This window comes from Clostridiales bacterium (genome assembly GCA_015243575.1).
Lineage (GTDB): Bacteria > Bacillota > Clostridia > Peptostreptococcales > Anaerovoracaceae > Anoxybacterium > Anoxybacterium hadale.
Window position 1 is genome coordinate 4,670,972 of record CP042469.1, and the last position, 57,671, is coordinate 4,728,642.

The 57,671-nt window shown below is 43.2% G+C and carries 48 protein-coding genes and 2 rRNA genes (1 of these 50 cut by a window edge); 37 read left to right on the top strand and 13 right to left on the bottom strand.

What is annotated here, in order from left to right; genetic code table 11:
- The 5 genes from FRZ06_20470 to FRZ06_20490 all read left to right on the top strand — a co-directional run.
- A 23S ribosomal RNA gene (locus tag FRZ06_20470) occupies window positions 1-2,777 on the top strand; it begins 111 nt to the left of the window's first position.
- Between the two features lie 60 nt (window positions 2,778-2,837).
- Window positions 2,838-2,954 (top strand): 5S ribosomal RNA (gene rrf / locus FRZ06_20475).
- A 950-nt stretch (window positions 2,955-3,904) separates the two neighbouring features.
- On the top strand, window positions 3,905-4,879 hold the full coding sequence (locus FRZ06_20480) for a hypothetical protein (GenBank protein ID QOX65560.1): 975 nt from the start codon (window positions 3,905-3,907) through the stop codon (window positions 4,877-4,879).
- Window positions 4,880-5,012: 133 nt separating this feature from the next.
- Complete coding sequence (locus FRZ06_20485; GenBank protein QOX65561.1) at window positions 5,013-5,195, top strand: hypothetical protein; 183 nt, start codon at window positions 5,013-5,015, stop codon at window positions 5,193-5,195.
- A 10-nt stretch (window positions 5,196-5,205) separates the two neighbouring features.
- On the top strand, window positions 5,206-5,754 hold the full coding sequence (locus FRZ06_20490) for an NUDIX domain-containing protein (GenBank protein QOX65562.1): 549 nt from the start codon (window positions 5,206-5,208) through the stop codon (window positions 5,752-5,754).
- A 65-nt stretch (window positions 5,755-5,819) separates the two neighbouring features.
- Here FRZ06_20490 and FRZ06_20495 read toward each other — a convergent pair whose 3' ends face one another.
- Window positions 5,820-7,964, bottom strand: a complete 2,145-nt coding sequence (locus tag FRZ06_20495; GenBank protein QOX65563.1) for a DNA topoisomerase III — start codon at window positions 7,962-7,964, stop codon at window positions 5,820-5,822.
- A gap of 296 nt (window positions 7,965-8,260) precedes the next feature.
- On the opposite strand from FRZ06_20495, the gene FRZ06_20500 reads away from it, so the two are divergent.
- Together FRZ06_20500 and FRZ06_20505 are read left to right on the top strand one after the other, a co-directional pair.
- The gene (locus FRZ06_20500) at window positions 8,261-8,746 is read left to right on the top strand and encodes a metallophosphoesterase family protein (GenBank protein QOX65564.1); all 486 of its coding nucleotides are present in this window, start codon (window positions 8,261-8,263) and stop codon (window positions 8,744-8,746) included.
- A 238-nt stretch (window positions 8,747-8,984) separates the two neighbouring features.
- Complete coding sequence (locus tag FRZ06_20505; protein ID QOX65565.1) at window positions 8,985-9,743, top strand: DeoR/GlpR transcriptional regulator; 759 nt, start codon at window positions 8,985-8,987, stop codon at window positions 9,741-9,743.
- Window positions 9,744-9,816: 73 nt separating this feature from the next.
- Here FRZ06_20505 and FRZ06_20510 read toward each other — a convergent pair whose 3' ends face one another.
- The 4 genes from FRZ06_20510 to FRZ06_20525 all read right to left on the bottom strand — a co-directional run bounded on the left by FRZ06_20510 (window position 9,817) and on the right by FRZ06_20525 (window position 15,343).
- A complete protein-coding gene (locus FRZ06_20510) occupies window positions 9,817-11,052 on the bottom strand; it encodes a multidrug effflux MFS transporter (protein QOX65566.1) in 1,236 nt (411 codons plus the stop codon).
- Window positions 11,053-11,313: 261 nt separating this feature from the next.
- Window positions 11,314-13,242, bottom strand: coding sequence for a 3D-(3,5/4)-trihydroxycyclohexane-1,2-dione acylhydrolase (decyclizing) (gene iolD, locus FRZ06_20515; protein QOX65567.1), 1,929 nt, complete (start codon window positions 13,240-13,242; stop codon window positions 11,314-11,316).
- A gap of 138 nt (window positions 13,243-13,380) precedes the next feature.
- A complete protein-coding gene (gene iolC / locus FRZ06_20520; protein QOX65568.1) occupies window positions 13,381-14,400 on the bottom strand; it encodes a 5-dehydro-2-deoxygluconokinase in 1,020 nt (339 codons plus the stop codon).
- A gap of 109 nt (window positions 14,401-14,509) precedes the next feature.
- Window positions 14,510-15,343 carry a ketose-bisphosphate aldolase gene (locus FRZ06_20525; GenBank protein ID QOX65569.1) on the bottom strand — a complete coding sequence of 278 codons (834 nt, stop codon included), beginning with the start codon at window positions 15,341-15,343 and terminating at the stop codon, window positions 14,510-14,512.
- Window positions 15,344-15,832: 489 nt separating this feature from the next.
- Here FRZ06_20525 and FRZ06_20530 point away from each other — a divergent pair, with 489 nt between their 5' ends.
- From FRZ06_20530 to FRZ06_20560, 7 genes are all read left to right on the top strand, one after another.
- Window positions 15,833-17,338, top strand: a complete 1,506-nt coding sequence (locus tag FRZ06_20530) for a sugar ABC transporter ATP-binding protein (GenBank protein ID QOX65570.1) — start codon at window positions 15,833-15,835, stop codon at window positions 17,336-17,338.
- Window positions 17,335-18,309: an ABC transporter permease gene (locus FRZ06_20535; protein QOX65571.1), complete on the top strand. Its 975-nt coding sequence runs from the start codon at window positions 17,335-17,337 to the stop codon at window positions 18,307-18,309. Before FRZ06_20530 ends, FRZ06_20535 begins: the two co-directional genes overlap by 4 nt.
- Before the next feature lie 135 nt (window positions 18,310-18,444).
- Window positions 18,445-19,365, top strand: coding sequence for a sugar ABC transporter substrate-binding protein (locus FRZ06_20540; protein ID QOX66027.1), 921 nt, complete (start codon window positions 18,445-18,447; stop codon window positions 19,363-19,365).
- 329 nt (window positions 19,366-19,694) lie between these two features.
- On the top strand, window positions 19,695-20,312 hold the full coding sequence (locus tag FRZ06_20545) for a dTMP kinase (protein ID QOX65572.1): 618 nt from the start codon (window positions 19,695-19,697) through the stop codon (window positions 20,310-20,312).
- 4 nt (window positions 20,313-20,316) lie between these two features.
- Window positions 20,317-21,183: a hypothetical protein gene (locus tag FRZ06_20550; protein ID QOX65573.1), complete on the top strand. Its 867-nt coding sequence runs from the start codon at window positions 20,317-20,319 to the stop codon at window positions 21,181-21,183.
- Between the two features lie 78 nt (window positions 21,184-21,261).
- Window positions 21,262-22,173 (top strand): stage 0 sporulation family protein, encoded by a 912-nt coding sequence (locus FRZ06_20555; GenBank protein QOX65574.1) that lies wholly within the window; start codon window positions 21,262-21,264, stop codon window positions 22,171-22,173.
- Window positions 22,170-22,916 (top strand): tRNA1(Val) (adenine(37)-N6)-methyltransferase, encoded by a 747-nt coding sequence (locus FRZ06_20560; protein ID QOX65575.1) that lies wholly within the window; start codon window positions 22,170-22,172, stop codon window positions 22,914-22,916. Before FRZ06_20555 ends, FRZ06_20560 begins: the two co-directional genes overlap by 4 nt.
- Before the next feature lie 146 nt (window positions 22,917-23,062).
- On the opposite strand, the gene FRZ06_20565 is transcribed toward FRZ06_20560, so the two are convergent.
- On the bottom strand, window positions 23,063-23,305 hold the full coding sequence (locus FRZ06_20565; protein QOX65576.1) for an AbrB/MazE/SpoVT family DNA-binding domain-containing protein: 243 nt from the start codon (window positions 23,303-23,305) through the stop codon (window positions 23,063-23,065).
- A 100-nt stretch (window positions 23,306-23,405) separates the two neighbouring features.
- Entirely contained in the window at window positions 23,406-23,732 is a 327-nt protein-coding gene (locus tag FRZ06_20570; GenBank protein ID QOX65577.1) for a hypothetical protein, read from the bottom strand.
- A 110-nt stretch (window positions 23,733-23,842) separates the two neighbouring features.
- On the opposite strand from FRZ06_20570, the gene FRZ06_20575 reads away from it, so the two are divergent.
- The 3 genes from FRZ06_20575 to murA all read left to right on the top strand — a co-directional run bounded on the left by FRZ06_20575 (window position 23,843) and on the right by murA (window position 26,661).
- A complete protein-coding gene (locus FRZ06_20575; GenBank protein QOX65578.1) occupies window positions 23,843-24,418 on the top strand; it encodes a spore maturation protein in 576 nt (191 codons plus the stop codon).
- On the top strand, window positions 24,415-24,945 hold the full coding sequence (locus FRZ06_20580; protein ID QOX65579.1) for a spore maturation protein: 531 nt from the start codon (window positions 24,415-24,417) through the stop codon (window positions 24,943-24,945). Before FRZ06_20575 ends, FRZ06_20580 begins: the two co-directional genes overlap by 4 nt.
- 453 nt (window positions 24,946-25,398) lie before the next feature.
- Entirely contained in the window at window positions 25,399-26,661 is a 1,263-nt protein-coding gene (gene murA / locus FRZ06_20585) for a UDP-N-acetylglucosamine 1-carboxyvinyltransferase (GenBank protein ID QOX65580.1), read from the top strand.
- Between the two features lie 190 nt (window positions 26,662-26,851).
- Here murA and spoIID read toward each other — a convergent pair whose 3' ends face one another.
- The 3 genes from spoIID to purR form a co-directional block, all read right to left on the bottom strand.
- Window positions 26,852-27,856, bottom strand: a complete 1,005-nt coding sequence (gene spoIID / locus FRZ06_20590; protein QOX65581.1) for a stage II sporulation protein D — start codon at window positions 27,854-27,856, stop codon at window positions 26,852-26,854.
- A gap of 178 nt (window positions 27,857-28,034) precedes the next feature.
- Window positions 28,035-28,328: a septation protein SpoVG gene (locus FRZ06_20595; GenBank protein ID QOX65582.1), complete on the bottom strand. Its 294-nt coding sequence runs from the start codon at window positions 28,326-28,328 to the stop codon at window positions 28,035-28,037.
- Window positions 28,329-28,417: 89 nt separating this feature from the next.
- Entirely contained in the window at window positions 28,418-29,251 is an 834-nt protein-coding gene (gene purR / locus FRZ06_20600) for a pur operon repressor (protein ID QOX65583.1), read from the bottom strand.
- Window positions 29,252-29,503: 252 nt separating this feature from the next.
- Between purR and FRZ06_20605 the strand changes: the two genes are divergently transcribed.
- From FRZ06_20605 to FRZ06_20635, 7 genes are all read left to right on the top strand, one after another.
- Entirely contained in the window at window positions 29,504-30,895 is a 1,392-nt protein-coding gene (locus FRZ06_20605; protein ID QOX65584.1) for a UDP-N-acetylmuramate--L-alanine ligase, read from the top strand.
- Between the two features lie 208 nt (window positions 30,896-31,103).
- The gene (locus tag FRZ06_20610; protein ID QOX65585.1) at window positions 31,104-31,805 is read left to right on the top strand and encodes a UDP-N-acetylglucosamine diphosphorylase; all 702 of its coding nucleotides are present in this window, start codon (window positions 31,104-31,106) and stop codon (window positions 31,803-31,805) included.
- A 111-nt stretch (window positions 31,806-31,916) separates the two neighbouring features.
- Window positions 31,917-32,867, top strand: a complete 951-nt coding sequence (locus tag FRZ06_20615) for a ribose-phosphate diphosphokinase (GenBank protein QOX65586.1) — start codon at window positions 31,917-31,919, stop codon at window positions 32,865-32,867.
- An 18-nt stretch (window positions 32,868-32,885) separates the two neighbouring features.
- On the top strand, window positions 32,886-33,470 hold the full coding sequence (locus FRZ06_20620) for an aminoacyl-tRNA hydrolase (protein ID QOX65587.1): 585 nt from the start codon (window positions 32,886-32,888) through the stop codon (window positions 33,468-33,470).
- 88 nt (window positions 33,471-33,558) lie between these two features.
- Complete coding sequence (gene mfd / locus FRZ06_20625) at window positions 33,559-37,002, top strand: transcription-repair coupling factor (GenBank protein ID QOX65588.1); 3,444 nt, start codon at window positions 33,559-33,561, stop codon at window positions 37,000-37,002.
- Window positions 37,003-37,122: 120 nt separating this feature from the next.
- Complete coding sequence (locus tag FRZ06_20630; GenBank protein ID QOX65589.1) at window positions 37,123-38,112, top strand: hypothetical protein; 990 nt, start codon at window positions 37,123-37,125, stop codon at window positions 38,110-38,112.
- A gap of 213 nt (window positions 38,113-38,325) precedes the next feature.
- Window positions 38,326-39,516 carry a M28 family peptidase gene (locus FRZ06_20635; GenBank protein ID QOX65590.1) on the top strand — a complete coding sequence of 397 codons (1,191 nt, stop codon included), beginning with the start codon at window positions 38,326-38,328 and terminating at the stop codon, window positions 39,514-39,516.
- Window positions 39,517-39,572: 56 nt separating this feature from the next.
- On the opposite strand, the gene spoVT is transcribed toward FRZ06_20635, so the two are convergent.
- Entirely contained in the window at window positions 39,573-40,118 is a 546-nt protein-coding gene (gene spoVT / locus FRZ06_20640) for a stage V sporulation protein T (protein ID QOX65591.1), read from the bottom strand.
- 553 nt (window positions 40,119-40,671) lie between these two features.
- On the opposite strand from spoVT, the gene FRZ06_20645 reads away from it, so the two are divergent.
- The 7 genes from FRZ06_20645 (at window position 40,672) to FRZ06_20675 (ending at window position 45,970) form a co-directional block, all read left to right on the top strand.
- Window positions 40,672-41,964, top strand: coding sequence for an amidohydrolase (locus tag FRZ06_20645; GenBank protein ID QOX65592.1), 1,293 nt, complete (start codon window positions 40,672-40,674; stop codon window positions 41,962-41,964).
- A 1-nt stretch (window position 41,965) separates the two neighbouring features.
- A complete protein-coding gene (locus FRZ06_20650; GenBank protein QOX65593.1) occupies window positions 41,966-43,564 on the top strand; it encodes a polysaccharide biosynthesis protein in 1,599 nt (532 codons plus the stop codon).
- 84 nt (window positions 43,565-43,648) lie between these two features.
- Entirely contained in the window at window positions 43,649-44,476 is an 828-nt protein-coding gene (gene mazG, locus FRZ06_20655; protein ID QOX66028.1) for a nucleoside triphosphate pyrophosphohydrolase, read from the top strand.
- Between the two features lie 80 nt (window positions 44,477-44,556).
- Window positions 44,557-44,835 (top strand): HU family DNA-binding protein, encoded by a 279-nt coding sequence (locus FRZ06_20660; GenBank protein ID QOX65594.1) that lies wholly within the window; start codon window positions 44,557-44,559, stop codon window positions 44,833-44,835.
- A gap of 256 nt (window positions 44,836-45,091) precedes the next feature.
- Entirely contained in the window at window positions 45,092-45,394 is a 303-nt protein-coding gene (locus FRZ06_20665) for a hypothetical protein (protein ID QOX65595.1), read from the top strand.
- Between the two features lie 96 nt (window positions 45,395-45,490).
- On the top strand, window positions 45,491-45,694 hold the full coding sequence (locus FRZ06_20670; protein ID QOX65596.1) for a hypothetical protein: 204 nt from the start codon (window positions 45,491-45,493) through the stop codon (window positions 45,692-45,694).
- 33 nt (window positions 45,695-45,727) lie between these two features.
- Complete coding sequence (locus FRZ06_20675; protein ID QOX65597.1) at window positions 45,728-45,970, top strand: RNA-binding S4 domain-containing protein; 243 nt, start codon at window positions 45,728-45,730, stop codon at window positions 45,968-45,970.
- Window positions 45,971-46,148: 178 nt separating this feature from the next.
- On the opposite strand, the gene FRZ06_20680 is transcribed toward FRZ06_20675, so the two are convergent.
- The gene (locus FRZ06_20680; protein ID QOX65598.1) at window positions 46,149-49,511 is read right to left on the bottom strand and encodes a hypothetical protein; all 3,363 of its coding nucleotides are present in this window, start codon (window positions 49,509-49,511) and stop codon (window positions 46,149-46,151) included.
- A gap of 411 nt (window positions 49,512-49,922) precedes the next feature.
- Between FRZ06_20680 and FRZ06_20685 the strand changes: the two genes are divergently transcribed.
- From FRZ06_20685 to FRZ06_20710, 6 genes are all read left to right on the top strand, one after another.
- A complete protein-coding gene (locus FRZ06_20685) occupies window positions 49,923-50,765 on the top strand; it encodes a PRD domain-containing protein (GenBank protein QOX65599.1) in 843 nt (280 codons plus the stop codon).
- A gap of 44 nt (window positions 50,766-50,809) precedes the next feature.
- The gene (locus tag FRZ06_20690; protein QOX65600.1) at window positions 50,810-52,768 is read left to right on the top strand and encodes a PTS beta-glucoside transporter subunit IIBCA; all 1,959 of its coding nucleotides are present in this window, start codon (window positions 50,810-50,812) and stop codon (window positions 52,766-52,768) included.
- A gap of 82 nt (window positions 52,769-52,850) precedes the next feature.
- Window positions 52,851-53,855, top strand: a complete 1,005-nt coding sequence (locus FRZ06_20695; GenBank protein ID QOX65601.1) for an ADP-ribosylglycohydrolase — start codon at window positions 52,851-52,853, stop codon at window positions 53,853-53,855.
- Between the two features lie 298 nt (window positions 53,856-54,153).
- On the top strand, window positions 54,154-55,059 hold the full coding sequence (locus FRZ06_20700) for a 2-hydroxyglutaryl-CoA dehydratase (GenBank protein ID QOX65602.1): 906 nt from the start codon (window positions 54,154-54,156) through the stop codon (window positions 55,057-55,059).
- Window positions 55,041-56,198 carry a 2-hydroxyglutaryl-CoA dehydratase gene (locus tag FRZ06_20705; GenBank protein QOX65603.1) on the top strand — a complete coding sequence of 386 codons (1,158 nt, stop codon included), beginning with the start codon at window positions 55,041-55,043 and terminating at the stop codon, window positions 56,196-56,198. The genes FRZ06_20700 and FRZ06_20705 overlap by 19 nt, the downstream gene beginning before the upstream one ends.
- A complete protein-coding gene (locus tag FRZ06_20710) occupies window positions 56,179-57,153 on the top strand; it encodes a 2-hydroxyglutaryl-CoA dehydratase (GenBank protein ID QOX65604.1) in 975 nt (324 codons plus the stop codon). The genes FRZ06_20705 and FRZ06_20710 overlap by 20 nt, the downstream gene beginning before the upstream one ends.
- On the opposite strand, the gene FRZ06_20715 is transcribed toward FRZ06_20710, so the two are convergent.
- A complete protein-coding gene (locus FRZ06_20715; GenBank protein ID QOX65605.1) occupies window positions 57,131-57,646 on the bottom strand; it encodes a folate family ECF transporter S component in 516 nt (171 codons plus the stop codon). The two genes, FRZ06_20710 and FRZ06_20715, sit on opposite strands and share 23 nt — an antisense overlap.
- Window positions 57,647-57,671: the final 25 nt, after the last annotated feature.

The following is a 57,671-nucleotide window of genomic DNA, read 5'->3' on the forward strand; positions in this document are numbered from 1 at the left end:
GATTTCCGAATGAGGAAACTCACTTGTGGTAATGCGCAAGTACCCTGTACTGAATTCATAGGTACAGAGGAGGTAACCCGGGGAACTGAAACATCTAAGTACCCGGAGGAAGAGAAAGAAACATCGATTCCCTAAGTAGCGGCGAGCGAACGGGGAAGAGCCCAAACCGGATTTATCCGGGGTTGTGGACCACTCATAACGTGAAGCGTTCATAGTCGAAGCGAACTGGAAAGTTCGGCCGTAGAGGGTAAAAGCCCCGTAGGCGAAATGGACTAATCATAGAGTGGCACCAGAGTACCACCAGGCACGTGAAACCTGGTGGGAAGCAGGGGGGCCCACCCCCCAAGGCTAAATACTACCTAGTGACCGATAGAGAATAGTACCGTGAGGGAAAGGTGAAAAGAACCCCGGGAGGGGAGTGAAATAGAACCTGAAACCTTATGCTTACAAGCAAAGGGAGCGCAAGTGACCTTGTACTTTTTGTAGAACGGGCCAACGAGTTATGGTATGTAGCAAGGTTAAGGTGCTGGAGCACCGGAGCCGAAGCGAAAGCGAGTCTGAATAGGGCGTCAAGTTGCATGCTGTAGACCCGAAACCGGGTGACCTATCCATGTGCAGGTTGAAGTATCCGTAAAAGGATATGGAGGACCGAACTCATGTCTGTTGAAAAAGGCTGGGATGACGTGTGGATAGCGGTGAAATTCCAATCGAACCCGGATATAGCTGGTTCTCCTCGAAATAGCTTTAGGGCTAGCCTCAGTCAAAGATACTCGGAGGTAGAGCACTGAATGTTCTAGGGGCCTTCACCGGTTACCGAAAACTATCAAACTCCGAATGCCGAGATATTGTTTACTGGGAGTCAGACTGTGTGAGATAAGTTTCATAGTCGAAAGGGAAACAGCCCAGACCAACAGCTAAGGTCCCAAAATGTAAGTTAAGTGGAAAAGGATGTGGAGCTGCATAGACAACTAGGATGTTGGCTTAGAAGCAGCCACTCATTTAAAGAGTGCGTAATAGCTCACTAGTCGAGTGGCTCTGCGCCGAAGATAAACGGGGCTAAAACTTACTACCGAAGCTTTGGAATGATTCTAACGAATCATTGGTAGAGGAGCATCGTATGCGGGTAGAAGCTGTATCGTAAGGTATGGTGGACTGCATACGAGAGAGAATGTTGGCATGAGTAGCGTAAGGCAGGTGAGAATCCTGCCCACCGAAAATCTAAGGTTTCCTGAGGAAGGTTCGTCCACTCAGGGTAAGTCGGGACCTAAGCCGAGGACGAAGGTCGTAGGCGATGGACAACTGGTTGAGATTCCAGTACCACCGAAAATCGTTTGAGCGATGTGGGGACACAGAAGGATAAGCTGAGCGCGCCGTTGGTTGAGCGCGTCTAAGCGTCAAGGGAGATCTGGTAGGCAAATCCGCCGGATCAATTCTGAGGCGTTATGGGAGGAAATTAAAGTACCGAAGCAGCTGATTTCACACTGTCGAGAAAAGCCGCTAGCGAGATCGTAGGTGCCCGTACCGCAAACCGACACAGGTAGATGAGGAGAGAATCCTAAGGTGAGCGAGAGAACTATTGTTAAGGAACTCGGCAAAATAACCCCGTAACTTCGGAGAAGGGTGCCAGCGCAAGCTGGCCGCAGTGAAAAGGCCCAGGCGACTGTTTACCAAAACACAGGTCTCTGCTAAAGCGAAAGCTGATGTATAGGGGCTGACGCCTGCCCGGTGCTGGAAGGTTAAGGGACTGCTTAGAGCAATCGAAGGCATGAACTTAAGCCCCAGTAAACGGCGGCCGTAACTATAACGGTCCTAAGGTAGCGAAATTCCTTGTCGGGTAAGTTCCGACCCGCACGAAAGGCGTAACGATCTGGGCACTGTCTCAACAATAGACTCGGTGAAATTGTAGTACCGGTAAAGATGCCGGTTACCCGCAGAGGACGGAAAGACCCCGTGGAGCTTTACTGTAGCTTGATATTGGATTTCGGCGTTGCATGTACAGGATAGGTGGGAGACTATGAAACCAGGACGCCAGTTTTGGTGGAGTCACCGTTGGGATACCACTCTTGTAACGTTGAAATTCTAACTGTGCGCTGTTATCCAGCGTCAGGACAGTGTCAGGTGGGCAGTTTGACTGGGGCGGTCGCCTCCTAAAGAGTAACGGAGGCGCCCAAAGGTTCCCTCAGCGCGGTCGGAAATCGCGCGAAGAGTGTAAAGGCAGAAGGGAGCTTGACTGCGAGACATACAGGTCGAGCAGGGACGAAAGTCGGGCTTAGTGATCCGGTGGTTCCGAGTGGAAGGGCCATCGCTCAACGGATAAAAGCTACCCGGGGATAACAGGCTTATACCCCCAAGAGTCCACATCGACGGGGTGTTTGGCACCTCGATGTCGGCTCGTCTCATCCTGGGGCTGAAGTAGGTCCCAAGGGTTGGGCTGTTCGCCCATTAAAGAGGTACGCGAGCTGGGTTCAGAACGTCGTGAGACAGTTCGGTCCCTATCCGCTGTGGGCGTTGGAAATTTGAGTGGAGCTGTCCTTAGTACGAGAGGACCGGGATGGACATACCTCTGGTGCACCAGTTGTTCTGCCAAGAGCACGGCTGGGTAGCTATGTATGGACGGGATAAGCGCTGAAAGCATCTAAGTGCGAAGCCCCCCACAAGAATAGATTTCCTCCAGAAATGGTAAGACCCGTGAGAGACTATCACGTTGATAGGTCGGAGGTGTAAGTGCAGCAATGCATTCAGCTGACCGATACTAATAGGTCGAACGCTTGACCATTGATTTCAAGGTAAAATATTTTGACATTGTTCGGTTTTGAGGGTACATGATACCTTCAATATCCGGTGACTATAGCGAAGAGGTCACACCTGTTCCCATCTCGAACACAGTAGTTAAGCTCTTCAGCGCTGATGATACTTGGCGGGCAGCTGCCTGGGAAAGTAGGACGTCGCCGGTTGTATTAAAAAATACACTCCGATTTGGGGTGTATTTTTTAATTTATTCAGAGACATTTTATTATTTCAGTCGAAGCTGCCCGCCAATGGGCGGAGCAGGTGCCTGTTTTACGTGGCTTTAGCCGCAGTGTAAAACAGGACAGCGAACGAAAGAACGGAAAAAACGACGTGGGAGTTTCCGTTCATGAGTCGGAGTGGAGAACGGAGTTCGACACGTTGCCTGGGAAAGTAGGACGTCGCCGGTTTTTAGAAAAAAGACATTCCATTCGGAGTGTCTTTTTTCTATGTCTTGAGATTCAACATACTACTTTCCTAAGTAACTTGCTGACCGCCAAGTGGCGGGGCAGGTGCGTATTTTACGCAGCTTTAGCTGCAGTGTAAAACAGGACAGCGAACGAAAGAACGGAAAAAACGACGTGGGAGTTTCCGTTCATGAGTCGGAGTGGAGAACGGAGTTCGACACGTTGCCTGGGAAAGTAGGACGTTGCCGGTTTTGCAAAAAAAGAAGTTACTTAGGTAGCTTCTTTTTTTAATGCAAAACGGGACAGCATGCGAGCGAAGCGAGTCGGAGAGAGGCACGTAGTGCTGAACGTTGCCGGTTTTGCAAAAAAAGAAGTTACTTAGGTAGCTTCTTTTTTTAATGTAAAACGGGACAGCAGGGAGGGAACGGATCAAATGGATAAAAGGTAGATCCGTTCTCGAGTTGGAGTGGGGAACGAAGTTCGAAACGTTGTCGGTTTTACGTGGCTTTAGCCACATTGCAAATTCAGTATTCCAAGTAAAACATTCGCCTTTGGATTACATAATTCGCTTTTGTGTCAATACTAATAAATGATAGATGACGTCAGGAAATAATAAACTCGATAATAAAGTATATAATTAACATTAAGGCTATCACCTATCAGAATTACAATAAAAAATTTAACACGCGAAAGAGGGCTCGGATTTTAAGATGGCATTGCATCATATTAAAAAACCCATATTGTTTCAGGGTAAAGGCAGGAAGCGAGAATATTTCGAAGGTTGGTATTATAAGCAAGGCTCAAAAGACGGGAAATCGGTTGTGGCATTAATTCCTGGGATTAGTATTGCTGGGCGCGATGACCATTGTTTTGTTCAATCAATATATATGAGCACTGATAAAGGTGGTAATCAAATTGTGAATACATCATACTTCAATTATCCTTTATGTGAATTCTCATACAAAGATGACCCTTTTATCGTTAAAATTGCCGACAATTATTTTACCGAGTCTGTTGTTTCTGTTCGGCTGAATGGTGAAAATTCAAGCATTGAAGGAACATTGATATTAGACGATTTAACTACGATTCGAACCTCATTATTAATGCCTAATATTATGGGTTATTTCGCGTATTTTCCTAAGATGGAGTGCTATCATGGTGTCATGAGTATGAACCATAAGGTATATGGAACTTTGAAGGTCGACGGGCGAGAAATCAACTTTGATGGAGGGAGTGGGTATCTTGAAAAAGACTGGGGAACCTCATTCCCTAAAAAATATATCTGGATTCAGTGTAATCAATTTAAAAGCAAGGGGGTTAGCTTATTTTGTTCCATTGCGAATATACCTTTTATGGGATCCAGTTTCTTAGGCTTCATATGTAATATTGTGATCGGAACTGATGAATATCGATTTGCAACCTATAATAAGAGCAAGCTTCTAATAAAAAATGTAGACAATAGAGGCGTTGCACTTTTATTAACGAACAAGAAAGCTGAATTAAAGGTTGAAGCTAGCATAAATCGGGGAGGGAAGCTTATTTCTCCTCGGAATGGTATGATGCAAGACGCGATAAAGGAAGGGCTTACAGGTACCGTTCAGATAACGCTCCAAAGCAGAGACCGTAGACTGATCTATGAGGGATGGAGTCAGCTGGCAGGAATTGAAATCGTCGGCTTCGCATAAGTACATTTTCTTCTAACATATTTTCCTTAATTGTGATAAAATGAAATATACCGTCAATCTTAGAGAAACTAAGAAAGAGAAATCCATCGACAGGTAAAAGCATCCTTAGTCGATAAGGATGGAGGGATACAATTTGAAGAAAAAAACTCGGTACTATATAAAAAACATAGCAGCAGTCATCATTATAGTGCTTGGAATTTTAGCTTATCAAGGAGTAATCAGCCGATCTGCTTTCTCAAATTTGATGATTGCTATTCTGGTTATAGCCATTGCCCTTGAGCTTGTGATTAAGCATGTTCTCAAAAACAAGGAGTAAGATTTACAACATGGAGTTGCTTGATATTGTAGACGAAAAAGGAAACCCAACAGGGAAGACCGTAGAAAGAGAGATTGCTCATAGACAAGGAATCCTTCACAGAACATCTCATGTATGGGTTATGCGAAAAATAAAGGGGAAGACTCAGGTACTGCTTCAGAGAAGGAGCGTAAATAAAGATTCCTTTCCCGGTTGTTATGATATCTCTAGTGCAGGCCATATCCCTGCAGGAGATGAATTTCTTGAATCTGCACTGCGGGAATTAGAAGAAGAGCTTGGAATCATAGCAAAACCGAAAGAACTGATTTACTGCGGACAACGCCGGTTTGAATTCAGACAATGGTTTCATGGACATGAATTTTGGGACAACCAGGTAAGCAATATATATGCATTACGGAGAAACATAAAAGCATCAGCATTGATTATACAAGAAGCAGAAATTGAAGCAGTACAGTGGATGGATCTGGACCAGTGCATTAATATGGTGAAAAGCGGGACTGTACCACACTGCATCTGGATTGAGGAATTAGAGATGATCTCATCAATACATAGCAAATAGACGATAAGCGTAGAAAACCCCTTCTTACTTTGTCATAAGAAGGGGTTTTTTTATATCGAATTCGATCAGTGTTTCTTTTCTTCCTGAAGTTTCGCCCAGGCGAGGGCAAATGCAGATTCTTGCGGTTGACTTTTTTCTTGTTTTTTCATGTATTCCTGCAGCTCTCGTTTGCCCATTTTATTTCTGTTTTCTGCAAGCTGCTGATTGAAGCGATCAAACTTTTCTCTAAATCCGCAGGGGCAGGAGTAAATTCTCTTATCTCCCTCGCCGATTACATTGAGTTTTTTATGGCATTGAGGGCAGCGAGCATTACTTACGTAAGACAGGCTTTGTTTGTAGCCGCATTCCCGATCCTGACATACCAGCATTTTTCCTTTCTTGCCATTTACCTCTAGGAGAAATTTGTCGCACAGGGGGCAACGGGTTCTCGTCATGTTGTCATGGCGATAATTACCTTCGCTGGCGATGACTCTGCTGACAATGAGAGATGCAAATTCTTTCATTTCGGAGATGAAGGGAGCACTTTTTTCCTGGCCTTTGCTGATGGAAGTTAAGCGCTTTTCCCACTTTTCTGTCAGTTCAGGAGATTTCAATTCTTCCGGTACCAAATTGATAAGTTGAACGCCCTTGCTCATTGGGAAAATATCTTTCCCTCTGCGCTCACAGGAGTTTGCAGTAAACATTTTTTCGATAATATCTGCTCTTGTGGCGGGAGTTCCCAAATTATGATGCTCCATTGCAGAGAGGAGCGTTGCTTCTGTATATCTCGCCGGTGGCTTGGTCTTTCCGGTCGTCAGCTTGATGGCCAGTACGCGAAGCTTTTGGCCCTGCTTTAATTCAGGCAAGCTCTGGCTCTTTACCTCCAGATCATCGGAAGACTCATCCAAATCACCATGGCTGGCACCGTAGATACTTTTCCAACCAATCTGCTGAATGATTTTTCCCTTCGCGGTGAATATCTCATTTTCTATCTCAATCTTCACAGTTGTTTGCATATATTCAGAATCAGGACTAAATACTGCAAGAAAACGCTTCACCACAAGGTCATAGATTTTACGCTCATCTGAAGACAAATCCATGAATCTCACGTATTCTTCTGTCGGAATAATGGCATGATGGTCAGTTACTTTTGTATCATCCACAATTCTCTTTGATGTTTTGATGCCAGACTTGATAATGGCAGAAGCTGCTGCATTGAATTCGCCAGAAGAGACCGCGCGCAGACGGTCCTTGAGTGTAGGGACGATGTCACTGGTGATATAACGAGAGTCTGTTCTGGGGTAGGTAAGAACCTTATGCTCCTCATAAAGCCGCTGCATCAGATTTAGGGTTTGTTTGGCGGAGAAACCGAAGCTTATATTAGCATCACGCTGCAATTCGGTTAAATCATATAATAAGGGCGGTGCTTCCCGTTTGGCATCCTTTTTTATATCCGTGATGATGCCATCCTTGCCGCTCAGCTTGCCAACCAAAGACTTTGCCTTATCTTCTTCTGAAATCCGAGTCTGACCACTTTTTTTATCACTCCACTGGGCCTTGAATCCATTGAGATCTGAATGGATACAGAAATAGTCCTTTGGGATAAATCGCTTGATTTCTTCCTCTCTTTTCACGATCATAGCTAAAGTTGGTGTCTGAACCCGTCCGGCAGATAATTGTGCATTGTATTTACAGGTAAGAGCTCTTGTTACATTTAATCCTACAAGCCAGTCAGCCTCTGCTCTGCTCTGAGCGGAATGATAAAGATTATCATACTCCGCAGCTGGCTTTAAATGATCAAAACCATCTCTGATGCTTTTATCCGTCTGTGACGAAATCCAGAGTCTCTTGATGGGCTTGTGAAAGCCAGCCTTTTGAATAATCCAGCGCGCAACAAGTTCTCCTTCTCGTCCAGCATCGGTTGCGATAATCAACTCTGTAATTTCGGGATTTTTCATTAAATTTCGGACAACATTGAATTGCTTTCCAGTCTCCTTGATGACTACCAGATCCATCTTCTTTGGCATCATCGGAAGCGTATCAAGCGACCATTTTTTGTATTGATCGCCATAGTACTCCGGATCTGCTAACGTAACCAGATGTCCAAGCGACCAGGTTACAATATATTTTGGGCCGACGATGTGGCCTTCTTTTGCGTTGGAGCAGCCTAAAACCCGAGCCAGCTCACGACCAACTGATGGTTTTTCTGCTAATACTAGTACCTTTCCCATTTTTTCTCCCTTCTTGGATCCAATCCCCCCCGTTAACAGGCAAAACACTTTCATAATTGTTGGATTTCTGTAATTATTATACCATATTAATTGCGAGAGCCACTCAATATTAAGTTTTAATATCATATTGAATCAAGTTTCTTTTCAGATGCTCAGCAATCCAGAAAATATGGTATATTAAGGTATAGAGTTCGAATAATAGGATTCCATGCGAAGCCAGAATTAAGAGGCTGGCAGCGAAATGATTTAGTGATGCTGCGTAATTGGTTGATACTAGAAAAAAAGGGGATGAAAGTATGAGAGTGGGAGTTTTGTCAGATACTCATATACCAAGCAAGTCTAAGAGACTACCGGAGGAGCTAATAACAGCATTTGGGCAGGTGGACCATATTATCCATTTAGGAGATATCATAAGTCAATCTGTGCTGGACGAGCTTGGGACGCTGGCCCCTGTTACAGCTGTTTCGGGTAATGCAGACCCAGAGCAGCTAAAGCAAGAGCTAGGAACGAAGAAGTTGATCAATCTGGGAGGATTTCTCATCGGAATTGTTCATGGGCACGGAACGTCAGGCAAAACAGCAGACCGTGCATTCCGAGCATTTGCCGGAGATGATGTGGATTGCATTCTATTTGGACACAGTCACATTCCATTGTGCGAATTCAGAGAAAGAATCCTAATGTTTAATCCGGGCTCCCCAACGGATAAAAGGCGCAATAGATTCTATTCCTTCGGAATATTGGAACTTGATACAGAGATTAAGGCAAGGCATTACTTTTTTTGATTGTAGCCCCAAGGGCCTTTCGATCGTCAAGCTTGCTTGGCGGTCTCTTATTATGGGTCCTGCTTAAAATCTGTTTTTTCTTATGGATAATTCCTTGTAAAGTGATGGTTAAATTTATTTGATTTATGTGGATAAGTTGTATATAATATAACGTATAAATAAGAATACGTTTCGACGAGTTCATTTGATAAAAAAATAAATATGTTTACGAAACATGAATGTTTCAAAGGAGTTGTTTATGAGATCTAAAAGAATCAGTGATATTGAAGATTATATTTATGAGAATAAAACGGTCACACTGGACCAGCTTTGCAGAGTCTTCGATGTCTCTAAGAACACGATTCGTCGGGATTTAAAGGAAATTATCTCAGGCGGAAATTTTAAGAAGATTTATGGTGGCATTACGGTAAAGGATAATAAGGATTTGTTGCCCTTTAGCGAAAGAAACATCAGTAACCTTGATGCTAAGAAAAAAATTGCGGCTAAGGCAGCAGAGCTGGTTGAGGACAGCGACGTAATTTTCATCGATTCAGGAACTACCACAATCCATATGATCGATTTTATTAAGGAAAAGAAGAATCTGACGATTATTACAAATAACCTGGAAGTAATGATTCGTGTGATTCCTTATGAGAACATTAAGCTGATCTCCCTCTCAGGAGAGCTCGACAGAAATACACTGTCCTTTACAGGGGATACGGCTTCTGCTGTTTTGAAAAGCTATAACATTTCAAAGGCATTTATGGCCTCCGCAGGAGTTTCTATCAATGGTGGTGTTACCAATTCGTCTACAAAAGAGTATGATATTAAATCCACCGCAGTCAAACGGAGCAATTCGGTTTACCTGCTGACCAGTGAAGACAAGTTTAACCTTGTTGCAATCATGACGTACTGTACACTGGATAAGCTGACCGGCATTATAACCGATGGACATCCGCCGCAGGACATCCATGATTTCATGACAGATCATGGTATGGATTTAATCATTGCACGGTAAGGTGCGGAATAAAAACTTTCTAGTTAATGAGTGTAAAAAGACGCTGCTCCCTAAGGAGCAGCGTCTTCCTATTCTAAGTATAATCTTTCAATCCAACACATGGAATGTCTGATTGGTTAAACCACCACCACGCAGCCAATGAGGCAGACGAGAGTGCGGTGACCAGCACAGCTAGCCCCAATATCCCATCTCCCCAGGGAAGGGAAGCAAGTGACATTCCAACACTTCCAAGTACCATCCAAGTGGTACTGATGATAGAGGACGCCGAGCCAGTATCCCCCTGTTGCTGATTAAAAAGCAAATTGGTGCTGAAAGGCCTGAGCATGGTGCAGGATAAGGACATGATGACGGTAGAGAACAGAAAGAAAAACGGTGAGAGCCTGCCCGCAGTCATCATGATGACCCCGCCGATGGCAGCAATTCCGAAACATAAACTGCTAAAGAGCTTTTTATCAACATTTCGAAGGAACTTGATATAAATGGTAGGGCCCAGCAGAGATATTAAGGCATTAAACGCAAAGAAATAGCTATAATCCTGCTCACTTAGACCAAAATATTCAACGTAGATATACGAGGATACCGCAATGTATCCCATGAATGGGATGGAAACCAAAGAGAAGATCAGCACAGGAATAATAAAGCTTTTGTTCCTTGATACATGGATCAATCGCCCCATAGAGCCGATTAGAGTGCCTGTAAAGCGATCCTCTTTCTGCAAGGTCTCCTGATAGAGTATCGTGAGAGTTAAATTCAAGATCCCGATGCCAGCAAGAGTCCAGAATGTACCTTGCCAGTTTACGACCTTAAGTAGTATGGCTCCTAGAACTGGTGCCAGCATAGGAGCAAGGCCTGCAAGCGTCTGAACAACGGCAAGAACACCTTCCCTTTTTTTCCCTGAATAACAGTCCTTTACCATTGCCACTGAGGAAGCAGTAATTCCGCCAGAGCCGATCCCTTGGAAAATTCGCGCAAAAACCAAAAAGTAGATATTCGTTGAAAGAGCGCAGGCAATGCTGCTGACGATATAAAGAGTGCTGCCAATCAATATGATCGGTTTTCTTCCGTATTTATCGCTCATTGGTCCCCAAAACAAAATTCCGACGGCATAGCAGATAAAAAAAGCGCTCAGTGTCAGATTGGTAATGGCAGAGCTGCTGCCAAAGTAAGTGTTCATTGTCGGCAGCGATGGCAGATAAAGGTCTGTAGATAGGGGGATGAACATATTCATCAGAACGATATAGGCAATCAGTCCTTTCTTGCCCAGATATTTCTGAAATTCGCGATAAGAGGGTAATTCCGTCTGATTCATTATTGAAATCCTTTCTATATATATTACAGCGAGAACGAAGGAGTCTCTCAGAATTTAAAATCCAGTATAACATTTTTTTCCTGAAAGGGCAAGTCACTGCTTGTTCAGTTTTATTTTGCATACCGGGCGAATGCCCGAAAAAGCATATGCAAAGACTGTAATCCTGATTGCAAAAAACCAAAGAGAGACTGATGGCAACTTCAGTCTCTCTTTGGTTAACTATTTTATTTCAAATATCGGCAAGAGCATATCAGAAGATGTTTAATACATTCTCGCCTTTTTCAGATTAGCTTCTTTGTTCTGGTAAGCAGTGTTTACGCCTTCCTTCTCAGAAGTGCTTGCGATACCCACATGCCACCATGATTTGTATCCCTCTGTCATTGTCTTTGGAAGAACTTTGATATCAATCAGAGTTGATACGGTCTGCTTTTTGGAATCCTCTAGGGCAGCCTTCAGCTCTGCAAGGGTTCTGACACTGTATGTCTTCACTCCATATCCTTCAGCAGATTTTGCAAAGTCAATCGGAATCAGACCACCGCTCAGCCCCTGATCTTCTGTACGATATCTAAATTCTGTAGCAAGGCTTCCGATACCGTTTGACATCTGCAGGTTGTTGATACAGCCAAATCCGCAGTTATCAAAGAGAAGTACGTTGATCTTTTTGCCTTCTTGCAGCGATGTGACGAGCTCGGTATGAAGCATCAGATAGCTTCCGTCTCCTGTCATTGCATATACTTCCTGGTTAGGAGAAGCAATTTTCGCACCCAGAGATGCAGCTACCTCATAGCCCATGCAGGAATACCCGTATTCCATGTGATAAGAATATCTTGTATCTGTGGTCCACATTCTCTGCAGGCAGCCTGGCAGACTTCCGGAAGCGCCAACAACGATGGAATCTTCGGGAATCATCTTTCTGATCAGGCAGAGTGCTGAAGTCTGAGTGATGGTTCCGCCGGTGAGCTCAACAAATTCCTCAACGGTTCTTGGATCTCTGGCTTCAACGATTGGCTTAAAGTTATCATCATAAGCATATTTTGCAAAGAATTCCATCTGGTGATTCCAAGCGGCTCTCATTTCTTTGATTTCATTCTGATAGGTAGACTTATAACCCTTTTCTTTCAGAGCAACTGTCAAAGCGGTCAGTGCTGCTTTTGCATCTCCGACGGCCTTAATGCTGTCAGCCTTATAAGCATGGAATCTGGAAGCATTAATGGATACAAATTTTACGTCTGGATTCTGGAAGAGTGACTTTGATCCAGTTGTGAAGTCAGAAAGCCTTGTTCCTACTGCGATGACAAGATCTGCAGTCTCGGCAAGGGTATTTGCTGCAAGATTTCCAGTTACACCAATACCGCCCAGACAATAAGGAGAGCTTGATTTACAAGCGCTCTTTCCAGCTTGAGTTTCACCAAAAGGTACATGGAATGCCTCACAGAATTCTTCAAGGGCTTTTCCAGCTTCTGAATATCTAACACCGCCGCCGCAAATCACGATGGGGCGTTTGCTGCTTAGAATTGCTTCGATTACTTCTTCCAGTTCCTCAGCAACAGGTGTAGGCCTTGTGATTTTATGCACACGTTTTTCAAAGAAATAATCGGGATACTCAAAGCTTTCACCCTGAACATCCTGAGGAATTGCAACACAAACCGCACCGGTTTCAGCGGGGTCTGTAAGTACTCTCATAGCGTTGATCATTGCACTCATCAGCTGCTCCGGTCTGTTAACACGATCCCAATATTTCGTAACGGGTTTGAACGCGTCATTTGTGGAGATGGACAGGCTTGTAGGCTGCTCGATCTGCTGAAGCACGGGATCAGGCTGTCTTGTGGCGAATACGTCTCCCGGTAGGAGAAGCAATGGAATATTGTTTACGGTAGCTGTCGCCGCAGCGGTTACCATGTTTGCTGCGCCAGGACCGATGGAGGACGCACAGGCAATGATCTTTCTGCGGTTATTCTGCTTTGCAAAGCCTGAAGCCACATGTGCCATACCCTGCTCATTTCGGCCTTGATATACTCTCAGCTGTCCTGGATTTTCATCCAGAGCCTGCCCTAGTCCGCAGACGATACCATGTCCGAAAATGGTGAATACACCTTCAACAAACTTGGTTTCAACACCGTCCATGCTGACATACTGATTGTCTAAAAATTTCACCAGGGCTTGCCCCATGGTCATCTTGGTTGTGTTCATGGATATTTACCTCTCATTTATTGTATTGCTTTATATTTAACCGGCTATTAAGATTGCTCTGCATCTTTGCTAACCTGCGCCTGAAGTATCAGACGGAAGGATCTGTAATTAATATTTCAACCTTAGGATCAAAATAAATTAATCTGCTTTTGCAACCATATCGCCGTGTTCTTGTTTTGATTTTACGATAAACTCTTTGATTACATCTAGAGTCGGCATGTCCTCGGAGCAGGCATGGCTTGCAACCAGCAGTGAAGCAGAAGCGCTTCCCAGCTCAAGACAATCCTGCATTGGGAGGCCTTCCAGCAAACCAAACAGGAAAGCTGCGGCATATCCATCTCCGCCGCCGAAGGATTTCAGTGCTTTGACAGGAAACGGCTTGATGGAATATTTTTCACCATCATTGGTATATGCTGTGGAGCCGGCTTTACCATGCTTGATTACGACAACCTTTGCACCTTGACCGTGCCAATAGGCTGCTGTTTCTGCATCATTTCTGCCTGGTTCGATGAGCCGTTCCGTCAAATCATATTCTTCCCTGGAACCAAGGATTATATCACTTTGTCTTGCAACGATGGAATAGTAGATTGAAATTTCATCCTTGCTTCTCCAGTTGTATTCTCTGTAGTCAATATCAAAAATAACAGGTGTATTGGTCTTCTTCGCTAGGGAAAGTGCCCGCAGAGCAGCTTCTCTCGATGGGCTTTCTGCCAGTGCTGTGCCTGAAAGCAGGAGCGCTTTACTGTTTTTAATATATGCTTCATCGATGTCGGAAACGTCCAGCTGAAGATCTGCGATATCGTTTCGATACATTAGAATGCTGCTTTCACTTTCATTGAGAATTTCTGTAAAGGTCAGACCAAGTTTTTCTCCGTTGACGCATCTTTTAATCCGAGAAACGTCAATTCCTTCATTCTCGAAATATTCAACGACAAAATCTCCGAAACGATCATCGGATACTCTGGCGAAAAAGCCGATGCGTTTTCCCAGTCTTGCCATCCCCACCGCAATATTCGCAGGGGAACCACCAAGATATTTTCTGAATGTGGTGCTTTCTGTCAATGTTTTGAAATAATCGACAGGATTAAAATCTATAGCGATTCTTCCAAGTAATACAAGATCCATTGGCCTCTTAGAATCAAAGTTAACGTACTTCATACTCCCACTCCTTATCATTCGTAACCCGCCCAATCAGTTTAGATGATTGACGGCGGACTCAAAGAAATCATAATTCAAACATGTTTAATTCCTGGTTAATTTAATTATACTAGTCATTAAAAATATGAATATGCTGCTTCACTTTTTCGTAAAAGCCCTCTATCATTGCTTCATTTAGACCGAAGAAATCATGGTGTCCATCCTTGATGAAATAGGACTGGGCTGATGCTGTAAGGGCATCGTAGCAGGAAGTTGCAATATTTACCTTCCTGATTCCAAGTCGGATAGCCGTTTTAAAATCTTCTTCCGTAAGCCCTGTTCCCCCATGGAGCACAATCGGCAGATCTACCAGCTTGGCTGTCTTTTCCAAAATGTCAAATCGGAGGTCAGGAGCAACGGTGTAGTTCCCATGTGCATTACCTATGGCGATGGCTAAAGCGGTCAGCTTGGCGCGTTTGGAAAAGGTTAGAGCGTCAGTCGGATCCGTGTAGCATATTGTATGGTTTACATTTCCGCCTTCGTTTCCGCCTACTACACCGATTTCGCCTTCCACATCAGCTCCGTACTTGGATGCCATGGAGACCACTTCACTGGTTTTTTTAATATTTTCCTCCAGAGCGTACAAAGAGCCATCAAACATAACAGACGTAAAGCCGCAGTCAAGAGCTTTCTGTATGTTTTCAAAGGACACTCCGTGATCGAAATGAACTGCAATGTCAACCTTAGCTCTTTTGGCTGCATTCACCATCATGGGACCCATCAAATCAAGAGGTGAGTGAGTCAAACGTTTTTCAGCCACCTGCATAATGACAGGAAAATTGAGATCCTCTGCAGCCTTGACGACTGCGATTATCATCTCCATATTGCCCACATTAAATGCGCCAACGGCCTTTTTCTTTTGCTCCGCCTCTTTTAGCAGAGACTTCATATTACAAAGCGGCATTGTGATACCTCCTGAAACCGTTGAAATAATAGATATGTAAATTATTGTTATGTTGTAGTGATATTTGATTATGTTTTGGGTATATTTTAGCATGAAGTCCAGAAAAGAACAATAGATATTTTAATAAAAGTAGTGGATGTATTTCATTCTGCTTGAGTTCTTCATATCAAATAGTATGAATTGAATCACATCAGGCAATTCATACTATTTTATTGATTTTGTTCTACTGATGAGGAAGGTTAGCAAGACTGCAGCCTGAAGCAAATTAGTTAAAAAAATAACTTTTGATCAATTTAGTAATGGAAAAAACCCAATAATGATATAATCGAAATGCATGGTCTGATCTCATTCGTCTTCATATGCATAAAGCTATGAAAAAAAGGCAAATTAGTTAAAAAAATTATGTTGATATAACGAAAATGAAATGCTATTATTATTGACACAAGGACGAAAAAAACGATTTACTGGAAAGGGGAAGGGAGAAAGAGAATGGAATATATATTGGAAATGAACGATATCTGCAAATCATTCTCGGGCGTTAAAGTACTGGATAAAGTTTCGCTGCGAATAAGGGCGGGAGAGGTTCACGCTCTGATGGGAGAAAACGGAGCCGGTAAATCAACTTTAATGAAAATTCTGATGGGAATTTACAAAGCGGATTCTGGGCAAATCTCCATAAATGGTGAGCCGGTGACGGTTGGCGGACCCAAAGATGCCATTGCAAAAGGCATCTCTATGATTCACCAGGAACTAAACCCGGTTTTGGATATGGAAGTTTCCGAAAACATTTTTATCGGAAGAGAACTAAAAACGTCTGGTCCTATCAAACTGGTGGACAGGGCTGGAATGCGTAAAGAGGCTGGAAATCTCTTGCAGAGCATGGATATCGGTATCAACCCGAGGACAATTACAAGATTTCTGAGTGTTGCCGAAATGCAGCTTGTGGAAATTGTAAAAGCAATTTCGCTGAATTCCAGAATAGTAATTATGGATGAGCCTACCTCAGCGATTACAGACAAGGAAGTTCAGGTTCTATTCCAGCAGATTAAAAGATTAAAAGAGCAGGGCGTTGCAATTATCTATATTTCACACAAAATGGATGAAATATTTAAAATATCCGACTCGATCACTGTGCTGCGGGATGGAACGCTTGCCGGGACCGGCAGGAGCGCTGATCTTGATCCTGATAAACTGATCTCAATGATGGTGGGAAGAGAAATCAAGGAGGTCTATCCGAAAGAAGAAACTGAAGTTAAGGATGTTGTTCTTGAAGTTAAAAATCTAAACAGCGGCAAAAGGGTCAAAGACATCAGTTTCTATTTAAAAAGTGGGGAGGTTCTTGGGATTGCTGGTTTGGTCGGTTCGGGAAGAAGCGAACTTGCAGAGACGATCTTCGGAATTCGTCCAAGCACTTCCGGAAGTATATTGATCCATGGCAAGGAAACTTCAATTCGCCATCCAAAGGAAGCCATTGCCCGCAAGATGGCAATGATTACGGAGGATCGGAAGCAGACCGGACTAAACCTGAAAACCACGGTGGAACAGAATATCTCTTTGGTTTCCCTTGGGAAGCTCTCTAAAAACGGGATTATTGATAAAAAGAAGGAAGCGGAAGCTGCCGAGAAATATATGAAGTCGCTGAAGATCAAGACTTTTTCACGCAAGACGCCAGTGGTTTCTCTCAGTGGTGGAAACCAGCAGAAGGTAGTTTTAGCAAAATGGCTGCTCAGTGAGCCGGAAATTATTATCTTTGATGAACCTACAAGAGGAATTGATGTGGGTGCGAAACGGGATATTTATCTTTTGATTGGCGAACTGGCAAAACAAGGAAAGGCAGTCATCGTGATATCTTCTGAAATGCCGGAGGTTATGGGAATCAGTGATAGGATTCTGGTCATGTGTGAAGGTTCCATTGCAGGGGAACTGAAAAGAGAAGCATTTACCCAGGAAGCCATTATGAATTATGCATCTGCAAGAGGAGGAAAAAGAGCATGAGTGAAAGACTTGGAACTGAAAAAACAAGGTGGAAAAATAATGTAAGAGAGTTTGGTATCTTGATTGCATTTGTTGCAATAGTAGCCGTATTAATGATCATTTCTCCCGATGCATTTGCACAGCCAAAAAATCTCATCGGCATTGTTAAGCAGGCATCCATCAACGGAATACTAGCCTGCGGCATGATGTTTGTTATTTTGTCTGATGGAATTGATCTTTCTGTTGGATCTACTGTAGCTTTGGCTGGCGTTATGGCGGCTCATTTTGCTCATCCTGATACGTATCCTGTAATAATCCCGATTTTGATGGGAATTTTGGTGGGTCTGGCAGTCGGTTTGCTCAATGGAATCGGTGTTGCTTTTGGAGGAATTCCGCCTTTTATCATCACGCTGGCCACAATGACAGCGGTCAGAGGCGTTGCACTCATTGCAAGCGGAGGTTCTCCTGTTTATAACCTTTCCGATACCTTTAACGGAATTGCCAGTGGGTTCATTCCTGGAACCATAGTCCCTATATTAGCGGTATACTTTCTACTTATTATATTGTTCAGCGGGTTTATCCTGACTAAAACCGTATTTGGACGTCGTATTTATACCATCGGCGGAAATGAAGTTGCGGCAAAGGTATCTGGAATCAACGTAAAAAGGATGAGATTGTCTGTCTATGCGATTTCTGGTGTACTTGCGGGGTTCGCAGGCGTATTGCTTGCATCTCGGACCATTTCTGGGTCTCCTACTGCAGGGCAGAGCTATGAGCTGGATGCTATCGCAGCTGTCATCATCGGAGGAGTCAGCATGTCCGGTGGCGCCGGTAAATGGTATGGCACACTCATTGGAGCATTGCTGCTTGCGGTCCTTGCAAACGGACTTGATATTCTTAACGTTTCATCCAACTATCAGATGGTGATCAAAGGAGCAATCATAGCAATCGCAGTTCTGGTTGATATTAGAGGTAAGAGCAGAAACGAGTAAATTTATGGTTACTGATGCAGCAAAACCTAGAGGCTTTGTGCATTGTAATAATCCAGCATCGATTGATGCTATTCAAATGAGGAGGAAGAGAAAATGAAAACAAGAAAGTTCCTTGCAGTATTTATGGCACTTATGATGGTGATGGCTGTTTTTGCAGGATGTGCCGGAAAAGTTACTGACGAAGAGAGTGAAGGCGGAAGCAAAGATGCTCCGAAGAAGTTTGCGTTGTTCATGACACACATGTCAAACGCATTCACCATTGAGCTGTCTGATGCAGTGAAAGCACAGGCTGCTGAATTGGGTGTTGAACTGACCGTTAATGATGCGGCGCAGGATGTAGCGAAGCAGATCAGCCAAATCGAAACAGCTGTAAATCAGGGTGTTGATGGAATCATCATTGAGCCGGTTTCCGTTGACGGAATCCTGCCTGGCGTAAAAATGGCCAAAGAAGCCGGAGTTACGGTCGTAATTGTAAATCAGCAGATCAGTGATCCTTCTGCAGCGAATGCTTATGTTGGTGTATCCAATGCAGACGGCGGAGAGATGGAAATGACAAAGGCTGCTGAGGACATCGGCGGCGCCGGAAATGTTGCCTTCTTATATGGACCGATGGGTTCTGATGCTCAGCTTGGAAGATTGGAAGGATATCAGAGAGTTCTTTCTAAAAATCCCGATATCAAGGTTGCATTTGAAAGCACCGCTGAATGGGACACTGCAAAGGCTCTCAGCTTAGTAGAAAACTGGCTTCAGGCCAATAAGGATCTTAAGGCAATCGTTGCACAGAATGACGGGATGGCTCTTGGAGCACTGAAAGCCATCGAAGATGCAAAATTGCAGGATTCCATCAAAGTTTACGGCCTTGATGCCACACCAGATGCGCTGCAGGCTGTAAAAGACGGCAGACTTGCTGCAACAGTATCTCAGAGCACTACTGCTCAGGGTTCAGAAGCGATGAAAGCTTGTTTTGCAATTGCCAGCGGTGAAACGGTGGATGCTGAAATCCTTGTTGATTTTACGCTGATTACAAAGGATAATGTAGATCAATTCTTAAAGTAACAATTGAATTTCAAATTAACAAAAACCCGTCGAACTCGACGGGTTTTTGTGTTATAATAAATTCCGATATGAAACAAAAATCGTAAATTTTGCCCTGGATGTCTTTGTTGTATCGGTGTGAAGAAAACCGGAAATGCGGCTTGCACATATGATATAATAGTTCTGTCTATTAACTAGTTTTGGCTTTTGCAGGGGAGGATACAGACGTGACAATACTAAAGATTATATTTGTAGCGATGCTTTGCGTGCCTTTATTATATATTTCAGCTGTGCTTGTAGGGAAATTATTTGATGAATACGTGAAAAAAAAGAGGTAGGAGACATTACTTATGAATAGAGGCCTGTTTATAACCTTCGAAGGTCCAGACGGATCAGGTAAGACGACCCAGATTGAAAGGCTGAGATCCTTTGTAGAAAAAAAAGGGTATGATGCAGTTTTAACCAGAGAGCCTGGGGGTACTGCGATCAGTGAAAAAATACGGGAGATTATCCTGGATCGAAACAATACAGAAATGGATCCTATGACAGAGGCGCTTTTGTATGCGGCTTCCAGAGCACAGCATGTAGCGCAGGTGATCAAACCTGCACTGGAATCAGGCAGAGCGGTTATCTGTGATCGTTTTATCGATTCTAGTATCGTATACCAGGGTTTTGGAAGAAAACTGGGCGATTGTGTAAGGATTATAAATGAATACGCAGTAGGCGGCTGTTTTCCCGATATTACATTCCTATTGAAAGTAGATCCGGAAATCGGAAAAGGAAGAATCCGGCCCGATGCGCAAGATCGTCTGGATATGGAGAAGCTGGAATATCATAGAGCAGTGTATCAGGCTTATGAAGAACTGGAAAAGAATGATCCGGATCGAATTATAGGCATTGACGCATCAAGAGGAATTGACGAGATCAGTAACGAGATTAAAAGCCATATCGAGCGTATTTTGGGCTGAAATTATGGGATTAAAAGATATTAAGACAAATGAAAACATTATTGAACGGATGATACGTTCTGTAAGGAATGGGTCAATTTCACATGCCTATCTGCTGGAAGGAGATCGTTCCATAGACAAGCTTGGACTGGCTGAGAACTTTGCCAAAGCCATTCTATGCAAAGAAGGTGACGGCGATGGCTGCGACTGCTGTACGACTTGCAGAAAAATCAGCCATGGCAATCATGAAGATGTAATTTATCTGGAAGCCGATGGAAGCAGCATAAAGGATGAGGCCATCGAGGAGCTTCAGGGAAGAATCCGGAAAAAGCCATATGACGGAGACCGGAATATCGTCATTGTTAAGGATGCAGATACGATGACCCTGAGAGCGCAAAACAGGCTGCTGAAAACCCTGGAGGAACCGTCCCCTGGAACAGTGATCATTCTGCTGTCTGAGAATATAGAAAATCTGGTACAGACAATCCTATCAAGGTGTGTTGTCTTCAAACTGAATACTTTTATCCCTCAGGAATATAAGAATGTACTGGAAGGGGCAATACTAATAGCAGGAATGCTTCTAGAAGGAAGACCCTTTTATGAAATGTCAGGTAAACTTTCCGAGTTTACAGCAAGCCGGGAACTTGCACACGAACTTTTGGATGCGATGGAGACATGGTATCGAGATCTTGCAGTCTACCGATATGATTCCAATTCACAGCTTATATTGTATCAGGACAGGATTGATGAGATTCGAGACAAGAGCAGGCTATGCCCTTTTGGACATGTTGAAAAGGCGGTAGCTGCACTTGAGGAAGCCCGCAGTGACTTGAACAGAAATTTGAATACCGGTTATACATTGAAAAATATGGTTCTAAAAATAAGCTCATAGGTCCCAACAGTTCATCTTTTGATTTGAAAATGGAAATAAACATTTTAAAGATAGAGTAATCCTAAAGGAGGATAAAGAATGGTTAAGGTAGCCGGGGTCCGGTTTAAAAGAGCCGGAAAGATATATTATTTTGATCCAGACAATCTGCAGGTTGAGGAAGGTACTCATGTTATTGTGGAAACTGCCAGGGGAATGGAATTTGGTACGGTTACATCCGGCATCAAAGAAGTCACTGAAAGTGAAATTGTACAACCACTGAAGAAAATTGTTCGGATTGCAGATGAAAATGACGTGAACCAGCATAAGGAAAATGTAAAGAAAAAACAAAGAGCGCTGGAACTTTGTCAGGAGAAGGTTAATAAGCATAATCTGCAGATGAAACTGATTGATGTGGAGTATACTTTTGACAACAGCAAGATCATCTTCTACTTTACAGCTGACGGCAGGGTAGACTTTAGAGAACTGGTCAAGGATTTGGCTGGTGTGTTTAAAATGAGGATTGAACTTCGCCAAATCGGTGTTCGGGATGAGGCAAAGATGGTAGGCGGAATCGGCACTTGTGGAAAAGGGCTTTGCTGCCACACTTGGCTTCCAGAGTTTGAACCCGTATCCATCAAGATGGCTAAGGTACAAAACCTATCGTTGAACCCCACAAAGATTTCCGGAATTTGCGGCAGACTGATGTGCTGTTTGAAATATGAAAATGATATCTATTACGAACTGAGAAAAGGCATGCCTGAGGTGGGAGAACGGATTAAAACCAGCGATGGAGTTGGTGTGGTTATCGAATCCAATATTCTGGAAAACAAGATTCGGGTAAGGCTTGTGATAGAGGAAAAAAACCCCGACAAACCTGAAAAACTCAGCACAGATGTCTACACTTATAAAAAGCAGCAGATTACGAGACTTGATGCAAAGGATAACAAAGACATACTGGAAGACATTGATGATGCGCTGCTGGATGAAATTAAGGATTTGTTGAAAGAGTGAATGAATTATTAAAAGACGGAGAACGAATTGACGAGATCGGATTTGGGAACCTCAGGCTGATTCAAAAGCCTGAGGATTTTTGCTATGGGATTGATGCTGTGCTGCTGGCAACCTTTGCCCAGGTAAAAAAGCGAGGAAGAGCAGTGGATCTTGGGACGGGGACAGGAATAATTCCATTGATTCTAAGCCATAGAACGGAGGCGTCAGAATTGGTTGGGGTAGAGATCCAGAAGGATTCCTATGAACGGGGGCTTAGAAACATCTCCTTAAATGATTTGTCTGAACGGGTAAGTATCATCAATACTGATATCAAGCTGCTTACCAAAGATAAAAAACTCAGCCCTGGCAGTTTTGATACGGTTCTATCCAATCCACCTTATGTTTCCGGAAATGGCGGACTGAAAAACAAAATGGCAGCCAAAACGATAGCACGCCATGAAACAACGGCAGGGCTGGCGGATTTTATTAGAGAAGCAGCATTGCTGCTGAAGGATAGAGGAGATTTTTATCTGGTACATCGTCCGAATCGCCTTGTTGATATCTGTACCCTAAGCCGTAAAAATAAGCTGGAGCCAAAGGAGCTTATGTTTGTAAGCCCTAACAGAACAGCCGCCCCCAACATTCTTTTGCTCCACTGTGTAAAGAACGGAAGACCTGAGCTTAAGTTTTTGGATCCACTGTTTGTATATGATGAAGAGGGGAACTATACAGAAGAAATTCTGAAAAGATATGAACGTATCTAAACGTGTCTGAATCGGAAATCTCTGTTCAAGCCAGAGAATGGCAGAATAATAGAAAAGGCCTGCTGAGGATCAGCAGGCCTTGCTTTTGTGTTCATTGCCGTTTTCTCGATTTACCATTTTTTGCCGTTTGTAAACCGACTATGTGCTTAGATTTTTTGCAGTTCGTCAATACAATCGGAACAAACATTCTTGTCATGAATCCTCTTAACATTTTTTGCGTTGCCACAGAAAATGCAAGCTGGTTCATATTTTTTTAACAGGATGTAGTCGCCATCAACATAGATTTCAATCGGATCCTTAATTTCAATATCAAGTGTCCTTCTAAGCTCTATCGGTAACACGATTCTGCCAAGCTCGTCAACTTTTCTAACGATACCTGTAGCCTTCATTACAATCTCCCCTTTCCTTATAAACTTCTCCTCAAACAAAATAATTCTAGCTCTAGATTGCCGTACCTTATATTAACATTTTGGATAAAATTAGTCAACGCTATTTTTTATCCCTCACAAGCAGGTTCTTGAGAGAACCCAGCGCGTTGATCAGGGAGGTCAATGCGGCGATAACGCTTTGATTTCCTTTGATTATGTTAGATATGCTGTCCACAGAGGTAGAGACATCGCCAATAATTTTATCCACCTCTTTTGCGTTTTCAGCAGCAATCCCAGAAATTACCTGTGCATCTTCTAATATTTTATTTACATTTTTTACAGTTGGAATCAGATTCCTCACGAACTGAATGCAGTAGACCAATAGAACGAAGACAGCCAGTCCAATAAATATCAATCCGGCGTCGCCTAGGGTAATTGTAGTATTCATTCCACCTTCCCTCCTCGCATATATTATTACCCACGAAATGGAAATATTCAACATCTTTTTTTCCCTGTTGAATATGAATAATATTATCTTGCAATGAGGGGGCACTGACTATGATGAATTATATTTGGGCAGGGATGCTTGTTTTAGGGATTTTGTTTGCAGTCATTAACGGAAGGCTGAATGAGTTCAGTGAAGGACTTATGAAAAGCTGCACCGACGGAGTCTATTTTATCATCGGACTTGCGGGCATCATGGCTGTTTGGTCGGGGATTATGAATATTGCCAAAGAAACGGGCTTAATTGATTTTGTGGCAAATAAAACAAAACCCTTTATCCGATTTCTGTTCCCTCTGGGACTCAAAAAAGACACTGTCGCGATGATCTTGATGAGCTTTACCGCAAATCTATTCGGAGCTGGTAATAGTGCTACTGTATTTTCCATCAGGGCGATGTCGATGCTGGATGCGGAGAACCAGAAACGGGAACGTGCAAGCAATGCGATGTGCATGTTTATTGCTGTCAATATGTCTATGGTTCAGCTGGTTCCTATTACTGTTGTAAAGCTGCGAAGTGAAGCAGGCTCAATCAACTCTGGAAGCATCATCATCCCTGGTATCTTAGCGGGACTTGTATCCATGGCAGCATCTATCCTGGTATGTAAATTCTATGAGAGGAAGAGCATATGATTGCATCGGTTCTCAGTCAGGTATCGTTGTTTTTTATCCCCGGAATCATAACCATTGTCGTGTTTTACGGTATTTACAAAAGGGCGCCGGTTTATGATCTTTTTATTGACGGGGCGAAGGAAGGACTAAAAACGGCAATGGAGTTGCTGCCGTTTATCATAGCTATTTTTATCGGAATAGAAGCGCTCGTAAGTTCGGGTGCTATGAAATTTTTGGAAGATCTCCTTGGGCCATTCTTTCAATTGATCGGAATCCCCAAAGAACTGATTTCACTCATTTTACTCAGACCGGTATCGGGCAGCGGATCCCTTGTTTTAGTGGAAAGAATCATAACTGATTATGGACCGGACAGCTTTGTTGGCAGATCTGCTTCTGTGATGGTAGGCAGCTGTGAGACCATATTTTATGTGCTGGCGGTATACTTCGGTGTTACTTCAGTCAAAAATATCAGGCATTCCTTCTCTGCAGGGATGATTGGTTACATTGTCGGGATTTTTGCTTCACTTTTGGCTTGCATGTATATTTGATTTGTCAGCAGGGGATAATTGAAAGAAGAGAGAAGGAAGTCTTGATTAAATATGTTTTTTGTCCCCCTTTAGCATAAAACGAAGACTTCTTTCTTTTTATCATAATATCAGATCGTTGCTTCAATATTTCAACTCTGTTCCTCAATTGGAGAAAGTGTGGAGTATGTGGGTCAGAATTTCTGATCTCGATTCTCACACTTTTATTATGTGTCTTTTCAGAGACGGACTAGGAAATCATAAAATTAAAAAAAGCATCAAAAAGAAATAGCCAGAATTAAGGAACTATGAAAATCAGCAAATAGGGGATGGTCAGTTTTTCATACTGACAAGTATGAGCTAATTATAGCAATTTTTGATTAATATTTTTTAATTGAAAATAGGAAACAATAAAGTTATACTAGATGAGTAGTGATTTTACATAAAACTAACATTCATATATATTGGAGGAAAGCAGTGGCAAAATTTTTAGTTGATAAGAGCGGCCCATTACACGGAGAGGTGGAAATCAGCGGTTCGAAAAATGCAGTACTGCCAATTATGGCAGCAGCTATACTGACAGAAGAAAACTGTCACATCCTTGATGCACCTGTTTTAAGAGACGTTGATGTAATGTGCAAGCTGCTTGGCAGCATCGGCTCTGAGGTAAAAGCAGATTATGCAAATAACGTAGTTGAAATAGAAACGAAAAATATTATCGCGAAAGAAGCCCCATATGAACTGGTTAAGAAGATGAGAGCATCGATACTGGTCATGGGGCCGCTTCTTGCAAGAACAGGTAGAGCTAGAATTGCACTTCCTGGGGGGTGTGCCATCGGCGCAAGGCCCATCAACCTCCATTTGAAGGGTTTTCAGGCATTAGGCGCAGAAATAGAGGAAGGACATGGTTATGTGGAAGCTAAGGCTGAAAAACTGATTGGAGCCAACGTATACCTGGACTTTCCAAGCGTAGGTGCTACTGAAAACATTATGATGGCCGCAGTTTTGGCAGAAGGTACAACGATCATCGAAAATGTAGCGGAAGAACCTGAAATTGTTGATCTGGCAAACTTTTTAAACAAGATGGGAGCCAAAATCAAAGGAGCAGGAACTGATACAATAAAAATCGAAGGTGTTGAGCGATTGCATGGAACAAAACATGCTGTTATTCCGGATCGAATCGAAACTGGTACTTTTATGGTAGCCGCAGCGATTACAAGAGGGAACGTCTTGATTAAGAATGTTGTACCGGACCACGTAAAACCCGTGATTGCCAAACTGAAAGAATGTGGTGCGGTAATTGAAGATGGGGATGATGGAATGCGCGTGAGAGGAGATATCAATCCGCTCATAGCAACGGATATTAAAACACTCCCTTATCCTGGGTTTCCGACAGATATGCAGTCCCAATTTATGGCACTTTTGACCACGGTCTCTGGCCCCAGCGTTGTGATAGAAACCGTATTTGAAAACCGATACATGCACATCGGTGAATTGAACCGGATGGGAGCAAATATAAAAATAGAGGGAAGAAGCGCGATTATGCCGGGGGATAGAAATCTTCAGGGTGCGCAGGTTATTTCGACGGATTTAAGAGCGGGAGCTGCGTTGGTTCTGGCAGGGCTGATGGCAGAGGGTACGACTGAAATTTCTGAGGTTTATCATATTGAACGCGGCTATGAAGACTTTATTGAGAAATTCAAAAAACTGGGAGCATCCATTAGAAGAATTGAAGACTAAGACACAAGTATTAATAAAATAACAAAGACACACTAACAAAGACAATTATAATAAAGCGGATGATTCTAGTAAAGAAATCATATATCAAAAAAACCGGGATGGTAATCTCCGGTTTTTTTATTTTAAGAAAAAGTACATTGATTTAAGAAACAAAGTGCGCTGATCTAAGAAACGGAGGTTTTGTTTTTTATTAATAAACTTCGACGCCGGTGTAAAAGTGGGTTAGAATCTGTTTGTAATTGTAACCCGCTTGTGCCATTCCATTGGCGCCGTATTGGCTCATGCCTACGCCGTGGCCATAGCCATCGGTGGTAAAGACAACCGTATCACCCTGTACTGATACGGTGAAATCTGCTGATCGCAGTCCGAAAAGATCTCGCATATCCCTTCCTTTCATAGTAAGGTTTCCAATTTGAAGCGAGGCAACACGTCCTCCTTCACTTCGTTCGAGGACCTTCACTGTGCCGGCTGATACCGTGCCAAGATCCTTTCCAGGGTTTGCTTTCTTCACTTTTTGCTTAAACTCAGAAAGGGGAATCTCTACCTGTTCTGCCTGATGGGGAGCAGCTGTTTCATAGGGACTGTCTACACTTCTGAGATAAGGCACTGCCGATACGAATACATCTTCGGAGTTTTCTGTTTTACCTCCGCTGGAAGAGTGAAACAATGGCTGCTCAACAAGCGCACCTTGATAGTACATCAACTGTCCTTTTGTGCTGTTTACAGCATCCTGTATTTTCGGCCAACCGGTTGCCATCCACTCAGCCGATTTGATTTTTTCCAATTCACCGGGACTGCGGTATACCTGACAGTGAACATCATCACAGACCGGTGCGGATGGGTGATTGGCAGGGTTGCCCCGAACGACCTTTGATAGGGAGTAGGTTCTGGCAGCCACGGCTTGCGCCTTTAGGGCTTCCAATTCAAAATTGGCAGGCATTTCTCCTGCCACAACCCCCATAACGTAGTCTTCAAAGGCTATGGACTCTGTTTTTCCGGTAGCGGTGCGGTAGACGTTTATGGTATCGGGGACATTCATGCTTTCCTGTTTTGGAGGTGACTCCGGCGGAATTTCTACCCGCTCATCCGTTTCCGGATACAAGCTTACCAGAGCAAGAGGTAAAACGATCAAACAAAAAATCACCGCTGAGCAAATAACGGCGAATGATTTCAAAAGATATCCTTTGCGCTTCATTTTAATTCCTCCATTGTGCCTGTCTCAATCCTCTTTATAAATATGTACGGTAAAGTATATGAATCAGAGGATAAAATCATGCCAGATGGAGTATGCAAAAGGGAACGCCGCTCTATGGGCGAAAAAAAAACGCCAACCAGGCTACGGATGGCGTTTTTACGACTTAATACATATCAAATTATTCCTTATCGGATTCGGTTTCATCATCGATTTTTTCTTCGAGAACCTTTTCGTATTCTGCGAAAATAGCATCTTTGATTTTGTTGCGTGTTTCGGAAACCAATGGGTGCGCGATGTCTCTGAAATCTCCTTCGCCCATTTTTCTACTAGGCATTGCGATGAATAAACCATTTTGGCCTTCAATGATCTTAATGTCGTGGACTACGAATTCATCGTCAAAAGTGACGGAGACGACAGCTTTCATCTTGCCTTCATCATTTACTTTTCGGACTCTTACATCAGTTATTTTCATACTGAAACCACCCTTTCCTGCCCAACTAAATTCCGATATACAAAAATATGTATATTACATGCCAACATTATACAGGAGTTAACAAAATCTTACAAGTTTTTTTTGTAAAAAATCAGACTATTCGGAAAAACCTCTATGCTTTTCTCATTTTCATCTACAGAACCCAGGTAAATCAACGGGAAATAGTCGGATATTTTCTTCTTTTGCGGTTCCATTGACGCAATGACTACGCCTGTTCCAACGATTTCAATATCAAATTCTGCAAGCATATCAGAGACGCCTTTTACACTGCCGCCGGCACGCATAAAATCATCGATGATAATTGCTTTTGAGCCGGGAGTCACAGCTCGTTTTGAAATAGACATCTTTTGGATCCTTTCTGCTGACCCAGAAAAATAGTTGATACTGACTGTGGAACCTTCAGAAATTTTACTCTCTCTGCGAATCACCACCAAAGGCAAGTTGAGCATATGCGCTGTCATGAGGGCGACAGGAATGCCCTTTGTTTCTATTGTGACGACATAATCTGCACCCAGGTTAATAAATCTACGTGCAAAAATTTCACCCGCTCGCTTTGTAATATTGGAATCAAACATAAGATCTGAGGTATATAAAAATCCGCTTCCAAGAATTCGGTTCTTGTCCCTAAGCTTCTCGCAGAGCTGATTTAATGTTTTCTCTGCTTCCGTATCTGAGATATAGGGGATGAGCTTCACTCCGCCGCCTGCGCCTGCTGTGGTTTCTATCAAGCCAAGATCAATGCCTTCCAGTATACTTTTTGCAGACTGGATATCCTCACTGATACTTGATTTTGCAGACTGAAATAAGTCGCAGAAGTAGCCCAGCGAATACAATCTATTGGGATTTTCGGATAAAATTTTGATGATAGCGCCTACTCTTTCTGTTCGTTTCATCAGTAACATCCTCCATATGATACGAATATAATTGGTTTATGAGGTGATTTTATTCGTTTTTTGTTATTTTGTCAAATTCACAGCATTTTTTTTTAACAATTGTGGTATAATCGTTTGTATGCAGTTTTCTTCGGTTGGCATCAAAGTGCACCGACTCTGCAGAAACATTGGAAAAAATGGAAGCACTGATGTAATAAAATGTGCGCAGATGGTGCGCATGGAATTTGATCAGCGTTTCCCTAATATAGATGGAGGAATAGAATGCTGAATCTTAAAAATTTCAAGCATGTACATTGTATTGGTATTGGGGGCATTGGCCTCAGTGCTATAGCAGAAATCTTTCTTTCAAGAGGATACTCAGTTTCGGGTTCTGATATGAAGGAGAGCGAAATTACGGAAAAACTTGCGGCACAGGGAGCATCAGTTTACCTTGGCCACGATGGGAATAACATAAAAGGTGCGGATCTAGTCGTGTTTTCTGCGGCAGTTTCTCAGGATAATCCTGAGATTACAGAAGCAGAAGCGCTGGGAATTCCAACGGCATCCAGAGCAGCAGTTCTCGGTTCTTTGATGAAAGAGTATGAGAACAGCATTGCTGTTGCCGGAACACACGGAAAAACGACGACCACTTCCATGATTTCCTTAATCCTTGAAAAAGCTCAAAAGGATCCAACGATTCTCGTCGGGGGAAACTTGCAGGAAATTAGCGGAAATGTAAAAGTAGGGGGCAGTGAATATTTTATAACGGAAGCTTGTGAGTATATGGATAGTTTCCTGAGTCTGCATCCTAAAATTGAAATCATCCTGAATATTGACTCAGACCATCTGGATTATTTCAAGGATATCGAACATATCGCAAATTCTTTTGAGCAGTTTGCGGGCCTGGTACCTAAGGACGGAACGGTAATTGCCTATGATGCAAATCCTTTTGTAAACAGCATCTTGAAGGGACTAAACAGCAATGTGGTTACCTTTGGATTCAATGAGCATTGTGATTACTTTGCTTCAGAAATAGAATTCAATTCTTTTGGCATGCCATCCTTTCAAATTCATCATTCTGGTAAGATCCTTTGTACGATCCAGCTTTCTATACCGGGAGAACATAACATTGCGAATGCTTTGGCGGCGTTTGCGTGCTGTCATGGTCTTGGCGTTCAGATTGAATCCATCGTCTCAACACTGGAAGGATACACAGGAACACAGAGAAGATTTGACGTGATTGGTATCACAAAAAATAACATTAAGATTGTTGATGATTATGCACATCATCCGACGGAAATTAAGGCAACGCTGAAAGCAGCCCAGAATGTGCCGCATAATGATCTTTGGTGCTTGTTCCAGCCCCATACTTACACGAGAACACTTGCTTTATTTGATGAATTTGCTGAATCTTTTGATGCAGCAGATAAAATCATAATGGCTGAGATTTATGCTGCGCGGGAAAAAAATATTTATAAGATCAGTTCCAAGGAATTGGTTAATGAAATCAAGCGAGTTCAGCCGGAAAAAGACGTCTATTACTTCGCAAATTTCGAGGAGATTGCTAGTTTCGTCATAAATAATGCGCAGAGTGGAGACTTAGTCATCACAATGGGAGCAGGAGACATCTATAAGGTTGCTGAGATTATACTTGAAAAGGATAGGCTGCTATAGCCTATTTTCTTTTTCAGAAGGCATTTGAATTTGTCCGTGCAAAAAAAGGAAATGCTTGTTTTTAGTTACAAATATGGTGGGGCGGTACCATGCCCCGCTTATTTTCTGCTTTTTGAATGGCTGATAAAGTGGTATAATAGTTCCGTCTATCTTTAAGATAATCGAAGGCTGTAATATATTATAAAAAAGAATAACTTGGAGGGTTAGCATGAAAGAGCTGTTGGAATATGAAGAACTGGAAAGAAAAAGGTATGAGATCAACCTGAAGCATCTTTCAAACGGCGTCAAATTCATAGATTTAAAGGCAGCATATATTGATGAGCGTGTAATCATCGGCAAGGGAACGATTGTTTATCCCGGAGTCATCCTGGAAGGCACAACGCAGATCGGTGAGGCTTGTATCATTGGCCAAAATTCACGCATTGTCAATTCAGAAGTGGGCGACAGTTCTGAGATTCAGAGCTCTGTTATATTGGAAAGCAAGGTGGGCAATAATACTAGCGTCGGCCCCTTTGCATATCTGCGGCCAGGCAGCAGACTGGGAGACCATGTGAAGGTGGGGGATTTTGTTGAGGTTAAGAATTCATCCATCGGAAACGGTTCAAAAGCGTCCCATCTTACCTATGTAGGAGACTCCGATATCGGAGAGGATGTCAATCTGGGCTGCGGAGTGGTTTTCGTAAACTATGACGGAAAGAATAAGCATCGTTCTGTTGTAAAAGATGGGTCCTTTGTGGGCTGCAATGTGAACATCGTATCTCCAGTAGTTGTGGAGGAAGGGGCTTACATTGCCGCAGGAACGACGGTAACACATGATGTGCCGAAAGGCGCGCTTTGCGTTGGCAGAGCGAAGGAAAAGAATATCGAAGGCTGGGTAGCAAGAAGAGGATTAATCAGTAAGAAAAAGTAGCGCATCATTCATTTTTTCTAAAGAAATGAGGATGGCGGCATAAGGACACTCGGATAAAAAGGGAAATCCGAAAAATTCACATAAGAAACCAATCGAGAAAGAGGTGTAGTAATGAAGAACGGGGTCTTCACAGATTTTAAAATTTTTTCGGGAAATTCGAACCATGAATTAGCGGAGGAAATTGCTTCTATTATGGGCAAGCCCCTTGGCAAGTCAACAGTAAGCAAATTCAGCGACGGTGAAATTTCCGTAAGTTTATGGGAAACGGTCAGAGGGATCGACACATACATAGTTCAATCCACCTGTGATCCTGTAAACGACAGTCTAATGGAGCTTTGCATCATGATTGATGCTATGAAGAGGGCATCAGCGGGAAGGATCAATGCAGTTATTCCGTATTATGGTTATGCCAGACAGGACCGGAAAGCAAAAGCAAGAGATCCAATTACCGCTAAGCTTGTGGCAGACATCATCACCAGTGCAGGAGCTGATAGAGTTGTCACCATGGACCTCCATGCTCCTCAGATTCAGGGGTATTTTAATATCCCGGTGGATCATCTCCTGGGAATGCCAATTCTGGTGAAATACTTTAGAGAGATGAGGCTGGATGATCTGGTTGTTGTATCTCCGGATCACGGAAGTGTGACCAGAGCCAGAAATATGGCCCATCCGCTGGATGCTCCCATCGCCATCGTCGACAAAAGAAGACCCAAAGCGAATGTTTCGGAAATTATGAATATTATCGGTGATATTGAAGGGAAGAATGTAATTCTTGTGGACGATATGATCGATACTGCAGGTACCATAACCAATGCAGCAAACGCAATGAAGGATATGGGGGCTAAGGAAGTTTACGCCTGTGCGACACACCCCGTTCTGTCGGGACCGGCCATCGAAAGAATTCAGGAGTCTGCAATCAAAGAGTTGGTGCTCCTGAACACCATTCCTCTAGCTGCGGAAAAGAAGACGGATAAAGTAAAGCTGCTGTCTGTTGCTCCGCTCTTTGCTGAAGCGATGATCCGAATCTTTACCAATGATTCGATCAGCAGACTATTCGATTAAAAACTGACAGGTGACACTATGTACGTAATAGTAGGGCTTGGAAATCCCGGTAAAAAGTATGAAAACACAAAGCATAATATCGGCTTCATTACCGTGGATTTTCTGGCTGAACGAAATAACATCAAGATCAATAAAATTAAACATAAGGCTCTGGTGGGGGAAGGCACGATTGCAGGCCATAAGGTACTGCTGGTCAAGCCGCAAACCTATATGAACCTGAGCGGGAACAGCGTGCGCGAAATCATGGACTACTACAAAGCAGATATCGATAAGCTGGTGGTCATCTATGATGACGTGGATATTCCTATGGGAAGCTTAAGGATCAGAAAAAAGGGGAGCGCCGGCACCCATAACGGCATGAGGTCAATCATCTATGATCTGCAGGAAGACGGCTTCCCTAGGGTCAGAATCGGAATCGGTGCGGATAAAAAAATACCCCTTGCGGGTTACGTTCTGGGAGGCTTCGGTAAAGAGGAAGCCAAACTGATGGAGGATACGGTTGCACGAGCTGCAAGCTCCGTCGAATGTATCCTTGAAAAAGGAATAGATATCGCCATGGGCGAATACAATGTTACGAGGCCGGCATGTCCTCCGCCTCGTTGAAATGAGCAGCGGGAAAGAAAATTTTCTCGAGTCGAAAATTTTCTGCTGATACACGATAAAACATCTGCTGAAAGGGAAACAAAGGAAGATGAGTGACAGAGTCAGAGGCGGCAAATTTTATGAAATAAAGACTCTGGCGAAAAGCGCCAAGGGAATCATCAACCTATCAGGAATCTCCGAAGGACGGGCTATGCCCGTCGCATCGCTGATTCTAAACGAAAGAGGCGGGCAATGTCTGATTATTACCTCCTCCTATGTAAAAGCGAAAAGGTTGGCTGAGGACCTTTCTTTTTTTGTGGATAAAAAGATATTTGTAATTCCAGAAGAAGAACAGCTCTTTCTTCAGTATGAAGCGAAAAGTCACGGGATTATGGAAGAACGCCTTGCAGCATTGAAGGCCCTGTTATCCGGAGAAAGCTGCGTGATTATCGCCCCGGTGATGGGCGCGGTCAAGAAGCTGGCACCTAAGAGAATTTTCAGTGAGAATACAATAGGCTTCTCTCTTGGCGATGAGACAGATCTGGAGCAGATTAAGAGAAAGCTCACTTATATGGGGTATGAAAGGGCGTCTTATATTGAGTCCAAAGGACAATATAGTATTAGAGGCGGAATCATTGATATCTACCCAGCTGACTGCACATATCCGTACCGCATTGAGTTGTTCGGAACAGAGGTGGATTCGATCAGAACCTTTGATCCGGTTTCTCAGCGCTCCGTTGAGAATATGAAATCTGCTGAAATTTATCCGGCTGAGCAGATGGTTCAAGAGGAAAACCTGTTTCGCATTGCGGCAGATAAGCTGACAAAAGCCTACGACACTTATGCTAAGAGGCTTGAAGGTGCGCAAAAGGAACGGTTGCTTCAGCGAAAAACTCGTTTGCTGGATTACATTGAAAATACCACCAACGTACAGCTGCTTGAAAACTATATCCACTATTTTTATGAGGATACGGAATACCTGTGGGATTACATGGAAAAGGACAGCGTCATTATGCTGGAAGATCCCGACAGGATCAGAGAAGTGTTAGATTCCCGGGAAAAAGAGGACAAAGAAGATTTTAAAACGATCCTTGAGCGGGGTGAAGCCGTTCCGGGTGACTATAAAGCATTTTCATCAAAAGCCGATCTTGAAGCGGTGTATCATTACAGCCCTCTGTTTTTGTTCACGCCATTTCAGAAGCAACTGAGGGGTCTTGACAGGCTGGATACCAGTCTCCAGCTTACTTCCAAGCAGGCACCTGTTTTTAACGGAAGAATGGATTTTCTTGAGACAGATCTGAAAGGATACCTGAAGCAGGGATATGATATTACCATCGTCTGTGCCACGGAAGAGCGGATTGAGAATCTTAGGAACTTCATTGAACGATTTGATCTGTCGCACCAGATCAAGCTTGCCAAGGGCAACTTGACATCGGGAATGGAATACCCTGAGGAGAAACTTGTCTACCTGTGGGACGGCGATATTTTTACAACCCAGAAGCATCGCAAACCAAAGGGCTCCGAGAAAAAGAAGGGCAAACCCATAAAGACCTTTACGGACATTCGCAAAGGGGATTATGTGGTTCATGAAAATCATGGAATCGGCAAATTTGTGGGTGTTGAACAGCTCGTCATCCAGAAGGTCAAAAAGGATTATCTGAAAATAAAATATGCCGGTGAGGATATGCTGTACGTTCCTGTGGAACAGATGGATATGATCCAAAAGTATGTAGGCGCAGACGGAAGCACACCGAAGATCAATAAATTGTCAGGAGGAGATTGGAAGAAGGTCAAAGCCAAAGCCAAAGCGGCCATTGCCAATATGGCAAAAGAACTCTTGGAACTTTCTGCAGAACGGAAAACAAGAGGGGGGCATGCCTTTTCAAGCGACTCCATATGGCAGAAAGAATTCGAGGATATGTTTCCTTACGAAGAGACGGCAGATCAGCTCCGATGCATAAAAGAGATCAAGGCGGATATGGAGCGGCCTTTGTCCATGGAACGGCTTCTTTGCGGGGATGTGGGCTATGGCAAAACCGAAGTTGCAGCGCGAGCAGTCTTTAAATGTGTTTCTGACGGGAAACAAGCTGCCGTACTGGTGCCTACCACAATACTGGCAAACCAGCATTACTATACGTTCAAGGATCGGTTTGAACGATTTCCCTTTAAGGTAGAAATGCTCAGTCGCTTTCGGAATGAAAAACAGCAGGAAACCATTATTGAAGGTGTGAAAAAGGGAAGCATCGATGTGCTTGTAGGAACACATCGCCTTCTGTCAAAGGATGTGGAATACAAGGATTTGGGGCTGCTTGTCATTGACGAGGAGCAAAGATTTGGTGTACAGCATAAGGAAGCATTGAAAAAACTGAAAAGCAATGTCGATGTATTGACTCTATCCGCGACACCGATCCCAAGAACATTGCACATGTCTCTCGTGGGGATTAAGGATATGAGCCTCCTTGAAGAGCCTCCGGAAGAACGCTATCCGGTACAGACCTATGTCCTCGAACAGGATGACGAACTGATCCGGGATGCCATCCAAAGAGAACTTGACAGGGATGGACAGGTGTATGTCGTTTACAATCGTGTTAGAGGAATCTACAAAATTGCGGCTCAGGTTTCACAGCTTGTTCCCGATGCGGTAGTGTCTGTGGGCCATGGACAGATGAATGAAAAGGAACTTGAGGATGTAATGATCGATTTTGTAAATCACGAGTCCAATGTTCTGGTGGCTACAACCATCATCGAATCAGGCATTGATATTCCCAATGTCAATACCATTATCATCTTAGACGCAGATCGGTATGGACTGTCGCAGCTCTACCAGCTGCGGGGAAGGGTAGGGCGCTCCACAAGAATGGCCTATGCCTATCTGATGTATCAGAAGGATAAAGTCCTATCTGAGCTTGCGGAAAAACGTCTCAGGGCCATCAAGGAGTTTACGGAATTCGGAGCGGGCTTCCATATCGCGATGAGGGATCTGGAAATTAGAGGGGCAGGAAATCTCCTTGGAACGGAGCAGCATGGTCATATGATGAGTATCGGCTATGAGCTGTACTGCAAGCTGGTGGATGATGCGGTGAGAGCATTGGGAGGAGAAATAGTCAATCCTGATCGAGAAGAGACCTCCATTGAACTTGATGTTTCCGCCTATATTCCCGATACCTATATTGGTGAAGAGCTTCTGAAGCTGCAGATGTATAAAAAGATTGCTGCTATTAAAGATGCGGAGGATCAGGAAGAAATCATCGACGAACTGATTGACCGCTTTGGAGAATTGCCTCAGGAGGTCATGAATTTAATCAATGTATCCTATATTCGCGCAATGGCAGAAAAATCAGGGATCTCAAGGATTCATGAAGAGCAGAAGAAGATAATCTTTGAATTTTACGATCAAAATCTGCTCCATCCGAAGAAAATAGCGAGACTTTCAGAAATATATGGAATGGCTATTTTAATTCACGCCGGTGTAAAACCATTTATTAAATGTAATTTTACAGGGAAGAATAAACTTCATCAAGTGACCACGTTTTTAAATCATTTTATGGTATAATAAATGCAGTAATCTATAGCTGCGATTATGATACAAATAAGTGCCCTGCAAATAGTACGGCTTCGATATACCGTATTATGGAAAACGCAGATGGCCATGCCATAAGAAATCATAATTTTTATGGTAGTTAAGTTACAGCATAGCATTCAAAAACAAATTGGTAGAGGAGATTTACGAATGAAGAAATTAGTAGCAATCCTTTTGGTTGCATTCCTGACTCTGGGACTTGCTGCCTGCGGCGAAAAAAGCAGTGAGGGAAAAGATCTGGTAAAGGTAGGGGAAACTACAATCAATGAGAATCAACTGGAGCAGTACATGCAGCTGGCTGCATTTATGCAGGGGATTGATTTAACACAATTTCCAGAGGACAGTATTAAGACGATCAAAGCACAGATGTTGGAAGATATGATCTCAATGAAAACAATTCGGCAATATTACGAGGATAAAGGAGAAAATCCGTTGCCAGATACCATTGAGGCAGATGCTAAGAGCTTTGTTGATGAGGCAAAGTCAACCGAAGTGGTAAAGAAATTCCTGCAGGAGAAAAAAATTGCAGATGAAACCTTGAGTGGGTTTTACTATGATCAATTTTATAGAAATGCCTATTTTGAAGAGGTAGAAGCGGGAATGGCAACAATAGATGCTGACGCAAAAGCTAATTATGATGCGAATATCAGCAATTATAATGTGGATGAAGTTACTGCAAGTCATATTCTCGTAGCCACAGAAGACACCGCTAAGGAGGTTTTGGAAAAGCTGAATGCCGGTGAGAAATTTGAGGATCTTGCAAAGGAATACGGGACTGATGGAACAAAGGATGCCGGTGGCAGTCTGGGGACCTTCGGAAGAGGACAAATGGTAAAAGAATTTGAAGATGCAGCGTTTGCAATGCAGCCAGGCGAAATCAGCGATATCGTCAAGACTGAATTTGGCTATCATATCATTAAGGTAACCGATAAGAAACAGGGAACCAAAACCTTTGATGAAGTGAAAGAATCTATTAAATCCGGCCTTGTCAGCGAGGAAGCTCAAAAGCAAATCGATGCGTTACGCGGCAAAAAAAAGATTGAATACCTGACCAAGGATTATCCTGCACCAACGAAGGAGTAGCCGAAACATAATCAGTCTATGGAATGAACATAGTGGAATACACTGAAAAGCAGTATTTCAGAGAAACCTAGAAAATAAATTAAATGCGCCTAAAAGCCAGGTGATAATCTGCTTGAAGGCGTTTTTTTTATTCCGCAACCTCGGTCAAGAAAACCAATCAGAAATATGATATTGTTGTTTCGGTAATGAGCTGAATGAAAGGAGAACGATACCTTGACTGAGATGTTTTATAAGATTGTAGGCGAAAGGGTGATTGGTTCAGTAAAAAACAAAGAGCTGAATCAGTTGATTTGTGATACAGCAATGGAGGACGGCTTTGAGACCATACTGTTCCCGTTTGTCTGTAAATACTGGAAAAAAGGAAAATCATCAATCACTCGTTTTGGTGTTACTTACGAGATTTATACAGGGCCTTTCTCTGCTTCCTATGCAGGGAGTAGGAACTTTATCAAGGCTGGAACTATGGAAGAGTTAGCGTGTGCCTGCTGCGAGGATGACTTCTTAATTCTTACAGATTCCCTAAGTGCCAGTCCGCTGATGCCTATGAATTTCCCCTTTTATTTTCCTGAGGAGCATAAGCAGCTGATTGAGTTAATTGAGGAAAAAAAGCCAGCAGCGGTAATTGCTGTGACTGGAAAGCACCCTATGTGCGGCTTGAATCCATTTCCGCTCTTTGAGGATGGAAATTTCAAAATCCCCAATGCATATATCGATTCGTCGACAGCAAATATAATTTTCGAATCAAACGATCCGGTTTTCTTAGAGATTTGCTCTGATGTTACCGAAGAGAACTGCAGCCAGCTTGTGGTGGCAAAGAAAAAGGATACTCCTACGGCTGGAAGGATCGTAATCTGTGCACATATGGATACGAAGAATGATACTCCAGGTGCATTGGATAACGCAGCAGGGGTAGCTGTACTGCTGGAAGTGATGAAGAAGCTTTCCAATTACAATGGGCCATACGATCTGGAATTTGTGCCATTCAATGGTGAGGAGCATTATGAGGTAAAAGGGCAGTTGGAATATCTGAATTATATTCAGCATATGCAAACAGCAGTGAAAATGGTAATTAATATTGATTCTCCTTGTATGAAAGGATCTAAGACCGCATACTCTACTTATAACTTTGACAAAAGTTTGTGTGATCTAGTGGACCGGAAATTGGAAGAGCATTCGAAAATTGAGAAAGGACCGGAATGGTATGCCGGGGATCATGTTATGTTTGCCTTCCGTGGAACTCCCTGTATGGCAGTCACTTCCTCGAATTTATTTGAAGACGCGCTGGAACTGACACATACTCCAAAGGATACTGCAGAGCAAGTGGAACTTCACTTAATTGAAGTGACTGCAGCTTTTATCGTTGACGTCATTCGAGCCCTGGACAGTCGAGATAGACCTAGTTGAACCAAACAAGAATAAAGCCCGATTTAGATCGGGCTTTATTCTTGTTATATTGCTAATTAGTTTTCCATCTGACGTGCAAGGAAGCTCGCACCAATTTCTGCTGCTTTGAGTTCGGTATCCCCTAATGCACCGTTCTTCGATAGAATTACGATGGAACCGATTGCATCCCCCTGAGAAACAATCGGAACCAAAATTTGGGATTCGTACTCTGACTGAGTGTTGTCATCGGCTGTTACGGCACAGAGAGCACCTTTTTCCAGGACAACTTTACTTGATTTTTCGTGTATGATCTTTTCCAGATCCTTACCAATTCTTTTTTCAATAAAGTCCTTTTTCGGCCCTCCCGACACAGCAATGATATGATCCGTATCAGATATGAGCACCACATCGCCAAGCACATTGTTTGCGCACTCGGCATATTCACCTGCGAACTGGCTCAGCTCGCTGATTGGAGAATATTTCTTTAAGATGACCTCTCCTTCTCTGTCGGTGAATATTTCAAGTGGATCCCCTTCACGGATTCGCATTGTTCTTCTGATTTCCTTTGGAATAACTACACGCCCAAGATCGTCAATTCTTCTAACTATTCCTGTTGCCTTCATTTGATTGTTCCTCTCTTTCGTAATCAAATTTACACGGGTGTAACCGACAAGGGATGATACGGCTTAAATGTTGGAAAATGAACGATATAAGCGTTATGATGCTTGCGTTTTTATCCAGCAGCACAGTGATCTGCGGCCTTGCCAGCCGACACTTTTTTCCTTGGAAATAGTATCTGTAATAGGAAAGTATTTATACAAATAATTTCTGAGTAAACGCTATGCTTCAATATAAATTAGGTCAGGATAACCGTTATCATCATAGATTTTCGCAGTTTTTCAAGGGAATGAGAAGGAACCGAAACTTCAGACATTTTGCAATCCTGCTGTTGTTTTTTATATATTGTGGTATAATCTTCTTATTTGTATTTATTATTAAAATCAAGTGATATAATAAGCACATCAGATAAAATTTTAGATTTTGCCATGAGATGTATTGATTGTATTGGTATGAAGCAACCCGGAAGCGGCTTGCACGTATGATATAATAAATACGAATGTAATCCGTGATCCATTGGGGGCGGAACTGATAAATAAAAGGAGGTAACATCGTATTATGTTATTTAGAAACATAACGATACTAGACGAAAACTTTGAGGTCAAAGACAACATGTTTGTTGGTATAAAGGGTGAAACCATTGACTATATTGGTAAAGAAGAGCCGTCTGAAAATTATGGTGACAGTTATGATGGGAAGGGCAAGCTTTTAATGAGTGGTTTCTATAATTCTCATGCCCATACGCCCATGACACTTCTGAGAGGGTATGGGGAGAATATGTCCCTTCAGGATTGGCTGGAGAAGAGAATCTTTCCATTTGAATCAAAACTCAATGGAAAAGACGTGTACAACGGAATGCTTTTGGGAATTGCTGAATCCCTGCGCTTTGGAATTGTTTCCTCAACGGATATGTACTATTTTTGTGACGAGATGGCAAAGGCAGTTCTTGAAAGCGGTGTAAAAAATAATATTGGTAGGGGTGTTGTAAACTTTGCAGATGAGGATCCGGCGCAGCTTCCAGGTTTTCTTGAGACGAAACAGCTTTTCGAGTCCTACCACAATGAAGGAAACGGCAGGCTGAAGATTGATATCAGTCTTCATGGTGAATACACATCCAATCCCAGAACTGCATTGCATTTAGCTGAATATGCGAGCTCAGTAGGTGCGAACCTCCATGTCCATGTATCCGAAACGCAATTCGAACATGAGGAATGCAAAAAGAGGCATGGCGGGTTGACACCGATCCAATATCTTAATAGACACAAAATATTTGATACCAAGGCGACTGCCGCTCACTGCGTGTGGATTGAGGGTGAGGATTTTGATATTCTCGCCAATAAGGGTGTAACTGTGGCAAGCTGCCCGGTGAGCAACCTTAAGCTGGCCAGCGGCGTATGCAACGTACCTCTGCTCATGGAGAAAGGGGTAAATGTTGCAATCGGGACAGACAGTGTTGCCAGCAACAACAGTTTGAATATGATTGAAGAGATGAAGTTCTTTGCTGTGGCCAATAAAGGCAAGCAATATGATCCTACGTTAATCACGCCAGCAGACACCTTGACTGCAGCAACTGCAGCCGGAGCAAAAGGACAGGGACGTGAGAATTGTGGAGCGCTTGCTGCCGGGCACAAGGCAGACTTGATCGTAGTGGATCTTAGGAAGCCCAATATGCATCCGATCCATAATATGGCAAACAATATCGTATATGCGGCTTCGGGCAGTGATATTCTGCTTACCATGGTTGACGGAAAGGTACTATACACAAACGGAGAGTATACTACCATAGACATCGAGAAAGTGATTTATGAGGCAGAAAAATCGACTACACGGATTTTAGGAGAGCTAAAATAAAATGGCAAAAAAATCGTTTATACAGGGAGCGGTAATCCTGGGTATCGCAGGTATTATTATCAAAATAATGGGTGCTTTTTTTCGAATTCCCCTGGCAAATCTCATTGGCGAAAAAGGAATGGGATATTACCAGACCGCATACCCGATCTACGTACTCTTTCTAACACTTGCCACAGCAGGAATTCCCATTGCTATTTCCAAAATGGTGTCGGAGCGGGTTGCCATTGGGCAGCATTACGAAGCGTACCGGGTATTTCGTGTATCGTTTATCTTGCTTTTTGCGATCGGAATCTGTTCATCGGCAATCTTGTTCTTCGGTGCGGGGCATATCGTGAATGCTATCGGTAATCCTGGAGCAAAATATGCTATGATGGCAATCGCGCCAGCTCTTTTGTTTGTTCCGATTATGGCGGCGTATAGGGGTTATTTTCAGGGAACACAAAATATGAAGCCCACAGCAGCATCGCAGGTCGTAGAACAGTTCTTCCGTGTTGTGGCTGGTTTGTCTCTTGCCTACGTTCTAATTAAAGAGGGAACTGTGTTTGCTGCGGCAGGTGCATCCTTCGGAGCTACCGCGGGGTCGGTCATGGGCTTAATTACCGTCATGGCCATCTATTACTATAAAAGGAACGGAGTAAAAAGAGATATTGAACGCGGGAGCCGCAGCAATACAGAGCGGGGACAGGATATCTTGGTAAAAATCTTAATGATTGCAATTCCTGTCACAATCGGTGCTGCGATCATGCCGATCATGAATACTATTGATGTGGGAATTGTAATGCGGAGACTGCAGGAGACTGGCTGGTCTGAAGAGGCTGCAAACGGCCTTTATGGTCAACTAACGGGTATGGCAGGACCTCTGATCAACTTTCCTCAGGTATTAACACAAGCCATTGCAATGAGTCTGGTTCCTGCTATCGCAGCAGCATATAAGCAAAAGGACATGAATTTCCTGAACTACAACGTACGTCTGGGAATCAGGACCGCTATTATTATAGGTCTCCCCTGCGCTTTTGGACTTATGACCTTGTCTGAGCCAATTATGCGGCTGCTGTATCCCATGCAGAAGGCAAGTGCAATCAGTGCGGCGCCATGTCTTTTCATCATGGCGTTTGGTGTTATCTTCCTATCCACAGTACAGACGCTTACCGGAGTTCTGCAAGGACTTGGAAAACCAATGGTACCGGTAATCAACTTGCTGATCGGTGCGATTATCAAGGTGATTCTGACCTATACCCTGACTGGGGTAAATAGCATCAACGTAAGAGGTGCAGCAATCGGTACCGTTGCGGCGTATATTGTTGCATCATCCTTGAACATAATAGCTGTAAAGAAATATACAGGGGTTAAGTTTGATTTTATGCTTACCTATGTGAAACCTGTTTCTTCCGCCCTCGTTATGAGTGGTGTGGTGTGGGCAACCTATCGATTGATGTACGGCTTTTTCGGAAATGCCCTCTCCACCATGGTGGCAGTACTCATCGGTGCACTTGTATATTGTGCAATGCTATTTGTGACAAAATCCATTAAAAAAGAAGAATTAAGAGCGCTTCCAAAGGGCGGCAAGATTATAAATCTGATGAATAAGATAAAAAAGTAATAAGGTGATTGATCGTTGGCTGGATTTTCAGAAATCATTCGAGAAAATCCCACCGGGTGCAGGAGAGAAACAAAGGTAGTAACAATGGAAACAAAATACGCAAAATTCTATGAAGAAGGAAAAACAGCAGAAGAAGCAATTCAGCGGCTTGCTGATATCATTGCGCTTTTGCGCAGTGAGGAAGGTTGTCCTTGGGATCGGGTGCAAACCCACAAAAGCCTGCGTTCCTGCCTTTTAGAAGAGGCTTACGAAGCGGCGGATGCTATTGATAAGGCGGATATGGACAATCTGGAAGAGGAAATGGGTGATGTGCTTCTTCAGGTCATATTTCATGCCAACCTCGGAAGTGAGGAGAATCAGTTCGATCTTCGCAGTATCGCCAACCGGGAATGCGAGAAAATGCTGCGTCGCCATCCCCATGTTTTTTTAAACAAAAATTCAGAAAGTATTGACAAAGTCCTTGAAAAATGGGAAAATGTGAAAAGAAAAGAGCGGGGAACCGCAACGCATACAGATTCTTTGAGAAATGTACCCAATGCACTGCCCGCTTTGATAAGAAGTTATAAAATTCAAAAGAAGGCAGCTGAAGTCGGATTCGACTGGGACGATGTTAGTGATGCGTTCTCTAAAGTTAAAGAGGAGACTGGCGAGCTCCTTGAGATTTACCGGGGAAACGACGAAGCCAGTATAATGGAAGAAGTTGGAGATCTATTATTCGCAGTAGTGAATGTAGCACGATTCCTGGGAGTAAATCCTGAAGAGGCTTTGAACTTTACTTCATCTAAGTTTATTGATAGATTTGGTTTTATTGAAGATTCGGCCAAGCTTCAGGGGAAAACATTGGAAGAAATGAACCTTGAAGAAATGGACAAGCTATGGGAACAAGCAAAAGCCAGAAACCGCAATCTTTGATCAATAAAAAACAAGTGGGTAAAGGGAAGTGTTTCACTTCAAACCAATCATTTTAAACAAATTAAAGGAGGTTATGTTCGGTGAATAAAGCAGAATTAGTTGCTAGCGTAGCAGAGAAAACAGGTTTCACTAAGAAGGATGCTGAGGTTGCAGTGAATGCGTTCGTTGCAAGTGTTGAGGCTGCTCTTGTTAAGGGGGAAAAGGTACAGTTAATTGGATTTGGTACTTTTGAAACTCGTCAGAGAAAAGCAAGACAGGGAAGAAATCCTAGAAAACCTGGTGAAGTTATAAAGATCGAAGCTGCAAAAGCCCCAGTTTTCAAAGCTGGTAAAGCATTAAAAGACGCAGTGAACAAATAAAACCACCAACATGAAAGGCAGCGCTAGGCTGCCTTTTTTTCGCAGCTTTAGCTGCAATGAAAAAACGGACAGCAGGGAGCGGAGCGAGTCGGAGTCCCGAAGGGACGTTGCCTTTTTTTCGCAGAATCACGAGCCGAAAGGCGAAGGGAAGCTGCAATGAAAAAACGGACAGCAGGGAGCGGAGCGAGTCGGAGTCCCGAAGGGACGTTGCCTTTTTTTCGCAGAATCACGAGCCGAAAGGCGAAGGGAAGCTGCAATGAAAAAACGGACAGCAGGGAGCGGAGCGAGTCGGAGTCCCGAAGGGACGTTGCCTTTTTTTCGCAGAATCACGAGCCGAAAGGCGAAGGGAAGCTGCAATGAAAAACGGACAGCAGGGAGCGGAGCGAGTCAGAGTCCCGAAGGGACGTTGCCTTTTTTTCGCAGAATCACGAGCCGAAAGGCGAAGGGAAGCTGCAATGAAAAAACGGACAGCAGGGAGCGGAGCGAGTCGGAGTCCCGAAGGGACGTTGCCTTTTTTTCGCAGAATCACGAGCCGAAAGGCGAAGGGAAGCTGCAATGAAAAAACGGACAGCAGGGAGCGGAGCGAGTCGGAGTCCCGAAGGGACGTTGCCTTTTTTTCGCAGAATCACGAGCCGAAAGGCGAAGGGAAGCTGCAATGAAAAAACGGACAGCAGGGAGCGGAGCGAGTCAGAGTCCCGAAGGGACGTTGCCTTTTTTTCGCAGAATCACGAGCCGAAAGGCGAAGGGAAGCTGCAATGAAAAAACGGACAGCAGGGAGCGGAGCGAGTCGGAGTCCCGAAGGGACGTTGCCTTTTTTTCGCAGAATCACGAGCCGAAAGGCGAAGGGAAGCTGCAATGAAAAAACGGACAGCAGGGAGCAATTTACAGGAATATGAGAATAGATAAGTTTCTAAAAAACTCAAGATTGATCAAGCGGAGAACCATTGCAAAAGAAGCATGCGATCAGGAGCGTATCTCGATTAACGGAAAGGCTGCAAAGCCTGGGAGTGAAGTCAAGGTTGGAGATATCATTCTGATCCAGTTTGGCAATGCACAAATCAAAGCAAAGGTATTGGTGTTGTCTGAACACAGCACGAAGGAAGCTGCTGCAACCATGTATGAAATTGTGGAGTAACCGCAGAAATCATCCTATGAAGAACTGTTCTTTTGTGATGACAGGAAGCTTTACAATAATGCAGAATCAAACCGAATATACAATATAAAAGCCGCTCCACGTGGAAGCGGCTTTTTTCATGTAATTTAATTCTGTCAGTCATTGTGAGCAGTAAAGCAATTTAAGTTGTCTCATCTAGTTATTTTTTTGGAGTGAAATATGGAGCTTCCAGTCCAAGTTCCTGGATTACATCAGGATTCTCAGACGCTGGGAAGGCTACAATAAAAGCATTGTCTTCATCAAAAGCTGCATCCCAGCCGTATACGAGGCGTTCGAAGCTTTCTATGACATAGCCGTCCATATTGTGGTCTGTAGTGTCGTAGGGATCAGCAAGAATTAGAACGTCATCCTGTGTTTCAGGGGTGCCCATATCATCATAGCCGATAATTACCTGCCAATGACCGCCCCATTCATCCCAGCCGATCATCATTGGTATTCCGTTGGACAGAAGATAGGGAATCAAACCGTCTAATCCATCTTCCGTACCAAATGATGTCCCTGATCCAAGGTAATGATCTCCGATACCAAGCCAGTCATCCAGATCTCTCATGGTGAACCAAGCCCAGTCTCCGCCATAATCCTCATTCAATGTTTCGAAGACCTCTTCCATGCCATTTACAGTAGTAGCGCCAGCTTTTCCTCCCTGTCTCATCTGTGCCAGGTCAATCTCAGTAAAACCGGAATTGTTTTCGCCGAACCATTCGATCGACATAAGCGCGGAAGCAAGCCCGCAGGTCCACTCTGTAGCTTGCTGCGTGGTTCTGAACTGCTCCAGAAGTACCAGGCTCGGTACTGAGTCACTGTTAATATTGTAGAAATCGAAGTGGGAGTAGTATGATGAATAAGGAACATCCCCAGTGTGGCGGTAACTGCCGGTTGCAGGCCCAGCTAGCCCGTCATCCCCGCTCCCCCAGATTTCAGTGTCAGGGTAGATGTTATAGATATCATCCGCAGTATCGCGATATGGAATCCAGTTTGCTTCCAGCTCTGCACCATAGCCCGCGCCAAAGTTCATTGCGGAGCTGGTTGTTGAAATGGTATAGCCCGTACTCTTCGGTGTATAGCTCCAATCTGAAGGAACAGCTGTCAGGAATAAGGTTCCTTTATATCCAACTGCATTATCAAATCCCTGCCTGCCGTATGCAAGTCTTTCATAGGACTGGATATTATAGCCGTCGTTTCTGTGGTCGGTAGAATCATAGGGGTCCATTAGTATCAGTACATCGTCTGCTGTTCCAGGGGTTCCCATGTTGTCATAGCCGATGATAACCTGCCAGTGTCCGCCGAAGCTGTTCCAACCAACCATGATGGGAATCCCATTAGAGAGCGTGTCCTGTATCCAGTCGGAATCATAAAGGCCATATTTGTTGTCATAGCTGGAATAAAGCTCCCACCCATCTGTGAGACCGAGACTAGAGAGATTTTCGAAGATATTCTGCATCTGGTCCAGCATGGTGGCCCCGCCCCATCTTGTCTTTTCCCGTAAGGCTACAAGGTCATTTTCGTTAAGATCTCCTCTTTCTCCAAACCATTCCAGAACGGTTAATGCCGATGTGGGACCACAATTGGAACCAGTGGTTTGTTCGGCTGTTTTGTAATTCGTTAGTAAGGTCAGGGTATCATTAGATTCTGCATCATAATACCGATGCTGAGGCCAGTAATAATTTAACCCAGATGCGAGTGTTTCTCCCGTGTCATCTCCATACTCAATGATATTATTAAAATCGGTAGCGCCGCTCCAAGCTTCAAGTCCGGCCCCGGTCAGCAATCGTTCACCCATTGGTATGGTATACTCCTGCCCAAAGACCGATTGGCCGATTTCATCCTCCACATCGGATTCTCCGTTTATACCGGCGCCTTCAATCCAGCGCAGCTGAGAATCCCAATAGGTCTTGCTGTAAGCAGGAGAAACGGATAAGATAAGGTCTGAAGACCCGTCTTCATCGGTATCCCAAAGTTCAACGAAATTCCCAATGAGCCTATTGCTCGTGGCTGCAGTACCATCACTGGAAAAGGTACGTTTGCGAGCACTTGCCTGATTTGCAACATAATAAACTGCTGCATCAGAGGTGTAGTCAATATCATTCATTTTTCCCCCGTTAGTGATGCCCAGCAGGGTAAAGGCTTTTAGCAATTCTCCATCGGCAGTCAAGGTACTGTAGGGGGTACCGACTGCTCCTGAAGATCCGCCGCTGCCGCCAGAACTTCCTTTTGAGCCGCTCGGGGTGGGAGTTGCTCCTATCGTTTTACCTCCAACAGTGGCTGAAGCTCCCTCGGACAGGTTTGTCTTGGCAGGCGTCTGCTGTATTTTTGCACCGTCTCCAGAAATGTTGGCAACTTCGATTTTTCCAGTGCCTTTAATCTCTGCGGAACCGGTCACATTTAAAGTCTTTACGGATGCGTTCTCTGTTACGATAGCTGTGGCACCGGAAGGAATGTTCAAAGCAGTGATGGTTCCGGACTGAATGTCTGCGATGCTGCCCTTTCTCAGGTCAAGTTCTGCAATGTTTCCTTTGATGGTCACCGAAACATCTGCCGCTACGGTTACCGTACCAAAGGTCCCCTCCAGGATTACTTGTTCTGCTGCATCAAGTTCATTGATGACTACTCCGTCAGCAAAGATTCTGATCTTGCCTCCAAGCTTTTCAACCTTTACGGATTTGACTTCAGCACCGCCTGTGATTACGACGGAATTTTCACCGCCTCCTCTTGCAATTAGTGTCCCTTTGATCACGGCACCATCGAGGATAACGTTCCCTTCTGCAACACCTTCGGCGATAATGAGATCTCCATCGATAACAGCATCCTTTAGTGTGACACCGTCTGACTTGATAATAGTGAGTCCGTTAGCACCAGTGGTATACGTTCCAGGATTCATAAAGTAGCCTTTTACCGCATTGTTGATCATCGTAACGACTTCCGCTCTGGTAATGCTGCTCTTTGGATTGAACTTGCTGTGATATCCGCTGATAAATCCAGCTGCTTCCATCCCGAATACCTGCGATTTTGCCCAGGAGGATATCTCTTGCTTATCGATAAATTTTGATGTGCTGCCCGGGTTGTCATCTACTGAGAATGCGCGGGCTAGCATCAAGGCGGCTTGCTCTCTTGTAATTCTGTCTGTTGGATTGGCATGTCCTGATCCGTCTCCGTTGAGAATTCCGGCGGCGTTCGCTTTTAAAACAGCGGTTGTGTACCATGCCCCTGATGGAACATCAGAAAAACTGTTCTTCGATGTTTTTTGGTATCCCATCATGTTATCAAGTATCGTAGCCATCTCTGCCCTTGTAATGTAGCCGTCCGGTCTGAATAATCCATCAGAACCGTTCAGCACATGAAAACCGGACCATTTCTCAATGGCAGCAGAAGCCCAGTGGCCTTCAGTGTCTGTAAACTTGTTAACAGCGGAATTGCTTGTCGCTTCGGCCGAAAAAGCCGGAGCAACAGAACTGAGAACCATCGCTGCGGACAAACAGACTGAAATTAACTTTTTGACTTTCATACTTCCTCCTTTTCTTCTAATAGAAATCACTTTATTCTGTAAATGCAGAAGGCTAGGTATTCATAATGCAATACAGCATCAGCTGCATTTTTACAGCAGAACATATACAAAAAAAATAAGGCGCTAAATAGCGCCTTTGCTTAACTCAGAATTTTATTCTTCCTTTTATAATATGTCAATAATAAAACGTTTTAAATTCATAATTATCCAATTAATAACTTTTTTCTAGCAAACCAATTACTTATAAGTTCCCCACTATTTGAATTAGTGGCTGATCAAATTTGTTGACAATTAATAAGTTTGGGATATAATTAAAATATAGGGTAGTAATTGCGATCTATAAAGCGAGCTAAACCTATCATCCATGCAATATGTGATGATAGGTTTTTTGTCATTTTTGAGGGGTAAAAGATGGTAATTGTAAAGATTCTAAATAATAATTTTGCAATTGTAAAAGAGAATGATGATAAAGAAAAAATTATTATGGGTAAAGGTGTATGTTACGGCAAAAAGGTTGGATATAAGGTGGAAGAGCACGAAATCGAGAAAATATTCTACTTACAAGATAAGATGCACGTAGCGAAGCTTGAAGAACTTATTATGAAACTTCCGCTGGAGCAGATTCGGTTGGCAGAGAGAATCATTAATGAAGCAAGATTTAAATTAGGGAAAAAAATAAGTGATGCCATCTACATTTCACTGGCAGATCATATTAGCTTTTCCATAAAACGATTTAAAGAAGGGTTTCATATTAGAAATTCTTTGTTATGGGAGATCCAAAGGTTTTATCCGGACGAATATAAAGTTGGGTTAGAAGCTCTGGACTTAATTGAGGAAGAGTTTGCGATTCGGCTTCCTGATGATGAGGCTGGTTTTATTGCCCTGCATATCGTAAATGCAGATCAGAAGAATGAAGACGACAATATGTACCGTGTTACACAAATCATGAAAGAATTAACAAACATCGTAACCTATACCTATAAAAAGAGCTTTGAAGTTAATTCACTTTCCTATCACCGTTTTATTACACATCTGAGATTTTTTGTTCAAAGAGCATTGTCAAATAAAGAATATACCGGAGAATGCCTCGATAATGACTTGTTTATGATGGTGAAAGAAAAATATAAAAAGGCATATGGCTGTGTTTTGAAGATAGAAGAATATTTCAAAACAGAATGTGATCTGCGAATCACAGACGAAGAAAAGACGTATTTATCTATTCACATTGAGCGCGCAATGAATAGTGATAAATAAATTGACATGTGAAACTGCTAGTACAATCCACATGAAATACCTTAATGATATTTGATGTGGGTTACACTAGGAATAAAAGGAGGAGCAAGATGGCAAAGTACACTGATTTAGTAGCATTTATTATTAAAAATGTCGGAGACAAAGACAACGTTATTTCAGTAAGCCACTGTATGACGAGGTTAAGATTTAAGTTAAAGGATTATTCTCTGGTAGACGAAAAGAATATTATTTCAAACAGTAAAATAACCACAGCACAAAAAGCTGGCGGCGAATACCAGGTAGTTGTTGGAACAATTGTGGAAGGCGTTTATACCGAACTTATTGCATCATTAGGGCTCAAAGAGGAGGAGTTGCAAAAAGATGAAAAGGATAAGTCGATTTTAAACAAAGTGATTCAGATTATTACAAAATCAATTACACCTGTTTTAGGAATCTTAATGGCTTCCGGATTGATTCAGGGTTTGCTGGCTCTGATGGTAGCGTGTGGTGCTCTTGAGCCCACAGATGGGGCATACGTTATTTTAAGTGTGATGGGAAATGCCTTATTCACTTTCTTTCCAATCTTCTTGGGATATACATCTGCAAAAGCCTTCCGAATGGACGGATTTGTTGGTATGGCAATTGGTGCATGCCTCGTGTTTCCAACCATATTAACCAGTCTGACAGCAGGTGACCCGTTGTTTACCTTATTTTCAAATTCTATTTTGGAAACACCGGTTTATAAAACGTTCTTTGGAATACCGATTATATTCCCAACTACAGGATATACCTCTACAGTAGTACCTATTATAGTAGCGATGTATTTTACCTCAAAATTCGAAAGGTTTTTAAAGAAACATATTCCGGATATTGTAGCATTTACCCTTGTTCCCTTCCTTTCGATTGCAGTTTGTGTTCCTTTAACAATTCTTGCAATCGGTCCGATTGCAAATATTTTGTCATTGCTGGTAACTGCAGCAATAACATATCTCAATAGCTTATCGCCTGTTATTACATCACTTGTGGTAGGCATCGTATATCAGCCACTGGTAATACTTGGGCTGCACTGGCCGCTAATAACGGTTGGTATTACCAATATGGGAGCATTGGGTTACGATTATATTATTCCGATGATTTTTACCGCTTCCTTTACACAAACGGCAGTAGTTTTGGCGGTATATCTTAAAACAAAAGATAGAACGGTGAAAAACGTCTGCATTCCCGCAATGATTTCAGGATGCTTTTGCATTATTGAGCCAGCAATTTATGGTGTTACCCTGCCGGTTAAGAAACGTTTTGCCTTTAGTATCATCGGTGCGACGGTGGGTGCGATCATCATTTCCATATTTGGTGCGAAAATGTATGCAGTTAGTGTAGGTGTGTTGGGCACAGTTGCTTTTATCAATCCCAACGGTGATATGAGTGGATTCTTTGTTGCAATCATTGCTATCATTATTTCCATGACGATAGCCTTCCTGTTAACTTTTATTTTTTTCAATGAGCAAAATTCACAAATCAGTTTAGCAGCCGGGAAAAAACCGTTCGCCCAAAACACAGTTGCTTCACCCTTTAAAGGAAAAACTATAAAATTGGAAAATCTAGAGGATGCATCGTTTTCCAAAGGAGTATTAGGGAAGGGAATCGCTATTTTACCTGCTGAGGGCAGAGCTGTAGCACCCTGTGACGGCATTGTCACAGCACTGTTTCCTACTGGTCATGCAATTGCTATTACCAGTGATGACGGATGTGAGATTTTAATACACGTGGGGCTTGATACGGTACGGCTAAACGGTAAGTATTTCACAAAGAAAGTGCAGCAGGGAGCAAAGATAAAAAAGGGCGATGTGCTGGTGGAGTTTGATATAGAAGGCATAACAAAAGAAGGATATAGCCTGGTTTCTCCAATTATTATTACAAATACTGACGACTATTTTGATATTATCGAAACGATGAAGGAAGATGTTGACTATTTTGACCAACTAATCAGAGTGGTTTCGAAGGAAAATGAATTCGTCAATCAATAGGCGTAGAATTAGCTGTTCCACTTTGGAATAAGCAATATAGAAATAGAAAGAGACAGGTAGTAAGGTGAAAAATGGAGTCGATATGGAACTTTATTTAAGAATAAAAGGTGTTTTAATTGGCGGCGCCTATGGGGATGCTATGGGGATGCCCACAGAGTTCTGGACGCAGGAGCATATTCGGGTAAGATTTCCCAAAGGAATAGAAGAACTTCTTCCATCGCAAGAGGATGACTTTTTTGGAAGAACCATGGTAGCCGGTGAAATTACGGATGATACGATTAATACAATGATGATCGCAAAAATGATCATTGAAAATCATGGAATAATCAATACCGAGAGTTATATCAATCAGTTGATTCAGTGGAAAAATGAGTCGAACGTAGCAGCGCTTGTATGCGGACCAAGTACATTGAAAGCACTGGAGGCAATTGAGCGAGGGGTATCGGTGGAGGAAACCGGAAAATTCGGTACAACAAACGGAGCTGCAATGAAAATAAGCCCAATTGGAATGATATCAGACTATCGGGATATAGACGCTCTGATACAAAAGGTAAGCATGATATGCAAGCCATCGCATAATACATCGATTGCCATACAGGGTGCAAGTATTGTTGCCGGAATTGTCAGCTATGTTGTCTCAGGGGGAAAGGACATAGAAAGGATATGGAACCTGGCGGAAGTAATTGCTGGTCAAGCTTTGAACAGAGGATTTCGGCTTCCTTCAGCATCTATCATTCAGAGAATGAAACTGGCAAAAGAAATAATTAGAAATTGCACCATATCGGAAGCACTAGAAAACCTTTATGAAGTCATAGGTACAGGAGTTGAGACGATAGAAACCATTCCATCCGTGCTTGCGGTGATAGAAATATCCAAAGGTGATCCAATGCTAGCTGCTAAGCTTTCAGCATCCCTTGGAGGTGATACAGATACCATCGGAGCAATCGCTACAGGCATATGCGGAGGAATGAATCCTAATTTCAGCGATTCACTGATACAGGATTTAGAGAGAACAAATCATTTAAACTTTGATGAGCTAAGCAATGCGTTATCTCTTCTGTCACCATTCAATACAAATGGAAATTGATTATACGGAAGAAATCATTTAGTCTGTGAATCAGGATGTGGAACTAAGAGATCTTATGATTATAGTATAAGCTTCGGATGAGGTGACTGCGGTTACCTTATCCTTTTTTTCTTGTACGGCGGATATGTCTCGATTTTTTAGCAGGCAATATAAACTATCATTCTGCAACTGGATGATCCAAATAGTCGAACCAGTTTGAGATAGTTCCTATTACTGTCAAGGGTAAGCGAATTGAGGCAAAATCATAATTAATTTCTAGACATCGTCATAAATTCTCCACCATTTGGCAATAATAAACATGAAATTGTGTGGAGGTTTTTACATGAAAATCGGAATCCCTGGTGGATTATTATATTTCAAATATGAGCCCTTTATCAGGACTTTTTTTAATGAGCTAGGTGTCAGCACTGAATATTCAACAGTATCCAATAAAGAAATTCTAGATTTAGGTACGCACAATTGTGTGGATGAGGCTTGTCTGCCTATGAAGCTATATCATGGGCACGCAGCAAAGCTTCAGAAGAATTGTGACTGCATTGCGGTACCACGTATTATGAACTGTGAATTCGGTGAATCTATTTGCCCTAAGTTTCAGGGATTGCCGGAGCTTGTAGCCAGCGGCACCGGAAAAACAAATCAAATTTTTACAGAACCTCTTTATATGAATGATCCTAAAAAACTCAAGAGTGCTTTAAAAAAGGGGTGCCGCCAAATTGGTGTTTCTGATACAAGAATGGAACGAGCTTTTTTCTCTGCTTCTGAAAACCAGAGAAATTCCAGCTTCGGCATCTGGGAAAACGGATATCAGAAAAGAGTGTTTCTGGCAGGCCATCCGTATAATATCTATGATTCCTTTGCTAATCTGAATCTAATTAATAAACTTCATCAGCTGGATATTGGTGTGATAACGGAAGAGTGGATCAGCCAGTATGAGAAATCAGAAGCTTTATCCGGACTGATAAAAAAGCCGTACTGGCTGTTCTTTGTTCATAATTTCGCTCCAGCTATGATTTTGATGGAGAGAAAAGAGATCGATGGGATTATCTATGTATCGTCTTTCTGCTGTGGGACAGATTCCATCATTATTGAGATGATTAAAAACAAAATTGGTAACTTTCCTCTGCTGGTGCTGAAGCTGGACGAGCAGACGGGAGAGGCTGGGTATCATACCAGACTGGAAGCTTTTTGGGAGGTGATGAAGTGAAACTAACCTTTCCTCATATCGGTGATGCTCATTTGGTGGGAAGGATTTTTTTTTCTGAGCTGGGCATAGAAATTGTAACGCCGCCTTACAACACCATTAGCGGCCTGGAGAAAGGGAGCAGTGTCTCCCCTGATGAAATTTGTATTCCGTTCAAGCTTATGGTTTCCAACTTGATACAAGCTCATGCGATGGGAGCGGATACCGTGGTAATGCCTGCGACGATGGGGCCTTGCAGGCTGGGGGAGTACGGAGAACTTCTAAAATCCATCTTAGATAAACGGGGCTATCAATTTCGTTGGGTTCTTCTGGATTCTTCCAAAGCCATTGGGGTAAGGGAGCTTCTTCAAAGATTATCCTATCTGGTGTCTGAAAGCAGGAAAGGACTGCCAGAAATTCTTATAGCTTTAAACGGGACATATCAATTGATAAAAGGTTTGGAGAAGCTGGATCAAAAGGCACATTTGCTTGCAGGATATGAAGCGGAAAAAGGTGCCTGCAAAAAAATCACCGCCCAGTGCAGAGGAGAACTCTCAAAAGCCGGGAGCATTCGTGAAGCACTGCGGAGCATTAGGCGGCATCATAAACAGATCGCACAGATTCCTGTCAACAGAAGTAAGACGCCGCTGCATTTGCTGATGACGGGTGAAATCTATTCCATGATCGAACCCTTTGCAAATCATCATATGGAGGAGCTTCTGATGGATATGGGGGTATCCTTTGAAAAACGAGTTACCTTAGGGTGGTGGATTGACAGAACCATTGTCCATCCCCTTCAATTGAAAAAGAGGCTCTTGGGGAATCGATACCTGCCCTATGAAATCGGCGGTTATGCAAAGGATACCGTAGCGGAGGGAATCTTGTGCTCACGAAAGGGATATGACGGAGTGATCCAGGTTTTCCCTGTCGGATGCATGCCGGAAATTGTCGCAAAGGCGGTTTTCAGCAAGATGATGAAGGAGAATCATCTCAGCGTTCTTACGGTAATTTATGATGAAATGGGTGGAGAAGCGGGATATATTACGAGAATCGAGGCTTTCGTTGATATGCTGAGCAGAAGAAAACGAATGGAAGAAAAGCAAAAGCACGATGCAGCAATGAAGAAAAATAGGGGGAAGATAAATGTATTACCTGGGCATTGATGTAGGTTCTGTAAGTACAGACCTTGTAATTATGAATGAAAAAAGAAGAATCATAGACCAGTTGTATTTGAAGACAAGAGGAACGCCCATCGAAGCGGTGAAGGAGGGACTGCGGCAACTGGGGAAAAAATACAAAAGCCGCGAAATAGACGGTATTTGTACTACGGGGAGCGGCAGATCGCTGGCAGCCGCAGTAGCGGGAGCAGATGTAGTTAAAAACGAAATTACAACCCATGGTGTGGCAGCCGCTGTCTACGATCCGGAAATCAGGACAATTATTGAAATTGGAGGTCAAGACTCCAAAATCATCTTATTAAATGATGGTGTGATCAGAGATTTTGCAATGAACACCGTTTGCGCAGCAGGAACCGGTTCCTTTCTGGATCGTCAGGCTGAGCGGCTGGGACTTGCGGTGCAGGATCTTGGAGCTTATGCTTTAAGAGCCGCAAACCCTGTGAGAATTGCCGGGCGCTGTGCTGTATTTGCTGAATCGGACATCATACATAAGCAGCAGCTTGGTTGTTCGATGGAGGATATCATTGCGGGGATGTCGAAAGCTTTGGTCAGAAACTATTTAAGCAACGTAGCAAAAGGAAAGGAAATTGAGCCAAAGGTGTGTTTTCAAGGTGGCGTCGCAGCCAATGAAGGAATCCGCCGCGCGTTTGAAGAGGCTCTTGAATGTGAGATCCTGGTGCCTGAGTACCACAAGGTGATGGGCGCGTATGGGTGCGCTGTTATCGCGCAGGAACATATTGAAGAGGAAAATAAAAAGACCCGCTTCAAAGGCTTTGAAGTGGGTCATGATGATATCAGTACTGATACCTTTGAATGCACCGATTGCAGCAATCACTGCGAGGTGGTTCTTCTCAGGTCAAAGGGTCGGCAGATCGGATGTTTCTCTGACCGTTGCGGAAAATATCAGGCAACAGATATCAAGCTGTCTGTATCAGTTTGATTTTGCTTAAGAGTCTGTTCCAAACCATGGGTATCAGCGTAACTTGGATTGCAAGCATAACCACTGACTTGAAAATTCTGGCCGGGATCAGCGCAATGACTGCATTGTCCATTAGAATGTAAAGCCATAGCGTATCCAGACACATATTGATCAAAAGGCAAACGACGGACGATGCCATGAGTACTCTCTTCCAAGTGACCGGTTTATTATAGAGAAAAAAACCGAAGGTAAGACCGGTTAAAAATGCAGATATGGTGAAACCGGGGAAGAATGCTCCCGACGGAAACATCATAATTCCTAATAGATCGCCGACGGCATAAGCCGCGCCGGCCCAAAGCGGGCCATAGAGAATGCCCAGCATGGCTACCGGAAGAAATCCAAATCCGATACGCAAAAATGGCGTATTAATGGATAAGAATCTGGTCAGTATGATCTCCAGTGCAATGAAAAAGGCAATGGTAATTAATCTTGACGTGTTTTGATTTTGTTTCATAAAAAAATCCCTCCTCTTTAGAAGT

What these genes read in the sequence shown, in the direction of transcription:
- iolC (QOX65568.1), bottom strand. Translation starts at nt 14,400, where the DNA reads ATGAAGTACGTTAACTTTGATTCTAAGAGGCCAATGGATCTTGTATTA.
- FRZ06_20695 (QOX65601.1), top strand. Translation starts at nt 52,851, where the DNA reads ATGGAACTTTATTTAAGAATAAAAGGTGTTTTAATTGGCGGCGCCTAT.
- spoIID (QOX65581.1), bottom strand. Translation starts at nt 27,856, where the DNA reads ATGAAGCGCAAAGGATATCTTTTGAAATCATTCGCCGTTATTTGCTCA.
- FRZ06_20690 (QOX65600.1), top strand. Translation starts at nt 50,810, where the DNA reads ATGATATTTGATGTGGGTTACACTAGGAATAAAAGGAGGAGCAAGATG.
- FRZ06_20675 (QOX65597.1), top strand. Translation starts at nt 45,728, where the DNA reads ATGAGAATAGATAAGTTTCTAAAAAACTCAAGATTGATCAAGCGGAGA.
- FRZ06_20630 (QOX65589.1), top strand. Translation starts at nt 37,123, where the DNA reads ATGGTAGTTAAGTTACAGCATAGCATTCAAAAACAAATTGGTAGAGGA.
- FRZ06_20670 (QOX65596.1), top strand. Translation starts at nt 45,491, where the DNA reads ATGAAAAAACGGACAGCAGGGAGCGGAGCGAGTCAGAGTCCCGAAGGG.
- FRZ06_20575 (QOX65578.1), top strand. Translation starts at nt 23,843, where the DNA reads ATGATGAATTATATTTGGGCAGGGATGCTTGTTTTAGGGATTTTGTTT.
- spoVT (QOX65591.1), bottom strand. Translation starts at nt 40,118, where the DNA reads ATGAAGGCAACAGGAATAGTTAGAAGAATTGACGATCTTGGGCGTGTA.
- FRZ06_20685 (QOX65599.1), top strand. Translation starts at nt 49,923, where the DNA reads ATGGTAATTGTAAAGATTCTAAATAATAATTTTGCAATTGTAAAAGAG.
- FRZ06_20605 (QOX65584.1), top strand. Translation starts at nt 29,504, where the DNA reads ATGCTGAATCTTAAAAATTTCAAGCATGTACATTGTATTGGTATTGGG.
- FRZ06_20610 (QOX65585.1), top strand. Translation starts at nt 31,104, where the DNA reads ATGAAAGAGCTGTTGGAATATGAAGAACTGGAAAGAAAAAGGTATGAG.
- purR (QOX65583.1), bottom strand. Translation starts at nt 29,251, where the DNA reads ATGTTACTGATGAAACGAACAGAAAGAGTAGGCGCTATCATCAAAATT.
- FRZ06_20570 (QOX65577.1), bottom strand. Translation starts at nt 23,732, where the DNA reads ATGAATACTACAATTACCCTAGGCGACGCCGGATTGATATTTATTGGA.
- FRZ06_20715 (QOX65605.1), bottom strand. Translation starts at nt 57,646, where the DNA reads ATGAAACAAAATCAAAACACGTCAAGATTAATTACCATTGCCTTTTTC.
- FRZ06_20565 (QOX65576.1), bottom strand. Translation starts at nt 23,305, where the DNA reads ATGAAGGCTACAGGTATCGTTAGAAAAGTTGACGAGCTTGGCAGAATC.
- FRZ06_20680 (QOX65598.1), bottom strand. Translation starts at nt 49,511, where the DNA reads ATGAAAGTCAAAAAGTTAATTTCAGTCTGTTTGTCCGCAGCGATGGTT.
- FRZ06_20665 (QOX65595.1), top strand. Translation starts at nt 45,092, where the DNA reads ATGAAAAAACGGACAGCAGGGAGCGGAGCGAGTCGGAGTCCCGAAGGG.
- FRZ06_20645 (QOX65592.1), top strand. Translation starts at nt 40,672, where the DNA reads ATGTTATTTAGAAACATAACGATACTAGACGAAAACTTTGAGGTCAAA.
- FRZ06_20490 (QOX65562.1), top strand. Translation starts at nt 5,206, where the DNA reads ATGGAGTTGCTTGATATTGTAGACGAAAAAGGAAACCCAACAGGGAAG.
- FRZ06_20505 (QOX65565.1), top strand. Translation starts at nt 8,985, where the DNA reads ATGAGATCTAAAAGAATCAGTGATATTGAAGATTATATTTATGAGAAT.
- FRZ06_20535 (QOX65571.1), top strand. Translation starts at nt 17,335, where the DNA reads ATGAGTGAAAGACTTGGAACTGAAAAAACAAGGTGGAAAAATAATGTA.
- mfd (QOX65588.1), top strand. Translation starts at nt 33,559, where the DNA reads ATGAGTGACAGAGTCAGAGGCGGCAAATTTTATGAAATAAAGACTCTG.
- FRZ06_20700 (QOX65602.1), top strand. Translation starts at nt 54,154, where the DNA reads ATGAAATTGTGTGGAGGTTTTTACATGAAAATCGGAATCCCTGGTGGA.
- FRZ06_20480 (QOX65560.1), top strand. Translation starts at nt 3,905, where the DNA reads ATGGCATTGCATCATATTAAAAAACCCATATTGTTTCAGGGTAAAGGC.
- FRZ06_20525 (QOX65569.1), bottom strand. Translation starts at nt 15,343, where the DNA reads ATGCCGCTTTGTAATATGAAGTCTCTGCTAAAAGAGGCGGAGCAAAAG.
- mazG (QOX66028.1), top strand. Translation starts at nt 43,649, where the DNA reads ATGGAAACAAAATACGCAAAATTCTATGAAGAAGGAAAAACAGCAGAA.
- FRZ06_20710 (QOX65604.1), top strand. Translation starts at nt 56,179, where the DNA reads ATGTATTACCTGGGCATTGATGTAGGTTCTGTAAGTACAGACCTTGTA.
- FRZ06_20550 (QOX65573.1), top strand. Translation starts at nt 20,317, where the DNA reads ATGGGATTAAAAGATATTAAGACAAATGAAAACATTATTGAACGGATG.
- FRZ06_20615 (QOX65586.1), top strand. Translation starts at nt 31,917, where the DNA reads ATGAAGAACGGGGTCTTCACAGATTTTAAAATTTTTTCGGGAAATTCG.
- FRZ06_20495 (QOX65563.1), bottom strand. Translation starts at nt 7,964, where the DNA reads ATGGGAAAGGTACTAGTATTAGCAGAAAAACCATCAGTTGGTCGTGAG.
- FRZ06_20555 (QOX65574.1), top strand. Translation starts at nt 21,262, where the DNA reads ATGGTTAAGGTAGCCGGGGTCCGGTTTAAAAGAGCCGGAAAGATATAT.
- FRZ06_20650 (QOX65593.1), top strand. Translation starts at nt 41,966, where the DNA reads ATGGCAAAAAAATCGTTTATACAGGGAGCGGTAATCCTGGGTATCGCA.
- iolD (QOX65567.1), bottom strand. Translation starts at nt 13,242, where the DNA reads ATGAACACAACCAAGATGACCATGGGGCAAGCCCTGGTGAAATTTTTA.
- FRZ06_20580 (QOX65579.1), top strand. Translation starts at nt 24,415, where the DNA reads ATGATTGCATCGGTTCTCAGTCAGGTATCGTTGTTTTTTATCCCCGGA.
- FRZ06_20595 (QOX65582.1), bottom strand. Translation starts at nt 28,328, where the DNA reads ATGAAAATAACTGATGTAAGAGTCCGAAAAGTAAATGATGAAGGCAAG.
- FRZ06_20545 (QOX65572.1), top strand. Translation starts at nt 19,695, where the DNA reads ATGAATAGAGGCCTGTTTATAACCTTCGAAGGTCCAGACGGATCAGGT.
- FRZ06_20500 (QOX65564.1), top strand. Translation starts at nt 8,261, where the DNA reads ATGAGAGTGGGAGTTTTGTCAGATACTCATATACCAAGCAAGTCTAAG.
- FRZ06_20530 (QOX65570.1), top strand. Translation starts at nt 15,833, where the DNA reads ATGGAATATATATTGGAAATGAACGATATCTGCAAATCATTCTCGGGC.
- FRZ06_20540 (QOX66027.1), top strand. Translation starts at nt 18,445, where the DNA reads ATGGTGATGGCTGTTTTTGCAGGATGTGCCGGAAAAGTTACTGACGAA.
- FRZ06_20620 (QOX65587.1), top strand. Translation starts at nt 32,886, where the DNA reads ATGTACGTAATAGTAGGGCTTGGAAATCCCGGTAAAAAGTATGAAAAC.
- FRZ06_20510 (QOX65566.1), bottom strand. Translation starts at nt 11,052, where the DNA reads ATGAATCAGACGGAATTACCCTCTTATCGCGAATTTCAGAAATATCTG.